Origin of the sequence: Verrucomicrobium sp. GAS474 (genome assembly GCF_900105685.1) — a bacterium.
Classification (GTDB): domain Bacteria; phylum Verrucomicrobiota; class Verrucomicrobiia; order Methylacidiphilales; family GAS474; genus GAS474.
The window spans coordinates 2,860,196-2,917,059 of record NZ_LT629781.1 but is presented as its reverse complement, the minus strand read 5'-3'; the positions used below and the strand labels follow the sequence as shown (position 1 = coordinate 2,917,059).

Genomic DNA, 56,864 nt, shown 5'->3' with positions numbered 1-56,864 from the left:
CCGCTGGTGCCGCATGCCTCCCAGGGGCGCCGGGGAGTGTTGATCCAGACGTCGACCCCCTGCACCAGGTGTTCGGTCAACAGCATGTCATAGTCGCTCAGAAAGACGATATGGGGGCGGACTTCTGCCTGACGGATGAAACGGATCCATTGACGGATCAGGGCCTGTCCGGCGCGATCCTCGGGATGGGCCTTCCCGGCAATGATCAACTGCACCGGGCGCTGCGGATTCGATAGAAGACGGAGTAACCGCTCCGGATTGTGCAGGAGCAGGTTCGGCCTTTTGTAGGTGGCGAAACGGCGGGCGAAACCGAGTGTCAGCGCGTTGGGATCGAAGAGGTGCTTCATGCTCTCGACCTCTGCGGAGACTTCTCCGGACGAGGCCAATTGCCGGGCTATTCTTTCGCGCGCATACTCGACAAGGGATTTCCGGGCGGCGGTGCGGAACTCCCAGAGTTTGGCGTCGGGGACGTGGCGGATGTCCTCTTCCAGGTCCTCACACGTCCCGAGCCAGCGGTTCTTTCCGCAAGCCTCAGTCCAAAGGGCATCTGCCGGGGCAGAGTCCCAGGTCGGGACGTGGATCCCGTTAGTCACATGGCCAACAGGTACCTCGTCTTCCGGCCAACGGGGGAAAAGGGGCTCGAAGAGGTTCCTGCTCACCTTGCCATGCAGGCGACTCACCCCGTTCACCGCCCCACTCCCCCGAATGGCCAGGTAGGCCATATTGAAGCTTTCAGACGCATCGCCCGGGTTTTGACGCCCCAAAGCCAGGAGATCGTGTAGCGGGATGCCGAGCTTCTCTTCGGCATAGCGTCCGAGGTATTGCTCGATGAGCGCGGGAGGAAAACGGTCAAAGCCGGCGGTAACGGCCGTGTGGGTCGTGAAAAGGTTTCCCGCGCGAGTAGCCGCTAAGGCGACCTCGAAGGGCTGTCCGCTCTCCTCCATAAAACTGCGAGCACGCTCCAACACGGCAAAGGCCGCATGTCCCTCGTTGAGGTGACAAACCTCCGGCTGAATGCCGAGGGCGCTGAGTAGCCGCCATCCTCCGATTCCGAGCAGCATTTCCTGTTTGATACGCAGTTCCTGCCCGCCACCGTAAAGCTCGCTGGTGATGCCTCGATGAGCGGGGAAGTTGGCCGCGTCGTTGCTGTCCAGCAGGTATAGTTTGACCCGGCCGACTTGCACCTGCCAGGCGCGCAACCAGACCGAGTAACCGGGCAAGGCGATTTCTAACCGCAGCCACTCGCCGTTGGCGTGACGCAACGGCATGATGGGAAGTTGGCCGGGATCGTTGTAAGGATAGAGAGCCTGTTGCCCGCCCTCCTTGTCGATGACCTGCCTGAAATAGCCCTGCTGGTAGAGAAGCCCGACGCCGACGGCGGGAACTCCCAAATCGCTGGTGGCTTTGAGCTGGTCGCCAGCCACGTTCCCGAGACCGCCGGAGTAGATGGGCAAAGCTTCGCTCAACATGAATTCCATGCTGAAATAGGCGATGCAGGTGAGGGGAGACCCCGGATAATTCTCCTGAAACCAAGCGGGTGTCTCTTCCGCATGATGTTTTGCCAGCAGGAGGTCATCGACGTTCTTGCGAAAGGCAACGTCGGCCAAGAGGCATTTGAGCTTCTCTCGTGAAACTGTCTGAAGGACAACCCATGGATTCTGGGTGAGTTCCCACAACACAGGATCAAGCCGCCGCCAAACCTGGTCCGCGCCATGATTCCAAGACCAACGTAAATCCAGGGCCAACTCGGCGAGGGAATTGAATCCGTCCACATCGGTGGGCAGAAAACTGTATGCCGAATGGTTGATAGGCGTTGGCTGGGTCATGTTTTTCCTTAAGTTTTAGGGGGGCCTTTTCCCCGAAGTTTGATGGGCCGGGATGCCAAAGCCGCGTTCACAATGGCTTTGGCCTCTTCCAGGATAAGGTGCAAGTGATTGGCACCCTGAAAGCTCTCCGCATAAATTTTGTAGATATCCTCCGTTCCAGAGGGCCGGGCAGCGAACCAGCCGCTATCCGCGATGACCTTTAATCCGCCGATGGGCGCCCCGTTGCCGGGGGCGTGAGTGAGTACGGTCTCGATTCTTTCGCCGGCCAGATGAGAAATCTTGACCTGCCGGGGTGAGAGCTTCGCCAGACGTTCCTTTTGTTCGGGAGTCGCCGGGGCGTCGACGCGATCATAGGTGGGTTCCCCGAACTCGTGGGTGAGTTCGCGATAAAGTGTGGCTGGGTCTCGGCCCGTCCGGGCTGTCATCTCGGCCGCAAGCAGGCAGGGGATGATCCCGTCCTTGTCGGTCGTCCAAGGGGTGCCGTCTAGGCGGGAAAACGTGGCTCCAGCGCTTTCTTCGCCCCCGAAGCCGAGCGAGCCGTCAAGGAGGCCGTCGACAAACCACTTGAAGCCGACTGGGACCTCGAAAAGTTTTCGACCTAATTTGGAGACGACCCGGTCGATCATCCGACTGCTCACGACGGTCTTGCCGACCCCCGCCGCCGCAGACCACTTCGGACGATTCTTAAAAAGATAGTGGATCGCTACGCAAAGATAGTGGTTAGGCGGCAGCAAGCCTTCGCTTTTGGTCACGATTCCATGCCGGTCGTGATCGGTGTCGCAGGCAAAGGAGAGATCGAACTGCCCCTTCATGCCGATCAGGCGCTGCATCGCATAGGGAGAGGAGGGATCCATCCGGATCTGACCGTCCCAGTCGAGGGGCATAAAGCGAAAGGAGGGGTCGACCTCTTCACTGACGACGCTGAGATTCAGGCCATAGTGCTCTGCGATGCGTCCCCAGTAGTGAACCCCGGCACCCCCCATCGGGTCGACTCCCATGCTGAGTTTCACGCTTCGGATGAGGTCCATGTCGACCACACTCCCGAGATCGGCGATGTAGTCGCAGAGATAGTCGCTCCGATGAGTCGTGACGGCAGCGAGTGCTTTCGCCAGCGGGATCCTCTTCACTCCTTTAAGTCGGGATGACAGAAGCGCATTGGCCTTCTTCTCGATCCATCCGGTGGCGAGTGTGTCCGCCGGGCCCCCTTGGGGGGGATTGTATTTGAAACCTCCGTCCTGCGGCGGATTGTGGGAGGGGGTTACGACAATGCCGTCGGCGAGTCCCTTTTTCCTCCCTCGATTATAGTTGAGAATCGCATGGGAAATCACCGGAGTCGGAGTGTACTCGTCCCCGGCTGCGAGGATGACCTCGACTCCGTTTGCGCTGAGCACTTCCAAGGCGGTGGCATAGGCGGGAATCGAGAGGGCATGGGTGTCGATTCCCAGGAAGAGAGGCCCATCGGTTCCCTGCCTTTTTCGGTAAAGGCAGATCGCCTGAGTGATCGCGAGGATGTGGCTTTCGTTGAAGGATGTTTTGAAGGCGGTGCCGCGATGGCCGGAGGTGCCGAAAGCTACCCGCTGGGATGGCACCGTGGGGTCGGGAATGCCGGTGTAATAGGCTGTGACCAGGCAGGGGATGTGGAGCAACCTGTCCGGTTCTGAAGGTTTTCCTGCGAGGGGGCTTATTTTCATGTCGGGGAGGTCATGGCTTTCGTTCCAGATCTGCAACCTTGGCTAGCCGACGGCGATGACGTTCCTCACCGCTGAATCGGGCTGCGAGAAAGCTTTGAACCAAATCCCAGGCGAGTGAGTGACCTACCACGAGTCCTCCAAGGCAGAGCATGTTGAGATCGTCGTCCTCCACGCCCTGGTGTGCCGAAAAGACTTCGTGAATCAGGCAAGCCCGCACGCCTGCCACTTTGTTCGCGGCGACCGATGCCCCGACGCCGCTTCCACAGATGGCGATACCGCGGTCGACCTCTCCCCGGGATAGAACGTGGGCCAGCGGCACCACGAAATCGGGATAGTCGTCGTCGGGTTTGGGCTTCAGAACCCCAAAATCGATCACCTCATAACCGGCTTCGCACAACTTGCCCTTCAGATGCTCTTTCAATTCGTAACCGGCGTGGTCGGTGGCCATGCCGATGAATTTCGGTGTCTTGGCATGAGGGGGCGGGATATCGGGCATATTCTGTGGTGGGGATGCAAGTTCCGGTTCAGCCCGATTTTCAAACTGACTCCGACTTATTTTTGAACGAATTCGAGGTTCAGCGCGGGATAGTCGGTGTATCCCTTTTCCGTTCCTCCATAAAAAGTCGATTCATCGGGCGAATTCAACGGAGCATTCAGTTGAAAGCGATGAGGTAAATCGGGGTTCGCAATAAACAGCCGACCGAAGGCGACGGCGTCGGCGACGCCTTCCAACAGGGCTTGCGTCGCCGTCATGCGGGTGAAGCCGTTGGCGATGATCAACGGCCCGTGGAACTCTTTCCGGAGCGTGGCCAGGGGGACCGGCACCGCACCATGCCGAATGTCCTCTTCAGTCGAGACGATCAGATGTGCGTAGGCGAGGCCGAAGCGATTTAGTTCGTGCAGCACATGGCTGAACGTGGCCAACGGGTCCGAATCCCGCATGTCGTTGAACACGCCTCCAGGCGAAAAGCGAATGCCCACGCGATCGGCACCCCAAATCTTCGTCACGGCTTCGGTGACTTCCAGAGTGAGTCGGGAACGGTTCTCGACCGAACCACCGTATTCGTCTTCGCGGTGATTCGTGCCATCACGAAGGAACTGATCGAGCAGGTATCCGTTGGCATTATGGATCTCCACCCCATCGAATCCGGCTCTCCAGGCGTTCTTGGCCGCAGCGGCATATTGCGCGACAATTCCGGGCAACTCTTTGGTTTCGAGCGCGCGCGGTGTGACGTAAGACTGCAAGCCGCTTTCCGTGAGGGCCTGGCCCGACTGTGGGGCGATGGCGCTGGGGGCGACCGGCAGGCCTCCCTCCGGTTGGAAGGAGGGATGGGATATCCGCCCCATATGCCAGAGCTGAAGAAAAATCCGGCCGCCCGCCATGTGAACGGACTTCACCACGCCCTCCCAGCCTGCGATCTGCCCATCGGTGTAGATGCCGGGCGTATTGGGGCAGCCTGTTCCCTGTTGGGAAATAGCCGTGGCCTCGGAGACGATGAGGCCGGCTTTCGCCCGCTGAGTGTAGTACTCGGCCATCGAGAGGGTCGGCATCCTGCCAGGGCCCGCACGCATCCGTGTAAGGGGGGCCATGAGCAAGCGATTCGGCATCTCAACCGCCCCCAGACGCAGCGGAGTAAAAAGAGTCGGAGCATTCATCATTTCATTTGGATCGAAGTTCTGAATTCCACTCTCGTTTCTTCTCGTTGAGGGCGGTCAATTCGTTGTGATTAGGTGGAAAGCCAAGCCCACTCGACCTTGAGCTGATTATCTACCTCGAAGACTCCCGCCGCCGACCAAGCGGCTCGCGCGGCTTCATCCAATTCGGCATAGCTTCGAACTTTGCCTCGGAGTGTCACCTTGTTGTTCACGGTCACCACCTCGATCTTCTTGGCGTCCAAAAGGGCGCTCCGTTCGAAGGCCGATTCAATGGCCGATTTGACATCCCCTGCGGCCAGCTTGGGTTTGACGTGGATGAAATTGTTCACACCCGTGACGCCTGTCAGAAATTTGACAGCACCTTCTGCGGCGTCCCGCTGGTAGCCCCATTCCACTTGACCCTCCAAGGTGACCAAGCCTTCACGAACGATTACCTGGACGGCTCCTGTGGGGATCGTGGTGGAGTACTGGAGTTGATTGGCTGCGGCAGCGGCGACCTCTCCGTCGGTGCGATTGTGCAGGTCGGGCAGTTTGACTACGATGTCGTCGGCGATGGCGTTCACTCCACCGACCCGCTTGGCCGCGCGCACGGCATTCGATTTCTCACCGTAGCTCTCGACGAAGCCGGTGAGCGTCACCGCGCCATTCTTCACCAGGACGCCGATGTCGGTCATCTTGACGCTCGGCTCATACATAAGCTCGTCCAGCACGTCTCTCTTCAATTCCGCATCACTTTTCTCTAAAATAGCGTTCATATCGTTGGATATCCCTTTGCTCGTGTTGTTGATTGTCGAGTCATGCTGTTCTCTTCTCTGCTTTCACGAATGATTGGAAACGGAGGGAACGCGCAGCGGAGCAGTCACCTGCTTTTCATGACAGGAGGAGTTGACTCCTATATCCGGATCTTAGCTATAGGGTGTAACCCTACCCCGGGGGGTAGAACGGCCCTGTCTTTACTTCACTTTACGAAGCAAGACGGGGGTACAGTCGGGCTCCAATCACCACCAGGATGGCGGTCGTCAGCAAGATGACGGCGTAGTCGAATCCCAGGCCGAACGCGCTAGTGCTGTCAGCGAGCATGAACGTTCGCAGGGCATCGACGACATAGGTGAGGGGATTAAGGTGGGAAACGGTCTTCAACCACTCCGGCATGATGGAGGTCGGGTAGATCGCGTTGCTTGCAAAAAATAGCGGCATGGTGAGCACTTGGCCTACGCCCATGAAGCGTTCGCGCGTCTTCACGATGCACGCGATGATGAGTGAAAACGTCGAGAACAGGGTGGCTGCAAGGATGACAATCGTCAGGACGTTGAAGAGGGCGAGGGGGCTCCAATTCAGCTTCACCCCTAGAAACAGCGAGAGACCGTAGACGACCAGTGTTTGCGACAGGGACCGGATTCCTGCGGACAACCCTTTGCCCAGCACCAAGGCCGCCCGTGGGGTAGGGCTGGCGAGGAACTTCTGCACGATACCGAGGTCGCGCTCCCAGATGACGTTGACGCCGTAAAAGATGGCTACGAAGAGAACGCTTTGAGCCAGGATGCCCGGGGCGATGAAGTCGAGATAGGGAACATTGCCCGTATTGATCGCTCCACCGCGGGCGAAGACCTGCCCGAAAATGAGCATCCACAGAGCGGGCTGGAGAGCCCTCGTGATCAGTTCGGTGAAGTCGTGGCGTAGCTTGCGTAATTCGAATTCGGCGATGACAAACGTTTTGTCTATGAAACCGATGACGGGATGGATGGAAGTGGTGCTCATTTCATTGAATCAGCCAAGGCGCTGGGCTGCGGCACGTTCGGAAGAGACTGATCGAAGGGTACCCCCGGAGTAAAGGGACTCGCCCGCATAGTGGACGAAAACTTCACTCAGGGTATGGCTGCCTCCCAGGGCCGTCTCGAGTTCCTTACAGGTTCCTAGCGCAGCCACCTTACCGCGATTCATGATCGCGATCCGATCGCAATGGCTTTCCGCCTCCTCCAGGTAGTGGGTGGTAAAGAACAAGGTCGTTCCATAATTGGCTCTCAGATCGACGAGGTGCTTCCAAACGGCGTCGCGTGCGATTGGGTCGAGTCCGACGGTCGGTTCATCGAGGAAAAGGACCCTCGGTCGATGGAGTGTTGCCTGGGCTATCTCAAGCCGACGGATCATGCCCCCCGAGTATTCGCTGACGAGACGGTCGCTATCGGATGTCAGACCCATGAATTCCAGGGCCTCGCGGATACGCGCCTGCTGCTCGCCGTGCGGGATTTCATAAAGTTTCGAGAAGATAAGAAGATTCTCATACCCGGTGAGCGATCCATCGACGGAAACAGCCTGCGGCACATAGCCGATGGCGCGGCGGACGCCGAGCGCCTGGGTCGTGATCGAGCAGCCGGCCACCAGTGCGTCACCCGAGGAGGGGCGCAACAGCGTGGTGAGCATCTTGATTGTGGTGGTTTTGCCAGCCCCGTTGGAGCCGAGCAAGCCGAAGACCTCCCCGGCGTTGACCGAAAGGGTCAGGGCATCGACAGCCGTAAAGACACCGAAGTGACGAGTGAGGGCCTTGATCTCGAGAACGATGTCACTCATGGGGTATCCTGGGCTCAAGCTAGCTTCACAATCATCTTGCCGATGTTCTTGCCTTCAAAGAGGCCAAGGAAGGCATTCACAGCTTTGTCGAGCCCTTCGACGACGGTTTCCCGGCTCTTTAGTTCTCCAGCGCGGAAATAGCCGCCCACTTCCTTTTCAAACTCGGCTCGATAGCCGAGCCAATCGGTAACGATGAACCCTTTCATCGTAAGTCGTTTGGAGGTGATATTGAAAAGATTGGAAGGGCCGGGCCGTAGCTTTTCCTCGTTGTAACCCGAGATTCCTCCGCAGGCGATGATGCGACCGTGAACGCGCAAAACCGAGAGTGCGGCTTCGAGCGCTTCACCTCCCACGTTATCGAAATAGACATCGATGCCGTCGGGAGCCTCAAGGCTCAACTGCTCGAGGACGGGGGCAATGTGGTAATCGAAAGCGATATCGAAGCGGCACTCATCCCGTAGAAACATCACCTTTTCAACCGAACCGACCGAGCCGATAACCCGGCATCCCCGCAGTTTTGCGATTTGTCCCGCGATACTGCCGACGGCTCCCGCTGCTCCCGAAATAAAAACGATATCCCCGGCTTTGACTCCTACCAGGTTCAGTCCGGCCCACGCGGTCATGCCCGTCATCCCCAAGGCACCGAGCCAAGTCGAAAGCGGTTGAATCTCGCGACTGACCGGTTGCAGATCCTTGGCTGAAGCAACAAAGAGTTCTCTCCAGCCGAAATTGGAAAGAACGATGTCGCCTGGCTTGAATTGTCCGGAAAGAGACTCCACGACCTCGCCGATAGCCCCGCCTTCGAGTGGCTGGCCCAACTGGAACGGCGTTGCATACGATTTTCCCTCGTTCATCCGTCCCCGCATGTAGGGATCGACCGACATGTAAAGATTGCGGACGAGAACCTCCTCTTCTTTAAGGGGCTTTAACTCTACCTGCGCGAGCGTGAAATTATCGGCAGTTGGGACTCCCTTGGGACGGGAGGCCAATTGGATCTCGCGGCTTGTAGTTTTCGACATGCGTCAGTCTAGCCGGAGAGAGTTCGCAGGCGTATGGGGTGTTAACCCCATGCGAAACGAAGCAGGCTTTTTACGCGAGGTTCTTGACCGTGTGGCCAGGACTGCTTTTTGCCTGATCCAATGAGGGGCAAAGTGATCGACAGGTGCGCAGAAGCCCAATGAGACGTCGAAAGAAGTAAGCCCCTGTTATCCCATACAAACCGCTCAAGGTCACAAGAACCCCGGCGGGGGAGTGGTTCCATAGCAAGACCACGATGGATGCCGTCAAGGTCATGGCGGCGAGCAAACCGAAGACTGCGACACCCAATGCCAAAAGAGTAAGGTGGAGAAAACGCTCGCGGTCATCCTGGGAACTATCCGCAAGCGGAGGGTGAGTTGCTTTTGCTTTCATGGGGCTATGGTGCGTGCTTTTAAACAGTACGTGCTGTGCTGAAATGCCCTGGTTGAGTGCGACTACCTTGAGACGGTTGTGTCGCTGGCCTGATCCTAACCTAGTACACGACGGGACCGATGCCATAGGGTGTTACCCTACCGAAGAGGTGCGCCGCGCTAGCTGAGAACCGTAGACGGAATACTTTGAGGTCGGATTGCATTTTGCCGGTGGGGTACACACCCCATAGGAATCAACATCGTCTCGTCTTATTTTGAGCGCATGATTAAAAAACTCACAAAAATCCTAGCCGTAGGATCGATGGCTTTCCTGTTTTCTCAAACTGCGTTCGTCCAAGCCGCAGACATGAAAGAACGGATTCAATCTGCAATCCAGATTCTCGATCAGAAACAGGACTCTGCTGATCCCATTCCGGCCTCCTTATATGCTCATGCGAAGGGAGTGGCCATTTTCACCGTGACCAAGGCGGGCTTGGGGATCGGTGGGTTGGGAGGAGAAGGAATCGTTGTGGCGCGTCTTGGTGATATGAAGCTCCGTTCCTGGACGGCTCCCTCCGCCTTCAATGTCAGCGGGGCAAGCATTGGCGCTCAGATCGGTTTTACTGAAGCCCGCTATATCGTCATCTTGAACACGGATCATGCCGTCAGGCAGTTCACGAGCCATGGCAAGACCCGTCTGAACGCAACCGCTAGCGGCACGGCCGGATCCGATACGGCAACGGCAAAGGCATCGACGGCGGATCTCGAGAAAACAGAGATCGTTGTTTATAAGGACTCGGCCGGTGTCTTTGGTGGCGCGACCTTGGGTGGCACGTCGATTGAGCGCAAGAACAGCATCAACCGAGCAGCCTATGGGAATGATGTGCGCATCAAGGATATTCTGAACGGTACGATCAAGTCACCTGCATCGACAGATCGCCTGTACTTGCTCCTCGATGGTAAGGCGTAGAGGCGAAGCCACATCATCACTTTTCAAATATGAAATCGAATTGCAACGCTGTGGTGGCGATTTATAAGTCCCATGTCGAAGCCGAAGCTGCCGTCAAGGAACTTCAGCATGCGGGCATCGACATGAAGAAGCTGTCGATCGTGGGAAAAGATTATCAAACGGAGGAACACGTCGTTGGTTATTACAACATCGGCGACCGCATGAGATTCTGGGGCAAGACGGGAGCCTTTTGGGGCGGCATTTGGGGCCTGCTGCTCGGGTCTGCTTTCTTTTTTGTTCCAGGCATCGGACCGATGCTCGTAGCGGGACCGCTTGTCAATTGCATCGTCGGCGCGTTGGAGGGAGCTTTGGTTGTGGGCGGTCTGAGTGCCATTGGGGCCGGCTTGGTGGGAATGGGCATACCTAAGGACAGCATCGTGCAATACGAGACAGCGCTGAAGGCGGGCAATTTTATCGTGATCGCTCACGGTACGGAGGGAGATGCGACGCTCGCCCGTGCAACGATCAAGCGTACCAGTCCGGAGGGAGCCCAAGATTATACAATCCCTCCCGTCGGTGTCGAAGAGTGTCAGCTTAAAGCGTAGAGCCTTTATTGCTTCGTCTTGGGGCGTCCGAAAGGGCGCTCCGAGCTTTGGGCTATGCCAAGTGGCGAATAAAGTGCTTTGGGGAATCGTAGAGGAGGCGGTGACCGAGGCGGAACGCCTTCTCCTGGTGTTCGCGGCGTGCTTCTCGGGTGAAGCGGCGTAGGATCTTACTTTCCGAACGGAAAGAGGCTGTTTTCTGCAAGAGCGCCAAGTCGTGATCGTTGCCGAGATGGTTCTCCAATTGAAGAGCCTTTTCTTCGAGCTTTGAGTTCCTGAGGCCAAGCAGGTGCAGGGCATAGGCGAGATCCTTGGTGCGCTTTCTCCAGATGTGAAGACGGATGTCGGAGCGTTTCAACTCGGCCCGGGTCAGTGCTCGTTTCCAGCGGCGATAGAGCCGTTTTAGGCCGCGCTTCACGAGCTTCCGATCAACCTTTTTCCAAACAAGCTGTCCCCAGCATCTCTCGACTATCCTTAGGTTGCGTAGAGCATCTGAGATCAGGCGCCGGAAGGAAGTAGGGGGAGGGGGGGATGGAGGCTGAATACCCCACACTTCGTGCCACTTCCAGTAGGGTCTTATGAAGTGCTCTTTGATCCCGCAGGGGGCTGAGGGATTGTGCCGCTTTGCGCAAGGACTGGATGATTTGCTGAAGAATCTCCGCAGGAAGGGTATCTCGGAGCAGGCGGAGAGCGGAGCGCAGCTTTTTAATCGATCTCCGTGCTTCATGGATGCGAACGTCGCGTGTCTTTTGGGAGAGAGACTTGGAAAGGGCGGGGCTGAGTTGGCCTATCGCTTTTCTCAGTTCACCCAGCAATAGAGCCTTCCACTGCTGCTCTTTCATATCCTTAGAGACGCGCTTCAGAGATCAAGAAGCGTCTCATTTGTGAAAGTGCTCGCGGACTTTCGCGGCGATCTGGTGGTCCGTCATCTTGTCGTCGGTTTCGACGGTGATGATGCCTATCTCGTGCCTGCCTTTCTCCAAGCGCTTCTTCAACTCGCCTTTGGCTTCGCCGGGGCCGAAAATCAGAACGAATTCAGCGGTCCGAAGCGCTGCGATCACCTCATCGTAAAACTGGTTGAGCTGGCCCTCAAACTCTCTCTCTTGGCTGTCGTCGGCGGGGACCTCCTGCGAGTAACGAGTTGTCGAGCGAACGCCGTCGTATCGACCAAGCTGCTTGTCGACATTGGACCGTATTTCGATGATTTCGTCGCTGTGGGTTGAGACAACCACAATCACGGCTTTCCGATGATCGATCCATAAACCGGCAGATATTTTCATATGTGTATAAATCTTTAATTAAAAGTGAATTAGTGGGAGAGGTGGATCGGGCGGTCGTCTAAGAGACCGTTGGGGGCCGTCTTCTGGCTCGGTTAGCCTGGGGCAAGAGCTGGCATAGGGCTATGGGGTGATCACCCCATAGCAAATACACAGCCACAGCTTAGCCTGTTTGCAGCGCTCCGGTTTTAAAACACACGCTGCCTGAAATCAGCCGATTCGAAAGCTGTCCATAGAGCGACTAACTGCAATTCGGTTAGAAGAAACCATTCAAAAACACCCTTATGGCAAAAGTACTCGGCATTGATCTGGGAACAACGAACTCGTGCATGGCGGTCATGGAGGGAGGAGAACCTCTCGTTCTGGAGAACTCGGAGGGCAAGCGGATCACGCCGTCGGTGGTCGCGTTCACCAAATCCGGCGAACGGGTCGTCGGTGATGCCGCCAAGAGGCAGGCGGTAACCAACTCGCGCAACACGATCTACTCGATCAAGCGCTTCATGGGGCGTAAATTCGACGAAGTGCAGGAAGAGATCAAGCGGGTGCCTTACAAGGTCATCCGGGCTGCCAATGGCGATGCCGCTGTCGAGGTCACGGTCGATGGCAAACTGAAGCAGTTTAGCCCGCCCGAGATCTCGGCCATGATTCTTTCGAAGTTGAAGGCCGACGCGGAGATGCGGGTGGGTGAGAAAATCACCCAAGCGGTCATCACGGTTCCCGCCTATTTCAACGATTCCCAGCGGCAAGCCACAAAGGATGCGGGCCGCATCGCGGGGCTGGAAGTCCTTCGGATCATCAACGAGCCGACGGCGGCGTCCCTGGCTTACGGGCTCGATAAAAACAAGAACGAGGTGGTTGCTGTCTATGACTTGGGCGGAGGCACCTTCGATATCTCCATTTTGGACATTGGAGACGGTGTTTTTGAGGTCAAGGCGACCAATGGCGATACCCATTTGGGGGGTGACGATTGGGATGCCCGCATCATGGATTGGATTCTAGCCGAGTTCAAAAAGAGCCACGGTATGGAACTCGACAAGCAGCCCGATTCCCTTCAACGGATCAAGGAAGAGGCCGAAAAGGCGAAGATCGCCCTCTCCAGCACCATTGAATATGGGATCAACCTGCCGTTCATCACCGCCGATGCGAGCGGGCCGAAGCATATCGACCTGAAGCTCTCGCGGGCCAAGATGGACCAACTTTGCGAGGATCTCTTCGAGCGCACCATCGCGCCGGTCAAGAAGTGCCTCGAAGATGCCGGAATCACGGCCGACAAGGTCGATGAACTCGTCATGGTGGGCGGGATGACGCGAATGCCTCGGGTGGTCGAAACGGCCCGTTCGTTGGTCGACAAGAAGCCCCACCAGGGGGTCAACCCCGACGAGGTTGTGGCCGTAGGGGCCGCGGTACAGGCGGGGATTCTCAAGGGGGATGTGAAGGATGTCGTTTTGCTCGATGTGACGCCGCTGTCGCTGGGCATCGAGACGATGGGTGGCATCTTCACCAAGCTGATCGAACGCAATGCCACCATCCCGACGCACAAGTCGGAGACCTTCAGCACGGCGGCGGACAATCAGCCGGGGGTGGAGGTCCACGTCTTGCAGGGAGATCGCCCCCTGTCCAAAGACAATAAAACCATTGGCCGGTTTCAGCTTACCGACATCCCTCCCGCTCCCCGCGGAGTTCCTCAAATCGAAGTGTCGTTCGACCTCGATGCCAACGGGATCCTGAACGTGAGCGCAAAGGATATGGGGACTGGCAAGGAGCAGAAGATCACAATCACTGCCAGCAGCGGTCTGGCGAAGGAGGAAATCGACAGGATGCGCCGTGATGCCGATCTCCACGCCGATGACGACAAGAAGAAGCGCGAGGAAATCGAGGTGCGCAATGAAGCCGATAGCGCGGTCTATCGTTCCGACAAGATGTTCCGGGAAAATTCGGGAAAACTGTCCGAAAGTGACCGGTCGCAGATCGAGGAGTCGGCACAAAAGGTCAAAGACGCCCTCAAGGGCGACGATCTTTCCGCTATCAAATCAACCAGCGAACACCTGACTCAGGTTTGGCAGGCGGCGTCGGCGGCACTGTACCGCTCGTCATCGGCCAAGGCGAAAGAGGGCCAAGGTAATGCGCAGCCGAATGGATCGGGGAAGCCGCGGCAGAACGAGGGCGATGTCATTGATGCCGAGGTTGTCGACGAACAGCCCACGCCTTAGCCGAGCACTTTATGAATCAAAAGCACCAACAATCCCCCGTGCCTCCCGGCGGCCCCAATACCGAGACGAGTCCGTCCGGGGATGCGGTTCCCGATTCGCTTAAGGAAGAACTGGCAGAGCAGAAAGATCGCTACCTTCGTTTGGCCGCCGACTTCGACAACTTTCGGAAAAGAACCGCGCAGGAGGCGGAACGCCGATCCCTTGCGAAGGAGGATGCGCTTATCAACGAAATCCTCCCCGTCATCGATAATCTGGAGCGTGCGCTCGCGGTGGGGCCCGATACGTCGTTTGTTCAACTCCTTGAGGGGGTGAGTATGATCTTGCAACAGTTCCGGCAACTCCTGTACCGCCACGATATCGAGGTGGACGTGAGCCTGGGGAAGCCGTTCGATCCGCTTCGTCATGAGGCGATCGGATCACGTAACGTTGCCTCGCAACCCGACCACGCGATCCTCGAAATAGTCCAACAGGGCTATCATCGGGGAGATGGGATACTTCGGGCGGCCAAGGTCATCGTCAACGACCATAGCCAATAGGGCGATCCACGATGTCCGTTGAGTTCAAAGACTATTACGCGACACTCGGGGTTCCCCGTGATGCCGACGACGATGCGATCAAGAAGGCCTTCCGAAAGTCGGCTAGAAAATATCATCCGGACGTGGCGAAGGACAAAAAGGCCGGTGAAGCCAAGTTCAAGGAAATCAACGAGGCGCATGAAGTCCTGAGCGACCCGCAAAAGCGCAAGCGGTACGATGAACTGGGGGCGAATTGGAAGGAGGGGGCGGCCTACCAACGACCGACGGCATCGCAGCAAGGTCCCCGTGCGTCGAGTGGTGGAAAGACTCAGGATTTCCACTTCGGCGGAACGGGATTCAGCGATTTCTTCGAAGAGATGTTCGCCAGGAATGGGGAATCGGGGTTTTCATTCGAGGAGGGGGGGAGGGGGGCCGGACAATCCAGCAGATCGCATGGCGGCGTCCCCGGGAACGACGTCGAGGGCGATATCCTCGTCACCCTCAACGAGGTTTTGCATGGAGCCGTCCGGGATATTTCGCTGGCGAGCACCAATCCGCAGAGCGGGCAGACTCAATCACACCAATTCAAGGTTCGGATACCGGCCGGTGTCGCGGAGGGGCAACGTATCCGCGTGCCTGGAAAAGGTGGCGAGGGCTTCGGGATGGCTAAAGCCGGCGATCTGTATTTGAGGGTGCGATTGGCAGCGCATCCCGATTTCCAAGTTCGAGGTGCCGATCTTTATTATGATCTCGATCTCGCTCCGTGGGAGAGTGTTCTGGGAACGACCGCGAAAGTTCCCACTCTCACCGGAGAGGTCAATGTCCGCATCCCGCCGGGAACGAACAATGGACAGCAATTACGAGTGCCGAAGCACGGTTTGCCAACAGGGAAAAGCGGAACGCCGGGAAACCTCTACGTGACGGTCGACATTCAGCTTCCCAAGACCATCAATGATGAAGAGCGGGCCCTCTGGGTAAAGCTCGGTCAAGTTTCGACCTTTGCCGCCAGAAAAAGAGCGTGATGTCACTGGATTCATGATGACTCCTCAACTCAAGAAAAACGGGGTGATTGCCGCCGTCGTCGTTGTGGGGCTCATAGGAATCGCTATCGGAATTCGATTCGTCCTCAAACCTTCCGGGCCGGGTGTCGGCTTCGTAAGCGGCAATGGACGAATCGAGGCGACGGAAATCAATGTGGCCACCAAGCTTCCCGGACGAGTGCAGGACATCATGGTGGAGGAAGGCGATTTTGTCCAAGTCGGCCAGGCGTTGGTGCAAATGCAGGTCGATGTCCTCGACGCGCAGCGTGACGAGGCACGTTCCCAATCCCGGCAGGCGGAAAACGAGGTCACGAGTTCCGTGGCACAGACTGCGGCGCGAAGGAGCGACAAGGCCGCGGCTCAGGCTGTGGTGGTGCAACGGGAAAGCCAACTCGATGCTTTTAAAAAGCGTGTCCTTCGCACCGGCCCGTTGTCCGCGGCGGGAGCGGTGTCGGTTCAGGAGTTTGACGATGACCGCGCCAATGCGGATAGCGGCGAAGCGTTGTTGACGGCGGCAAAGGCCCAGGTGGTTGCCGCCCAGGCGGCAATCGATGCAGCCCAAGCTCAGGTCGCGGGCGCCCATTCCGGAGTGGCTGTGGCCGAGGCGAAGATCGCAAGCATCGAGGCCGACATTCAGGACAGCCGGCTTAAGTCGCCCCGGGAGGGCCGTGTGCAGTATCGCATCGCGCAGCCAGGCGAGGTTTTGGCTGCCGGTGGCAAGGTGCTCAATTTAGTCGACTTGAACGACGTCTACATGACCTTCTTTCTGCCCGAGGCTATCGTGGGGAGGATTCCTCTAGGGAGTGACGTTCACATCGTGCTCGACGCTGCGCCTCAGTACGTCATCCCGGCGAAGGTCTCCTACGTTTCCAGTACCGCTCAGTTCACACCGAAGACCGTGGAAACGGCCAGCGAACGCCAGAAGTTGATGTTTCGGGTCAAGGCCCGGATCAATCGTGATCTGTTGCAGAAGCATTTGAAATCGGTCAAGACCGGCCTCCCTGGAGTGGCGTGGCTGAAGCTCGATCCCGCGGCTCCTTGGCCTGCCAATCTCGAAATCAAGGTGCCAGAATGACCGCGAGGTCGGTTCCTTCCGTCTCAGTGGCCTCTCTGTCTGGGGTCGGTCTTCATTACGGAAAGACCGTGGCTCTGGACGATATCACACTAGATATTCCCGGTGCATGCATGGTGGGCCTGATCGGGCCGGACGGAGTGGGTAAATCGAGTCTTCTGTCATTGTTGGCGGGGGCCCGTGCGGTCCAGCGGGGAGGCGTCCAGGTCTTGGGTGGCGATATGGGCGATACCCGCCATCGCAACCGTGTCTGTCCCCACATTTCCTATATGCCCCAAGGGTTAGGAAAGAACCTCTATCAAACTCTTTCGGTTGAGGAAAACCTTCAGTTCTTTGGCCGCCTCTTCGGCCATGACGCCGCCGAGCGACGACGGCGAATTGACGAGCTGACCCAGAGGACGGGCCTTTTTCCATTTCTATCCCGCCCGGCGGGAAAGCTTTCCGGAGGTATGAAGCAGAAGGTGGGCCTATGCTGCGCGCTGATTCACGATCCGGATTTCCTGATTCTCGATGAACCGACCACCGGAGTCGATCCGTTGGCTCGATCCCAGTTCTGGGACTTGATCAAACACATCCGAGCGGAACGCACCGGAATGAGTGTGATCGTCGCCACGGCCTATATGGACGAAGCCCGGCAATTCGATTGGTTGGTCGTGATGGATGCCGGAGGGGTATTGGCGACGGGTTCGCCTGCCGAGCTGCTGGAGCGCACCCAGAGCGAAACGCTCGACGCGGCCTTCATTGCGCTATTGCCGGAAGAGAAGCGCCGCGGACATCGGTCTGTGGTGATTCCGCCGCTCGCCGAGGACGAACATCCCGAAATCGCGATCGAGGCAGCCGATCTTACCATGCGCTTCGGTGATTTTGTCGCGGTCGATCATGTTAATCTTCGCATTCGTCGCGGCGAAATCTTCGGCTTCATCGGTTCCAATGGTTGCGGAAAGTCGACGACCATGAAGATGCTAACAGGGCTGCTGCCCGCCAGCGAGGGGCGGGCGGCGTTATTCGGGAACGAGGTCGATCCGAGGGATATCACCACACGGCGCCGCGTGGGCTATATGTCCCAATCCTTCTCGCTTTATTCGGAACTGTCGGTGCATCAGAATTTGGTACTGCACGCACACCTGTTTCAGATTCCTGTCGCGGAGATTCCGGCGAGGGTGGACGAAATGGTAGGCCGCTTTGGGCTTGGCAAGGTGCTTGACGCGATGCCCGACACGTTGCCGCTAGGCGTTCGCCAGCGCCTTTCTCTGGGCGTCGCAATGGTTCATAAACCGGATCTCTTGATCCTAGACGAACCGACGTCGGGCCTCGATCCCGTCGCCCGGGACAGCCTGTGGCAATTGATGGTAGATCTGGCGCGCAAGGACAAGGTGACGATCTTCATATCGACGCACTTCATGAACGAAGCGGGACGCTGCGATCGCATTTCGCTGATGCACTCAGGGCATGTATTGGTTACCGGTGTCCCGTCGGATTTGGTGCGACAGCGCGGGGCCTTGACGCTCGAGGACGCCTTTATTGGATATTTGGAGGATGCCGGCGCTCGCGGTCCGGAGGTTGCGAAAACAACGAAGTCTCCCCAACCGATCCAGATCGTCCTGCCCACGGGAGGAGCCTTCTTCAGTTTCGGCCGCGCTTGGAGCTACAGTCTGCGCGAGACGTTGGAACTCAAGCGTGATCCGGTGCGTGCGACCATGGCTCTCTTGGGGACCGCGATCCTTATGTTCGTCGTCGGATACGGAATCAGTCTTGATGTGGAAAACCTGACCTATGCCGTACTGGATCGGGATCAGACGACGCTTAGCCAGAACTATGCCCTGAATCTCTCGGGCTCGCGGTACTTCCTTGAGCGCCCTCCGATCACGGACTTCGCCGACCTCGATCGGCGGATGCGGGCCGGTGAACTCTCGCTGGCGATCGAGATTCCTCCAGGTTTCGCCCGCGATGTGCAGCGGGGGGATGCGGTGCAGATTGGCGCGTGGATCGATGGAGCGATGCCCGCACGTGCCGAGACAGTTCAAGGATATGTGCAGGGAATGCACCAGGGATGGCTGACGGAAATGGCCACACATCGGCTGGGACAGGATGCCGCCACCGGTGTTGCCCCGGCTACGATTGAAGTCCGCTTTCGTTACAATCCTGACGTTAGGAGTCTGCCTTCCATCGTCCCTGCGGTGATTCCGATGCTGTTGCTGATGATTCCGGCCATGCTTACTGCGCTGTCGGTCGTTCGTGAAAAGGAACTCGGTTCGATCGTGAACCTCTACGTAACCCCGGTGACGCGGAGCGAGTTTCTCCTCGGCAAGCAACTGCCCTATATCGTGCTGGCGATGTTCAACTACGGGCTGATGGTTCTGTTGGCTATCACGCTTTTCCACGTGCCTGTCAAAGGCAGCTTTCTGACGCTGACCGGAGCCGCGTTCCTATTCGTGATCTTTTCGACCGGATTCGGACTCTTCGCCTCCACTTTCACACGCAGCCAGATTGCGGCGCTCTTCATGACGATGATTGGGACGATGATTCCCTCCATTCAGTTTGCGGGAATGCTGAACCCCGTTTCCTCGCTGGAAGGAGTTGGCGCATTCATCGGCCATGTTTACCCGGCTTCGCATTTTCTTACGATCTGCCGTGGGGTATTTAACAAGGCTCTCGGATTTTCCGGTCTTCATGCTTCGTTTTGGCCGTTGCTTCTGGCTGGGCCGGTTATCCTTGGCCTTTCCATCGTGTTGCTGAAAAAACAGGAATCCTGACCGTGTCCTATCTAGCCACGATTTACCGCCTGGGTGTGAAGGAGCTGTGGAGCCTCGCCCGGGATCCGATCATGTTGGTTCTGATCGCCTACACCTTCACGGTGTCGATCTACGTCGCAGCGACGGCGATGCCGGAGACGTTGCATAACACACCGCTGGCCATCGTCGACGAGGATAGCTCGCCGCTGTCGGCACGCATCGCCTCTGCCTTTTCCCCGCCTCGCTTCAATTCCCCGGCGATGATCCCGTTATCCCAAATCGACTCCGGCATGGATGCCGGCGACTACACTTTTGTCTTGGATATTCCGCCTGACTTTCAGCGGGACGTTCTGGCGGGAAAATCGCCCGCGGTTCAGCTTAACGTCGACGCTACGCGCATGACGCAGGCATTTACGGGCAGCAGCTACGTCCAGCAGATCTTGCAGGGTGAGGTGGTCGAGTTTGTTCAGCGCTATCGGGGCAGTGCGCCGTCGGCGGTGGAGTTGGCGCTGCGTGTGCGCTTCAATCCCAATCTGGAAGAGGCTTGGTTCGGGTCTTTGATGGAGATCATCAATAACGTGACCATGTTGTCGATCATTCTGACCGGAGCGGCTCTGATCCGCGAACGCGAGCATGGCACCATCGAACACCTGCTGGTGATGCCGATCACGCCAGCCGAGATCATGTTGGCCAAGATTTGGGCGATGGGGCTGGTGGTGTTGCTGGCTGCCGCTCTCTCTCTCATCTTTGTGGTGCAGGGCGTCTTGAGGGTGCCAATCGAAGGCTCCGTGATGCTGTTCTTGGCCGGAGCGGCACTGCATCTTTTCGCCACCAACTCGATCGGGATCTTCATGGCGACCATGGCACGTTCGATGCCCCAGTTTGGCATGTTGGCGGTGTTGGTCTTACTTCCCTTGCAGATGCTCTCAGGCGGGACGTCGCCGCGTGAAAGCATGCCTTGGTTTGTTCAGGAGATGATGCTCTTAGCGCCCACCACCCACTTCGTGGCTCTGGGGCAAGCCATTCTCTACCGTGGCGCCGGCCTCGACGTGGTATGGCCGCAATTTCTTGCGCTAGCTGGGATCGGAGGCACGTTCTTCGTTATCGCGCTGTACCGCTTTCGCAAGGCCATCAGTCAGATGGCCTAGTAGGAGCACCCCAAGACAAGCCGATCAGCTTGAAGTGGGGTGAATAAGGGTGGCGGCTACTGCTGGGAGTCCGATTCGCGGCGATCCTTTTGCTCGGCTACCTGGGCGGCTTGGAGCATTTGATCGTGTTCGGCTTCACTGACGCCCTCCTCGACGAGCTGGGCACTTGCACTCCGGCCATCCTCGTCTTCGTCTTCGCTCGCGGATTCGGGGGTCTTGTGCCCGGTGGATGCCAGCGCGGGATCCCAGGGGTTCGGGTCGGGTATCGCTTCTAGCATCGCCTCTTGCGGATCAATGTCCGATCCCCCCGTCAGTTCACGCTTGGCTTGATCGTAATCGGCCTGTGTCGGGGCGTGATTGGCGATCAGGGCCAGTTCCTCTCCTCGCGCGCGAACCATTTCGTCGGTGACCGGTCCGATCCCGACGGCGTTCTCGGTGAGAATGCCTTTGTAGAGGGGATTGGTGTTCACGAGTTGAAAATCAATCGGGTGTGGGAGGCGGGCTTGGATTTGAAGCTCTCCCGATCGTCAGCGTCGAGCCAATCGAACGTGGTCGTCTTTTCGGGGTTAAGTCCGAGCTTCTGGCAGTTGTTGATGAAGGCGGTTCGCCGTTCCGGATTCTTCATCGGGCTGGCGGCCTCCGCTTCGTCCGACCAAGCCTTGATCTCGGCCGCCGTTTTCGGCGTGCCGTTGGCTTGGAGCCAGGCTCCGACTTCCTCGTCGCTCGAATTTCGGACGGCGGCCGTGAATTGCTCGCCGTTGATCCCCTTGAAGTCGAAAAGGGTCTTGTCGAGGGGGCAGTCGTAATGATATTCGCCGAGCGTGTTTGTCAGGCTGGCTCGGCATTTGTCGAGGGTACGCCGGGCGATGGCGAAGCCGGAGATGCGGTCGCGCGGGCTGTGGGGGGCTTGCTGAGAGAGGTCTCGGGTCGTGGTGTGTTTATTCATGTTTTTCCTTTTGCTTATGAGGGAATCGAATCCTACTTGTGTGCCTGAGCATGGGCTTCGACGAACCACAGCCATTTGTCGATGCCGCGGGAAATCTCGGTGAAGAGATCGGCGGTGTCGGCGTCGTCGAGATCGGTCGCTTCGTTGATCGCATTGCGTGCTTCGTAGCCGAACGCGGAAAGGGCCGTAGAGACGGCAGAGACATGGGCGGTTCCCTCGGAGATCTCAATGGGGTATTCCTCGAGGATCGAGTGGGTAGCGGAGAGACGAACCGTTCCTTCGGCGACGCCGCCGAGCTGAACGATGCGCTCGGCGATCAGGTCGACGTAGGATTCGACCGATTCGGCCACCTTGTCGAAGAGTTCGTGGAGGCCGATGAAGTTGGGGCCCTTCACGTTCCAGTGCGCCTGCTTCATCTGCATTTGCAAGTCGACGGCATCGGCCAGACGACGATTCATCAGCGCGTTGAGATCGGCGCGGCGATCCTGGGTGATGTCGTTCTCGGTCTTGTACATCTTGGGCTCTTCATTCCCGGTTTCGGCGGAGGGAGCGGCTTCGGTGCGTTTTTTTTGTAAATCCATGGGAAAGAGTAGCCTTGCCAGGGGAGGGGAGCCATGGGGTGTAACCCTACTGGGGGAGCCTCTTCTTTTTTTCAGAGGGCGAAGGGTTATCTTCGGGATACGTCTTGGTGCTGGGCCAGAGAAGCCGCCAAGGTTGTCGTTTCAGGGTGTCTGTCAGTTGTTCCGTGTTGTCGATCACCTTGGGAATATTGGATCGATTTAGGGTCTCCATGAAGGTCTTGGCATTCTGGAGGGTGAGGGAGAGGTCGGAATTAGGGCCGGTAAGTCGCGTGATGTTATTGCTTACGGCTTCGGATAGGCCGGGCACGCGTTCCCCCACAAATAGGGCATGGTTTTCGGCCAACCCCGACGTTTCATCTCCGTGAACGAAATCAATTACTTGCTGTCCCATGAGGCTCTGTTGGGACAAGTGGACGGTGACATGGCGATAGATCTCAGCATCCCTTGCCACTCGTATATCGATCAAGACCTCGTAATCCGGATGTCCCGGTGGCCGTTGTGCCATTGGCACGGGGGAATGGAGTGCGGTGACTTTGCCTATCTCGCGCCCCGCAAGAAGAACCGAGGCGCCGGGTCGAATTCCGTCGGCGTTATCGTAGTAGATTCGATAGGAGTGGAGCGGTTTGATGAGGCCTGGCATTCCAATGAGGACCAATACGGTGATAAAGATCCCGAAGGTCACAAGCACAAGGATTCCCGTTGCGATCTCGTTTTTATGAATTTGCATGGCTACTCCTTGGCGTTTCCGTGATCCGAGTAGGACGAGAGAAACTGATTGATGATGGGGATGGATGAACGTCGGAATGTCTCCGGTGCCGCTTCGAGAATGATTTTCCCTTCGTGAAGAAAAGCCATGCGGGTGGCTACGGTAAAGGCGCTCTCCATTTGATGGGTGACGACAATGGAGGTGACTTTCTGGTGCTCGCGCAACCGGACGATGAGATCGTCGATGAGGCGGCTGTTGATGGGGTCGAGCCCGGCAGAGGGCTCGTCGAAGAGGACGAGTTCGGGATCGAGAGCGAGGGCGCGAGCCAGGCTGACTCTCTTCTGCATGCCTCCGCTGAGTTCGGAGGGGAGTTTCTCCCCGGAATCCTTCAAGCCCACGAGGTCAAGCTTCTGATCGACGATTTCGGCAATCTCCTTGTCGCTTTTGTCCGTAAGCTCGCTCAGCGGAAGGCCTATGTTTTGGCGAACGTTCATCGAGCTGAGGAGAGCCGCATTCTGATAGACCATGCCCATATGGGTCCGGGCCCGGTTCAATTCGGGTCGGGAAAGACGGGTCATATCGGCCCCCTTGAATAAGATGGCTCCCGCACTGGGCTTCAGTAGTCCGAGCAGGAGGTTCAGCAGGGTGCTCTTGCCCCCACCACTCAAGCCCATGATGACGAGAACTTCCCGAGCCTCGACCGAGATGTCGACACCGTCGAGAATCACCTTGTCTCCGAATTGCAGCTTCACGCCGCGCATCTCGACGATTTTGTCCTGTGTGGCTCTCATGGGAAGAAGAGGACGATGAAAACGTTGCAGAACGAATCGCAGATGATCACGGCGCTGATGGCTGTGACCACGCTGGAGGTGGTGGCAGTGCCAACCCCGGCGGCACCGCCCCGTACTGAAAGCCCCTTGTAACAGGCAATCAATCCGATGATTGCGCCGAAGAGGAAGCTTTTCACGATGCCGGCCATCAGGTCTTTGACCAAAAGGTTCGCGATCACCTGGTCGTAGAAGAATCCATAGCTGATTTGCAGCATGAGGTCGGAGATGAAAGCCGCGCCACAGATGCCGGCGACGACTGAAATAACGGTCAGGCAAGGGGTCAGGAAGAAGATGGCGAGAATCCGGGGGGTGACCAGATAGCGCAGCGCTCCAATCCCCATTCCCTCGATGGCGGCGACTTCACCCCCGGCCGTCATGGCCCCTAATTCTGCGGTGTAAGCAGCCCCTATGCGGGATGCCAGGACAATGCCGGTGAACAGCGGTCCCATCTCTCGCGTGAAGGAAACGGAGGCGACAGCCGGAACCAGCGTGACGAGGCCGAAGAACTGGAGCTGATATCCGGTCAATAAAGCCATGGTCAGCCCGACGAACACCGAAAGAAGAATGACCATCGGCACGGAACCGACTCCGGCGCGGTTGCTCTCCTCGAAGAAATGCTCAAGGCGGACCGGGGTTCGATGGGCTTTGATGCGCTCCATCGTTTCCGAAACCGTTTCCCGTACCATCCAGACTAGGCTGCCAAGCTCTTTCAGGAGAGAGAGGGTGAATGCGCCAAGTTTTAGGATCAAAATGGTCTCGTAGCGGTCTCCTTTGCTTCAAGAGGCTCGGCTTCTAATGGCCTGAGGCTACGCGAACCTCTCGCCGAGAGTATGGGGTTAAGACCCCATGGCGGACGAGCTGCCTTCTCCCCCTATACTTTATGTGGCCGTACGGAATCAGAATGGGAGGCCCGAGTGGAAAAGAGAATGGCCGTAACGCGGCATGGGAAGTGAAACGCGCATTATGATAAACATCGAAAGCAGCCCCCTTTGCCTTTACCTCATTCGTCATGGTGAAACCGCTTGGTCGATCTCCAGTCGACACACCAGCACGACAGATCTTCCTTTGACCGAGCATGGTGAGGAAGAGGCCCTCCTACTTGAGAAGCGGCTGCGCGATGTGAAATTCACCCGGGTTCTTACCAGCCCGAGACAGCGCGCTCGGCGGACGTGCGTCTTAGCGGGGCTCGATGCCACTGCCGAAATCGATCAGGACTTGGCGGAGTGGAATTACGGCGATTACGAAGGACGCCATTCGATCGACATTCTGGCGGAAAGGCCGGACTGGGATATCTTCACGGAAGGTTGTTTTGGTGGAGAAATGCCCGGGCAGGTTTCCGCTCGAGCCGATGAACTGATCGCTCGGTTACGCCTGTTGAAGGGAAACGTTGCGCTTTTCTCGCACGGTCAATTCGGATGCGTCTTCGCGGCCCGATGGATTGGCCTCCCCGTAGTGCAGAGTCGGCATTTCGTAATCGGGACGGCCTCTCTCAGTATCCTAAGCTATGACCCCCACCATCCGCAGGTGCCCGTCATAGCTCGATGGAATACCGCTTCGTCCGAGGCTCCGGCAGCCCCTTTTCTCCATCTTGGAGACGTAAGGACGATGAAACAGCGGGCCCTCGATCGATGGGAGAACGAAGGAGGAGAGATTCCTACGGCTGGATTAGCTCCGGTCCAAGCCCCGGCCAGAACCGACTCCAATCAAGCCGATGTAATTGAACAGGCCATTGGGCCTTCCACTTAATAGATATGAAAAACAAACAGACAGACGTTGTCGAGATGGTCAAAGAACGAATCATTTCCGCGATCCGTGGAGCGGAAAACATCGTCGAGGCGATTGTCGATACGGTTCACGGTAGTCTGATCAAACTCATCGAGAATGTCGGCATGGCAGGCGAGGGGGCGACTGACGCCGTCGCCGGAGTAGTGAGCGGGGTTATTCACGGTGCCGTGCAGGTTGGCGCCGATCTGAATCACGCGACGAAGGGGGTCGTGATCGGGGTGTTACGCGGAACAAAGGAAGTGGGTGACGATGCCCTGAATACCATTCGTCATACGGCCCACGTCGCTATTCGGGATACAGCGAAGGTCGGTGGCAATATCGAGGATGCAGTCGTTGGACTGATTGAAGGGGCAGTCGAAAGCGCCATCTTATTGGAACTTCGTGTGGAGGCGGCTGCCGCGGCAGCCGCCGATGGGGCGATGCAGGCTGCCGGCCAGGCGGGACCGGCCACCGTTCATACGGTTCGAGCCGCGGTAAGAAAACCTGTTTTGGGCGTTAAAATGACCCATAAAAAGCCGCACAAACTGCCTGATCTGAACGTCACGGAGGCAGCGTCTAAAGGCGCTGTTCCAAAACGGCTTCGACTTCTTAAGGCCGAAGAGTTGGTGACCTTTGGTGATTTTTTTGAGGAGTGCGGCGGGTTTGAACTATGGGACGGCCCCAGAGGGTTCAGAGCCGATTCGTTCATCAAGCCGATCTATCGGCTGCGAGAAAGTCCCTTAGTGGGAGATGCGGCCCCCATATCGCTGATTCTTGGCGGCTGAGTGAACAACTATTGAGGCAACGTCACAATATGGCTGCCCGATCCTTTCCTCTGTCCAAGGTCTATGGCTTGCTCGAGCCGGGGCCGGTGGTTATGGTCACGACCGTCGGCAAAGGGCGACCCGACATCATGACGATGTCGTGGCATACCATGGTCGAGTTCGAACCGCCACTTGTTGCCTGCGTTATCAGCAATCGCAATTATTCCTTCGGTCTATTGCGGGAAAGCAAGGAATGTGTGATCGGCATCCCCGCGGTGGAGATAGCTGAAAAAGTCGTGGGATGTGGCAATACGTCGGGTGTGAAGTTGGACAAGTTTAAGAAATTCGGCCTTACGCCGAGGTCTGCCTCGCTGGTGGCCGCCCCTCTCATTGCGGAGTGCTTCGCCAATCTCGAATGCCGAGTGGTCGATACGACGCTGGTGAACAAGTATTGCCTGTTTCTCCTGGAAGTCGTCAAGGCATGGGTCGACCCGAAGGTGAAAAATCCAAAGACGATTCATCATCTCGGAAATGGCAATTTCATGGTTGCCGGTGAAAGGATCAAGTTAAAGTCGAAGATGAAGTAGGGCGATGACCAAGGCGGTCCTTGTCTGTCTTTCATCTCAAGGGTATACTTAGATATCGTGAATCACTGCGGGAGGAAAAGAGGCTCGCAGTGCGTTCAGGATAGCCAAAACGTCGACGACCTCCTGGGCCAGGGCACCGTTCACCGGGCTTAAATAGCCCATGGAGGCGAAGGCCATGCCCAGGATGCTCAGTGCCATGCCGCCGACTGCGCTTTGCAGCGCGATCACCCGCATCCGATGGCTGATGTGCATGAATTCATCCACCTTCTCGAGTGAGTTGTCCATAATGACGACCCCGGCTGCTGCCGCCGTCACGTCGCTGTTCTGGCCAATGGCCATCCCCACGGTAGCGACCATCATGGCCGGTGCGTCGTTAATCCCGTCACCGACATAGAGCGTTTTCGCTTCGGCGGTTTCTTTCCGAACGATGGCCAGTTTTTCCTCCGGACTCTGTTGGGCGTAGATCTCATCGATGCCGACCTGTTTCGCAAGATAACGGACCTCCGACTCGCGATCCCCGGAGACGATCATCACTCGCGCAAAACGATGTTTCGGCCCCAGATGATTCACGAAGGACCGGCTTTCCGTGCGCGGCGCATCTCGGAAGTGGAGAACTCCGGCATAGCGGTTGTCGATGGCCACGACGCATTCGAGTCCGCTGGTAACCGGGGGAAGTTGATCGCTTCCGGGAACCTGATCCAATATGAGCTGCTTGCGGCTGCTCACTTGAACTCGGCGTCCGCTAACCGATCCTCTCAAACCCTGGCCGGGAGGTTCGCTGACCTCAGAGGCTTCCGGGAGCTGCACTGAGCGCTCCTTCGCTGCCGCGAGGATGGCCCGGGCCAGTGGGTGTTTTGAATAACGCTCTAAACCCGCCACGAGAGCGAGTACTTCCTTTGGTTCAAACCCTGAGGCGATCTGCTGCTCGGTGAGCTTCGGCTCTCCATAGGTCAATGTTCCGGTTTTGTCGAAGATCGCGGTACGGCATTCCGCAATCTGCTCCAGAACGATGGGGCTTTTGACGATAATAGAGCGACGGGCGCAGAGGGAAATCGATCCGATGATGGCGATGGGTATTCCGATGAGGAGAGGACAAGGGGTGGCGATTACCAGAACGGCGAGGAAACGCGCGGCTTCCCCGCTGAGGAACCAGGCAAGAAGGGCTATGGCCAATGCCGTCGGCGTATAAATCGCGCCCAAGCGGTCCCCCAGGCGTCGCAATTGAGGGCGTTCAGCTTTGGACTCCTGCATCACTTCCATGATCTTCGCGTAGCGCGAGTCGGCCGCGCCCTTGGCGGCCCGAATCGTCAGGACCGACTCCCCATTGATGGCGCCGGAGATCACGGTGGAGCCGGAAATCTTGGTGATCTGGAACGGCTCGCCGGTGAGGTAGGACTCGTCCATCACGCCCCGCCCATCGATCACCACGCCATCGACCGGGCAGATGTCATGAGGATAGATCAGAAGAATGTCGCCCACGACAACTGAGGGCAGCCCGACATCGACGATTCCCGAATCTTCCTTCCGATGCGCAATCGAAGGCATTCGCTTGGCCAGGGCAGACAATACCGAAGAGGCGCTACACAGAGCATAGCTCTCCAAGGCCTCGCCCCCTGCCAGCATCAGGACGATGATGGAACCTGCCAAGTATTCACCGAGGATAACGGAGGTGATAATCGAAATCCCTCCGAGAAGATCGGAACCGAACTCCCGTTTCAGGGTTTTCCGAAGCAGGTCGTAGAGAAGGGGTAAACCGCCGAGAGTGAGCGCGGCCAGTAGGGGTATCCGATATGTGTCCGAGGCGGCATGGAAGACGAAGCGCAGGACCAGATGTAAGAGAATGGCCCCGAGGGAGAGTACCGCAATGACGGTACTCTTTCGGCCCCAGTAGGTGGAAAACGTCCCACTGAATGGAAACGCGACAGGAACCGCATGAGTCGTGCTCGCGGGAGGTGGCTCCGAAGGAGTTTTCATGGTTGGAGTATTTTTCGGTTGATGTGAGGGACGCACCCCTCCGCAACAACAGAGTACAGGGAAGCATTGGCTGTGCTATGGGGTGTTCACCTCACTTTGTGGATGTCTGGGCACGATCCCCATTACCCTTGCATTCCGGTTCTTTCTCAAGTCGGGTTATACCCCATAGTGGGAAATTCCCAGGTTCGGGAGGATTAGGTCAGCAACACACCATGAGCTATCAAAGCATTAATCCGTACGACGGAAAAACGGGCAAGACATTCGAAGAATCGACCGATTCCCAGTTGGAAAAGGCAATTGAAATGGCGGCAGGATGCTTCGAGCATTGAGGCATAGGTCGTTCGCCGAGCGGGCCGCCGTGGTCAATACGGCGGCCGATATTCTCTGCTCTCGCATCGATGAGTTCGCCTCCCTTGTTACGCTGGAGATGGGAAAGCTCATCGCCGAGGCTCGTGGAGAGGTGCTACTGAGTGCTGACATTCTTCATTACTATGCGAAGCATGCCGAAACGTTTCTCGCACCGAGGACTCTTTCAACGGTTGCGGGTGATGCAGTGATTGAAAACGCGCCGTTTGGGGTTCTCTTCGGCGTGCAGCCGTGGAATTTCCCCTACTACCAGTTGGCTCGCTTCGCCGCGCCCAATCTGATGGCGGGCAATGTCGTCATGGTGAAGCACGCCGGGTGCGTCCCTCAGTGCGCCATCGCCTTTGAAGATCTATGGCTTGAGGCGGGAGCCCCGCCCGGTGCCTACACGAACTTGCTGATTTCGCATGATCAGGTGAACCGTGTCATTGATGACCCGCGGATCAAGGGGGTGGCCTTGACCGGAAGTGTGGAGGCCGGGAAACGCGTCGCGGGAAGAGCGGGGATGAATCTTAAGAAGTCGACGATGGAATTGGGGGGCAGCGACGCCTTCATCGTCCTGGAGGATGCGGACCTCGACAAGACGGTCGCGTGGGCGCTCTGGGGCAAGATGAACAACATGGGACAGTGCTGTGTCGCGGCCAAGAGGTTCATCGTCGTCGAGGCGGTGGCCGACCGTTTTCTTCATCAGTTTCAAACGGCCATGGAAGCCCTCAAGCCAGGTGATCCGATGGATGAGGCGACGACACTAGGGCCGCTTTCCACCGAGTCAGCCTTGGTCCATTTGCTGGAACAGGTTCAGACGGCGAGGAACGCCGGCGCCACCCTGCTTATGGGAGGCAATCGGATCGAACGCCCCGGCTCATTTATGGAGGCGACCATCTTGGCCGATATCACGCGGGACAACCCCGCCTTTCGGGAAGAGTTCTTCGGCCCGGTCGCCCTCTTTTTCCGGGTCAAGGACGAGGATGCGGCGGTGGCGCTGGCCAACGATTCCGAGTTCGGGCTTGGCGGCTCGGTTTTCACCCGGGATGTCGCTCGCGGCAAGCGGGTCGCAAGTCGCATCGACACGGGAATGGTTTTTGTGAATCACCCGACATGGACGACGCCGGAATTGCCGTTTGGCGGCATCAAGAACTCGGGCTACGGCCGAGAACTTTCAAGCATGGGCATCGAGGAGTTCGTGAACAAGAAACTGGTGTACGTCACCTCGATCGACGCCCCCGCTTAGAAAATCGCCACACGAAGGGATGAACGTATAGGAAGTCGAAGCGGTTGGCGGCTTCGATCATCGGGAATGAGGTCTCGATGTCTCCTTGTGCACTATCGACCGTGTCGAGGTCGGTCCCGTGATCCACCTCTTCCTTTTCTGCGACGAGAGCCGCCGCCGCTATGCCGAACTGGGGCGACGCGGCCAGATGCCGGTACGTGAATTTATCGATAGGGCCTTAAGTCAGGATTTTGCAACGGGCGCCGGAGAGAAGGGGGTGTGCGTCCCAGCCTCCGTTATTGAGGCGTTTCCCGAAGTCGCCTCGTTGCTGGCAGCTCGAGGTATTCCCATCCTGCCACCCCCTCCCGGATTTCGTTCTGTCGTTAGGGCCGTTCGTGAATGGGAGGCCGACATCATGTGGCCTTTGATCGAGTTCTCTTTCAACGACGCGGTCCCGCGGGTATCCAAGGCCGCTGCTGCGGCAAATCAGGCGCTAAAGAAGGGTCGCGATGGACGAGTCTCTCACGTATCGCTCGCGATTGCTCGTGAACTAAGACAGAGCATGAATTGAGTCATGTTATCGAATTATACGAATGTTATCAAAGTTATCGGCCCACTTGATAACTTTGATAACATTGAACGCTTCCGAGCTAGGACGCGGTCCCGCGGTGATGGAGGACAGCCTTCGTCCGGGTATCTACAGTAATATGGGAGGGCATCTCCGCTTCCTCGACGTATCCTGGGTTAAGGCATAGACACTGCCCTAATTCGGCGCGGAAACTACCCAGATCGGGCGCCTGGTGAAGGTGCCCCGAAAGAAGGTAGTCAGGCTGGAATCGCTCCACCCAAAGACGAATGTGATCGCTGCCGCCGCTATCATTGGGGGTCGCAGCCACCGCCGTATGGACCGGAGGGTTATGAGCCAAAACGATCCAGGGACACCAACTGAGTTCCTGGCGCTTTTGCCAGCCTTGGGTGAGCAAGCTCTCCACCGCGCTTTCCCATGATTCTGTAGGTGCCTCGGAATGCGGAATGCAACTAACCAAGAAGCGCTCCCCTGACAAGGACACGAATTCCTTGCACTCAAGATCTCCGACGACCGAGGGGAATCGCAAGCGATCGGTCCAACAGGGCCCCTCGATACGATTGGTGAACCATCGGCCGCCGTCGTGATTGCCGGAGCACCATGCAAGAGCGGTGCCTTTCTCGGCCTCGGCAGCGAACCATTCCTCAACGAATGCCCTTTGGCGTGGAAGGTCAGGCTGGAAGATATCGAGCAGGTCGCCAGGCAAAGCGACGAGATCGAATTGGGCTACCTGGGTCGATAGCCACGCGAACCATTCCTTTCGATTGTGAAGATCGCCTGCGACTAGGATACGCATAGGCCGAGTCTCGTTTAGAAGCTCTGCACAATCACGTTTGAAACGACACCGTTAGTGAAATAGACGAGGTACTTCTTCTTCTTGGGGGCTGCCTTTTCACTGGCGCTTTGCGCTAGCAATCCACCGAAGGGCAAATAGGCGATGGCGCTGCTCGACCCTTCACGAGCTAAGTCATGTCCGGGGCTGAGGGGTTCGTAAAACCAGACGTCGCCGTTGATCGAATCCGGACTTCCCTTGAGCTTCTTCACCTCGGCTTGGGTCATGCCAAGGGTGAGTCCCCAAGCTCCTTTGCCCTTGGGCTGGCTACCGAGCCCGCCAGAGGAGTCGCCCGAGCCACCGGAGCTTGCCGTCGGAGCCGGAGTGGGCGGTGCTGTCAGCTTCGATATCTTGCTGTCGTAGTCGGCAAGGGTAGGAGCGTCGGTAACGACCTGGATGCGCTCGGAGGTGAGGGGAATAAGTACGCTCACTGGCTTACCGTTATTTCCGTAGACGACGACGAATTCCTGTTCCCCCGCCTTCTCCACCACTTTCACTTCTTTACCGGCCGGGATCTCAGCCTTGCTCGAGAGAAAGAGTCCCGGTCGCGCCGGGGTGATGACTATGACCTTTGAGGAGGCCTTGAGAGCCTCATTTACGCCGCTGAAGGGATTCTCCGGCTTTCCGCAGCCAGCGAGAAGCGGGACCAGGCCCCAGAGCAACATCGATAGGGATATCTCTGCCCAAAGAGGAAATCTTGGCGAAGCCTTTTCGAGCACTTCAGAGACGTGAAGCTGCATAAATGATGGTCTGATTGGTTGACCGAATTACGCCCCATTGCGCCGTGTTCGTCAAATTCAAATCACGGCGTAATAGGGCGTGCCCTCGACGAAGCCCGAAAAAAGTGATCTTGCCGCCTTTGGTAGCAATGTTCGTCGCGTTCGGACCCGCCAGAAGATCTCTCAGGAACGACTGGCCGAGCTGGCCGATCTCAACATCCGCACGGTCCAAAAGATCGAAGCCGGAGACCTGAACGTGCTGGTCACCACCGTTCTTCGGATTCAGCGGGCTCTTAAATCGTTCCCGAACGACTTAGTGCCTCGTTGATTCGCTTCACTGCTTTGCCGGAACGTGTTGCCGTTCGTTTTTTTGGTCGGTTCAGGTCAGCAAGCTGCCGATCTACTAAATCCCGTTCACGTTCCACTTGTTCTTGTTGGCGTTGAAGCTGATCTCGCTGGCTCTCCAGGTCTCTCTGCTTTTGAATCAATTCGGCCTTCGCCCTCAATGCATCCCTTTTATCCTGACACCAGAGTTCTCGAGGGTGTACCGCCATTCCTACCTTTTTGAAAAGCTGAGCGTCTTTGGGTAGAGCCTCCTTTTCAGTGCGAAAAATCGCTTCAACGGACTCCCGAATATCCTCTTTAGTTGGTTTGCTGACGCCATAGCCTTCGAGAGCGGTAAGATCGACATTAGTCCATTCCATTAGGACTGCGACAATGTCATCAATTTCGGCATTCCGCTTCCTTCCCCAACGTCGCTTGGTCAGCTCTTGAAGAAAGTATTCGGTAGGTTCAGCGGCTTTGATCCTTCTAATTACGCCCTCTAATTTGTTCCACTCCACGTAAATGCCCGCGGTTCGCTTAAGCGATAAGAGGACTTCCTTCCGATATCGGCGCTGAAGCAAAGGTTCGAGGAGGCCACATAAGGCCGCCCGACCTAAGGTATCAACCACCTCCTGTCGAACCCCCAAGATCTTGTTGAGATGTGGAGACAACCGCCGGACTTGCCGAATGGTGTTTTCGGCTAAAGACGGTTGTTCATTCGACCTCACGTATGGTGATGACGAATTTTCGGCTGACGGTAAACCGAAGGAGACAAGAAAAAACGGATCTCTGTTTCGGGGGTAGAAACAGAGAAAAGTAGAGTCTTGCGAATAAAGACCTTGCTCTTACCGTGAGCCAGAAGTCCCATGCCTGCTCGCAAGAACGGGAGGGATTTCAAAAAAAGAACAAAGAAAACTCAACGCGGCAAAAAGAAAGGCGCACCGGGTGGAATCGGTGCGCCTTTCTAGGTCCTTTAGGACAGATTCTCTTGGGAGAGGTATCTGTCCGAAAGGTACCTGCGTTGCCGCAGAAAGGCAAGCACAATGGCAAAACGTCATTTCGGGCGTCGTCGTGGTAACAACCAACGAGGCAACCACTGGGAGGCTTACTCCCCCAAGGTCCAACGGATCGTCGAGTTTCAGTCGACGCCGGAATATCTCAACTGGCTTTCTGTAGAAGCCGATCCTGAGATCGTCGGTTTCAAAGAACAGCCTGGGCTGTTTCAGATCGGCAAAGGGGAGGGGAGGCTTATCACCCGGCCAGACATGTTCGTCCTTTACCGTGATGGCCGTCGTGAACTGCGGGAGGTGAAGACCCTTGAGGAGCTGCACGAAGCAGCTCCTCGGGTTCTCCGACAACTCGCGGCGCTGAAAGCCTGTAGCGAGGCGAACGGCATCAATTATCGGGTCGTCCATAGCGGGCATCTCCGGGAACTGCAGGTCCAACTCCAAAACTGGCAACTGGGCGTCTCGCTCATTACTCGAAAAGAAACGGACAACGAACGAGCCATTCGCCTCTTTCTCGAAGACGCGATTCGCATTGTCGGCGCATGCTGCGTCGGCCAATTGGCCAATCTCGGTGCCTGCTCGGAAGGCGATATCTTTCGCCACGTCTTTCGCGCCGCGCACGGCGGTCGCATCCGCACAGACCTTGATCGCAACCCTATGACCCGGAGGACGCTCTTATGGGTCTCGTAATCACAGTCAAACCGGCGGGGGGCCGGTCTCGGGTCGACTGCTCGCTCCTAAACCTCGAAGCGTGGCCTCTCGTCGATCGGGAGGTCATGGATCCGATCGCCCGCGAACGCTTCGATCGGCGGGCAGCAATGGTCCGGCACTACGTGATGGGCGTCCCCATGAAATCGATTCGTGATACCTGGGGTGTCTCGGCGGTCGAGGTGAGGCGCCTCTTTCAGCGCTGCATTGCCCTCCATTACGATGGCCGCATCTACGGATACCGGGCGTTGATCAATCGCGTGCAGCTCAAGCCTTACACACGGCGTGTTCCCTCTGAAGGGGCCTTCGGCACGAAAGCTGGGGAACTTACCAGAGTCTTCGAGACATATCCGCACATCGAGCAAGCCGTCGTGCAGTACTTTCTCGGTCAGTATCCCAAGGGGACAGCCAAGGAAAGTCGGGTGTCGCTCAAAAAGGCTCATTCCCTTTTCGTCGAGCAGTGCCGCATGGCGAAGATCCCCGGGACGGAGTATCCCTTCAACACGAAAGAGCAGGGGCGGAGGGCCATTGGTTTCTTCCTCCGCAGCTTGGCAGCGAAGCAACCCTACCGATATGTCGTCAGCCAAGAGGGAACGGACGCAGCCAAGATGACCTTCGCGGGTGGCCATACGACGAACGACCTTCCCGCAATGCGGCCCTACGCCCGAGTGCTCTTCGATGGTCACCGACTCGATGCGCTGTTCACGTTAGAATATCTCAATCCCCTAGGGATGATGGAGACGAAAATCGTGGAGCGTCCGTGGCTGCTCTTGATCATGGATGCATACAGTCGCGTGATTCTGGCTTGGTCCCTCGTGATCAAAAGCGACTACAACCAAGACGACGTTCTCGAATGCGTTCAGAAGCTGATCACACCCTGGAAAAGTCCGGAACTCACTATTCCGGGCTTGCAGCGGACCAAAGGGTCGGGAATGCCAACCGAGCTCTTCGATAAGCTGCACTGGCGGGTTCCCACCGAGCTGTGGTTGGACAATGCGCGAGCGCATTTCGCTAATCAGGTGCGTGAGAAGCTGGTCGGCGAGATCGGCATCCATGTGAATGCCGGCCCCGTCCGGACGCCGCAGCGGCGAGGGATTCTGGAAAGGCTGTTTCAGACGTTGGAGGAGGACTGCTTCCACCGTCTGCCCTCAACGACGGGCAGCGGCATCTCCGACTCACGTCGGGAATCGGCCGTGCAGAACGCGATCCGCTTCAAGGTCAAGCAGGAGCACCTCGAAGAACTCCTCGACGTCACCATCGGAAACTACAACGCAATGCCTCATACCAGCCTGCACTTCAAAAGCCCGCTGGAGGTCATCGCTCACCATCTCGAACAGGAAAACTCCAATGATCGTTACCTTACCTCCAGACAAGCGGAATAATTTGGCTCTGCTCACCATGTCGGTGATGCGGACAATCCGAGGTGGCCTGGCGACCCGCAGGCGACCGTACATCGCGTTCATGGGCGTCCGATACTCGAACCAGGTCCTGGCACAAGTTCCCACGCTCGCCGGAAAGAAGCTCAAGATCTACGTGAATCGTTCGGATCTCCGGACGCTGAAGGCCTTTTACGAGGATGGGGCGGAGTTCGGGCAGCTAGTCGCGAACGGGGGGTGGGCCCTTCAGGCTCACGATCTGGCCACTCGACAAGCGATCAATTCCCTTCGCCATCTGAAGACACTGCGGCACCTCGAGACAGCAGATCCCGTTGCTGCCTACCTCGATTTCCTCAACGCCCAAGCGGCAAAATCGAAGAGGGCCCGCACGAAGATCGTCGACGTCGAGAAGCGAGCTAGCGCGGGGGAACCTATTAAGGATTCATCCGAGACCTGGTTTGAGAGCGTCAAATCCGAACCGCCGCCAACTCCTTTCCGGGAGGGGGTCCTCGATGACCTATCCCTGGGAACCATCACCTATTAGCCTATGTCCACTCATCCGATCGAAACCGCAAAATATATCCTGCCTACGGCAGCTGTCCGAAGCCTCTACGATGCGACTCGCGAATGGGTCGAAGCGAGGTGTCCTGGAGCCATCATCTGGGGCTATCAGCGCATGGGGAAAACGCGAGCAATTCGCCACCTTCGCCTCGGGTTGAGGTGCGAATGGCCGGATCTCTTTACCTTTGAAATGCCGTGCCGGTCCTATCGCATTTCAGGGGAGGGGAACTTCTTTTCCGACCTCCTCGCCGCAGCTGAACACGCAATCCCAGATTCGGGCTCACCCGCGCAAAAACGGAACCGCCTCATCGAGTTCCTCGTCGACAAAGCCACCTCGACCGGCGAAGACCGCCTGGTTCTCTTTATCGACGATGCCCAGCGGTTGACGGAGATCCAATTCGAATGGCTGATGGACATCCATACCGACCTCGACAAGCGAGGCGTTGCCTTCATCGTCCTCCTCGTCGGTCAGCCGGAGCTCGCAAAACGAAAGGAAGCCTATTGCAAGACGGGCCAGATGCAGATCGTCGGCCGCTTCATGGTCCACAGCCGACGCTTCATGGGGCTCACCTCGGCCCGAGAAGTTCAGCAGTGCCTCAAGGAATACGACACGGCCGAATTTCCTCAAGGTAGCGGATGCTCCTTTTCCCGACATTACTTTCCGAGAGCCTGGAATCAGGGTTGGCGTTTGGCCGACCACGCCCAGGACTTTTGGGAGGCGATCCGTCTCGAGGCCGAAGGAAAGAAGATCGATAAGGTCGACGAGGTCCCGATGGCCTATTTCACCAGAATGGTGGGCATTTTGCTCACCAAGTACGGAGAAAAGGCGGTCTCCGATCCGGAAATCAATGCCGCACGCATCAAGGATATCGTGCGGCGCTCGAACTGCATCGAGGCATTGGTCGCCAAGACCCTATCGGAGGGCAACTCTAAGTGAAGGCTCTAGAGATCAAAGGGCAGGGGAGTCGCCGCCTCCGGGCGTCCCTCTGCCTCCCTACTCCTTGGAGGCGTCCATTCGAATCTGTCTGGTCGATGGCAGCCCGGCTTCCCTTCTTCAATCACTGTAGCTTTCAGAAGATACGGAGATCGATCGGGCACCTCTCAGGAACCGGCGACTGGTGGCGTGTCGATAGCTTCGATCTCGAGGAGCTCTCAGGCGCCCTTGGCTTGGTTCCCGAAGAATCGAAGGAAATGTTCGTTGAGCATCTTCTAGGCGACGAAGCACGGGTTGCTCGAACGTTCGTTCATGTTCGTCCCCGCCAATGCCCAGTCTGCCGGGAGTCCGGCTATCACTCCGTGCTATTCCAGCTCTCGTTCACCGCGCGCTGTCCGATCCATGGGGTGCCCCTAGAGAATAGTGGCCAGCCGGCGTCGCAGCATTTTCGGAGGGAAAGGGAGATCGGGGCAACTCGCCCTCCTCGAAATAGCCAAGTTCCTTTGCCGAAACGTCTCCAACTCTCCTCTACTGAGTGGAGCCGCATGGCCGAAGCATTCGAGTGGGTGAGGGGGCTTTTCGTTCACGAGGAGCTGCCAAGCCGAACTCTAGAGGTCATGGGAGGTGACGGAAGGCTCCTTCGCAGTTGGGTCGTGACTACAGGCCTGCCGGTGCCTTCATGGGTGGATATCGATCCTCACGAAAGAAACGATATACTCGATTTAGAAATTGCGGAAGGTACAGAAGAAGTTCGGAGGCCGAGTAAGAAACTATTGAAGAAAGCGACGTCCATCTACAAGGCGATCGCCAGGCGAATTTGGCGTCGTGAGCTATCGAAGGCTGAGCGGGTTGGCTGCCTGAAAGTTGCAGCTGAATACGATAACAATATCGCAGGCCAAGAGGCTCACTGGTGGGGAGGGGAAATTACGCCGTTGATGGCCGCGTTTTTGAGTTGGAGAACAACCTGGGAGGAAACAAAGCCTCGTTGGCTTTTCGATCAACGCTTTGAATGGGAGCGACAGGAGTCTCCTAGAGCACGCCTTCACCTCATCCTGGGGCGCCGGATCAATGGATGGGACTACTTCTCATGCACGCTTCGAGATCCAGCATCCATGAACGGCAGGAGCATCCGATTGGGCGATGGTGATCGTCTTCGCTTGATGGGAAGAGTCTGCCTTGAATCATTCCGTCGTGCATTAGCCTCTGCCAGTGCTGAGCCCGATCCGAACTACTTTCATCCTGAAGGTGCCATCGGACAGCCTATCGTTTCAGTGAGATTCAGCCTCCTCGTTACTCCTAAACGGACGATCCCATAGTAGCCTATAGTTTTGGCTTATTTTGAACGGTCCGATTTTCATTAGAAATACTATCTGCTGGGTTAGTGCTTTTCACTTTTGGTAGCTCTCGATTAGGGAGTTTCGGGGGTATAAGCCCCTCCGGGATCAATGGCAGGAAGGCATTTTGCACGTCGTCCGGTTGAGACTTTAATCGAGACTGTAGGTATCTGCGGGTCTCATACCATTCGATACTCAGAAGGCTGGCTAGGACTTTCTTCTTATCGATCTGAACATTGCCGGAAGCACTATAAGTAGACAGTAAGTTGTCAATCGCTTCGTGAAGCGGATAGCGATATAGGACAACGCGGATCATCCGATCATTGTCTGGAATATCTGCTAGTTTCTCTAGCAGGAGTAGTCCTATGCGAAGGCCCGTCAAGGGATCAACCTTCCGGAAGATCGTCTGCTGACAATCTTCGTTGCCGGGAAAACTCTCCTGGCACCAATCCCAAAAATCTTGTCCTGAAAAAAGGTCGCTGGACCTGAGCGGTATTGTCTCAATGTGGATTAACGGCTCCATGCGGCCCCACAGTAACCATCGAAGCCTTCGATAAGCGAGGGCGATAAGGTTTCTGGTCTCTCGTAAACGCAAAGAAAGCATTTTCACCGGCACTAAAGGAATGAGTTTCAGCTCCACGGACAGTTACTCCCGCTCGGTTTGGATCTTTCATATTTACTTCGCACAATATTTGTTATGTAAAGTCAAGGGAAGATCGAAATTCTTTTCAACTCTTTGACTAAAAGGGATTTTCAGAATCCGCCACCATTGCAAGTTTTGCCGCAGATCGCTCGTTTTTATCAAAATCCGAAAACGACCTTACAGGGGTGTAAGATTTCCTGACCTCGGCGAGGTAGGCCCGCGAAGGCCCCTGAATGTCCCCGAACGCCATGTAGTTTTGCCGATACCCCCGGTAGGTCCGGTAGTCAATCTTTTTGCCCCGAGTCTCAAAGGCTAGCTGCCGGGTAAAGTCGGACTCCACAACGATGTCAGACACCTTGGTATGGTCCCATGTCCCGACCGGCGACCAGCGACGGCACCCAGCATGGAAGTCTTTCCAATGCTGCTTGCCCAAGTACTTTTCGAGATACCCCACGGCACCCTTGTCGCACTTCATGACGTGGACCCTCCCTATGCCATACTTGGACCCGATCCGGCGAACGAGGCCGACCGGGAGACGCTGGTTAAGGATGGCGTGATAGTGGAGGCCGTGTGTCTTATGGTGCTCGGCAACCTTCACACCGCGGATGAGATCTGGAAAGTGGCCGGTGAAGTCCACCCAAAACCGGTTCCACGTCCGCGAGTAATACCAATCGGGCATGGCTTCCTTAAAGGTGAACGTCCAAAAGTAGAGGACTTCGTAACGGGCAAAGAGCTTGTCGCAGGTGAGTTGAAAGGCCACGAGGGATTTGTTCACAGGGCTTCTTAACGGTTTAGATATAGAACAAGGTTAGGGCGGCGGCGCTGCGCGCCGCTCGCCCCTTCCTCTCATTAGATTACAGGCGTTGAGGGGCCCTCACTGGACCGTCTCCCCTTTCCTCACGGGCTCACCATCGACTTCCATTAGGGTAACCGTCACCACATCTTGGAATGTCTGCCTCACATGCTCTTTGCCAACCGGCACCCAAAGGAATCGGTTCTCCTGATCCTGAACCCTCGTTTTGATGGAATCAACTAACACCTGAGGGACCGGCGTTAGACCGCATTCCCCAACCACGTCGGCACCTACGGCCGTTTCGTTCGTATCTGCCTGAGAGTTCGACAGAAGGTAACTGAGCGAAATTCCTTCCGTGAGAATGCATGGTGTCATCTTGACGATGAGCCCAATCTTGCGCCTCTCCGTGTTGGTAGTGGTGGCCGTCGTCGTCGTCGTCGCATTCGTGGTTATCTGCTCCGAATACTGGTTGAACGCTGTCTCTACCCCATGCGTAAGCGTGGCCTCCGTGTGCATCTTTAGCTTTGCCCTTACCTTAAACGACCCCTGAGCCAAGATGCCGGATAGCTTATCCCATGCTAGACCCATGGCACCGATAGCCGGTGAGGCTGTGACCGCGACCGCAGACGGCAACGACAGGTTGAGCTTCCATTGAGACAGGGCCGCCGAAATGCTGTAACCGCTATCGTCATCGCTCGACAGCTCCACTATATCGACCTGAACCTTACATCGGTGTAAGGGCACGTCCCGGGCCTTTAGCGATCCGATGCGCGAATCTCTTTCGCTGACAGGGCAAATGACCGTGACGGAATTGGACCCTTTATCAATGACAGCCCCCTCCCCTAAGGCTTCCGGGACTGGCCTGTTGTCGAAACAATAGGTGAAGACAACCTTTGGCTCATCCTTCTTCCCGTCGCCGTCCCCCTTCCCTGTCTTCGAGTCCGATGCCTTCCCTTGCGTTGCCTTCCCTCCCCCTGCATCGAAAAACGTATGCTGCTTCATGATAAGAACCCCGGTCACGACGACCAGGGCGAACAGGATGATCACCTTCATAGACTTTGTTTGCCCAAATAGATGAGCATTCCGAAAAGGACGACCGTTAGGGAAACCTCCAAAGTTTTCCTAACGAGGATCGCCGTTGTTTTCTTTTTGTTTTTAACGACCTTCGACGTTTTGTTTTCGATTAAGAAATCGTGGTTCATGAGAAGCTGTTCGGACTCGTAGAGGTCGAAAATCTCCTTCTTCCGAGGGACGAACGTCCGATCCATGACGGTTTTGCCGTCGTAATCGACGAGGATTTCCAGCGTATGCGGTAGCGGGTAGACCTGCCCGAAGCCCGGTGCCTTCATCTTTTGAAGGTCACGGAACCGGTAGTAGCTTTGCGCGAGTCGCCGGAATTGAGCGTCTATGTTCGCGGCGTCCTGTGTGATAAAGACGACATCGACGAAGAATTTCCGGTGTTGCGTCAGCCACACCAGATTGCGTTTTAGAAGCTCATGCGTCGTCTTCCAGTCCCGCGAGTTGTACCAGATATGCGCCTCATCGAGGTAAATCTTATTGGTGCATGCTCGCGTGCCCCGAGGGATCAAGGACGGCATATCGTGCGCGAGCTTGGAGCCGTCCTCGTAGTAGACCAACGAGTCGGGCGGAACCTCAACGCCCCACCGGTCAAAGACGTATGCCCTCACCTTCTCCGGGTAGAGGAAAATGTTCGTATGAACGATGGAGCCCGCCGCCAAATCCTTGCAGATGTTCTCTACCGCTCGGTAGCTCTTGCCCCCGCCGGGCCGCCCCTCGTAAACGTGGATCATGTCGCCTTAAGCGGTATCAGCTTATAGACGCTGATAGCCCATCGGATGACGAAGCACGTTCCGCTAACGGTAAGGACTTGAACGATGGCCGCACACATGGCCTCTACAGGGAGATACTGAATAGCCCATGACCCTACGGGCCCAGCCACAGCAAGCAGACTAGACCAATCGAAATGCGTAACCGCCCCTACACTTGGTTGAGCCAATGTCGAAACGGTAGGGATCAGATTAGACCAATACTGATACGCCATCGTAATGGCCGTATAGACGAGCGAATACAGGAAGCTGATAACCGCAAAAATCAATGCGGCCTTACCGCCGATCCAGTCCGAAATCTTCTCAAGAAAATCGATCATATGCTTTCAACGGTTTCACGAGCGACGGAGTAGCTACGCATACAGGCAAGGAAAGTGACCATGAGGCCCAAGACTGTCTTGATGGCAGACCCTCCCGCTATTTGAGGCAGTGAAACGGTTATATTCTGCCCAGCGACCTTGACGTTAAACGGGCCGACCGTAGGAGCGCCCCCGGCTATCGAGAACGTGCCTGACGAGCTAAAGGAACTCCCGGAGTAAGTGCCTTGGTCATTGACGAGAAAGTTATAGATGTTGGGCGCGTCGTTTCCCCCACTGTCCAACTGACTACTAAGAGCATCGGCGGCAGAACCGGCTTGATCCAAGCCACTCCCCCACCCCGTCCCATTTATGAAATCGCTGAACTTGTCCTTAAACGTCTTGATGTCGGTATCAACGGTGTTGACCGCCGAAATGATCCCGGAAGCATCGAAACCGCCACTGCCACCCGACCCCGACGAACTACCACCCGACCCGGAACCAGCACCAGACCCCGCTGCCCCGGACGTGTTCGCCGCAATCTGATCCGTCCCGACCTTGATTGCGTTAAGGACCGTCATCGTCTCGGCGTGGTTGTCGTTGAGGAGCCCGGTATACCAATTCACCTCCTGCTGTTGCTGGTTATAAAGCTGTGTCAGACGCTCAATGATTTTATCGAATTTCCCATCGTAGTTGTGCTCATTGATCATGACTTCCGCCTGTCCGTCGCCCGACGAAACGAAAATGTCGCCCGAGTTGTCAGTCGGCGACGGCCCGCCGTTATCCGACGGGCTAAGCGGCGCTGAAAATACGGTATCGGCCCTCAACGCCGAGACAGATGCCACGCACAGCAGCAGACAAGCGCCAAGAAGACGCCGATTGAGAACTCGAAACTTGCTTGTAGAGAACATAGGAGATCGATGATTTGGGTTGCTTGGTCTGCGCTCATTCGCTGATCCTCGTTAAAATGCTTCCCACGGAGAAGAAGCCGTAGACGGTGAGGAAGAGTCCCGCAGCGGACGAGAACCCCAAGACGACGTTTTCCATATAGAGAGGGGTGAAACTTACAGGGGTGTAAGAAACGGGGGAGGTTACCCTCCCCCGTAGTAATCGCCGGATTACTTCGCGGTGCTCTTGAACATCCGCGTCAGGAAGCGGACGCCCCAGAGGGTCGCGGCGACGCCGAGCGCGATCGGGAGGATCGTCAGCATGTCGGCCTGGATGCCCTGGATGGCGGTCGTGTAGGAGGTGACGTAGCTGGAGCCGGTATCGGCGTGCGCGGCAGTGGCACCGGCGATGCTGAGGCCGACGACGCCAACGGCGGCGATCTTCGAGCGGACCTTGTTGATGAGGTTCTTCATGTTTGTTTTTCCTTTCTTTGTTGGTTGGTTTCTCGATCCCACACGGGACCGAAAATTATTTGTCTCCAACGGACGTCCAGAAACGCCACAGGCGGAGAAGGATGAAGCGCCCAATGAACAGGACGGACACCCAGAAAATTGCGATATGTAAGGGGTTCATGCGGAGCGTTTAGTATGCGTTTATATTATAATACGGGTGAATAAATGTTAAGGTAAATCAATGATTATAAGCGTGTTACAAATTTTATGCCAGAACGAGTCTGGCGCGATAAGCAAGCAAATCGACGCAATGGAGAGAGACCGGCCTCCCGGCCTAGAAGCCCCGAGCCCTCCCGGTTAGGCGGGCGTTCGTCGCGCCAAAGGATTGGCACTCCTCGGCGCGTTCCGCATGGGGAAACGAGGGTTAAACCCCCCGGCCTCTTTGAGGGGGGTTTAACGCCCTAGGACGCGAAGCGTGAGGCTATCGCGCAGATGGTTCGCTAGTGGCGAACGGGGAACTAGCTCCGACGGAGCCAAGCCAGCGTAAAGAGGATGATCGCTGCCGAAACTTCGAGGATCACCGCTCCGATATGTTCCTGAATGACGCTCATCCCAAGGAATGTTTAAAAGTTTGAATAATCTTAGGGGCAAAGAGAGAGGGGAGGAAACCCCTCCCCTCTCCGGCTCTGTCCGGGACTTAGCCTAGAATACCGCTCCCTCCCGGAAGGGGCTAGGATTTTCTTAGTTTTCGAGAGCTTCGATGTCTCCCGAAATGATGGTGACGCCCGATTCCTCGCGCATGCCGCGCACGCGAACGACGACGGGGGTGCCCGACTTGAACGGCGGGATATACTTGTTCACGTCGAAATCGTCGTCCTTGTACTCGAAGACCTGAACGGGCTTCGTGGACGTGGTGACCCAAGCGCGGGTCGTAGCGTAGGTCTTGAGACGGCCCGTCTCCTTGTCCTTATAGTTGCGCCGCTCGGCAGAGGCGTTGAGGAAGGAGCCAATCAAGACGGCATTGCCCGCTTGAACTTCGTTGAGGATGCTTTCGCGTTTCATTTCTGTGTTACGTTTTGTTGAGGTTTGTTTTTTTCTCTGACGGAGAAAATTTTAGTTAAGTCCCTGCATCGGGATGACGATAACGCGGTAATTTCCGATCACCGCATGCGCAACGCCTCCCTTTTGTTTAAATGTTTTAAGAAACGACTTGTTCTCAAAACCCCGACGCAGGAAGTCGGGAACGAAGTCCAACTTATCGAGGCGAAGGACGGACACGAGTTTCGACACGAGTGCGTTCGGACTCTCATCCAGCTCAGGCTGCGGGGCATCGTTGACACCCTCGCCCGGGTTGCCGTCGCCTTCCTCCTCGTCGGCAGGTTCCGAAGTCGAAGCCGTCGTATCTGCCGGGTGCTCGTTCGCAGCCCTCTCCCCTCCCCGAGCCAAACGGAGGGCCGAACGGAAGCCGAGGCCCTCGCTAAGAAACTTTTGAAAAATCTCATCAGAGACGAAAGCGACTCGTTTAACCTCCGAAATTCGGGAGTAATTATATCCCGCCGCCGACAGCAAAACAGTGACCTCTTTAGGGGCCAATTGATGACGACGAATTTCGATGCACAAGGCCATATAACACATGACCGCGTTCGACTCCGCGCTACGGGCACTGAACGCCGCATCAAGAACCGCCTTGTGTCCCTCACTCAAAGGCGTATCAAGCTCCTTAGAGCATGTTTCCTTGGCTTCACGCTCTTTGATGTAAGGAAAGTGAACTTTCAAACCCTCACAATTAGCGGCAATCTGGCGAGCCGTGAGGGGCTTTTCTTTGGACTTCTGCGATGCGAGAGGCATAATCATACTCCTAGTTATTCGGTCTTTTTTGATCGAATTAAACCCCATATTTAAAAAGGTTTAATCTAAGAGCACGGTACTCTATTTGTTATGTAAAGGACGGCAACCGCACACGGAGCGCCGTAGGAACGTCACCTGTCCGACGACGTAAAACTCATCGGATTAGCGCAGGTAAAACTCAACGGTTCTCGAACGTTGATCGATTCCATCAAATTTTTATCAACGAGGCAGGATCACAAGCAGTTCGTTAGGAGCAAGAATCCTCCGCATTCGACCGTCATCAGGTCTGCTGGCGGGCATCCTCGCCCTTGGAAAAAATCCCGCCTCCTCGCTATCAGTATTGCTTTGATCGTATTCGCCTCCATCGCGATATGGGATGGCGCAGCGCATATCTCCGTGATCTTGTAGACAGAGTTAAGAGTGCGAATGATCTCGCCCTCATAGTTGAGAATTGGAGTCGAGATGAAATGACCCAGGGCGAAGCGCCCATCTTTCACGACTTCGGACATCACCCCTTCTGCTCGTCCGTTACATAACAAAGCGTTCGTGCGAAGTGATTCCGGGCACGGATGCCGCCAACGTGCGTCCGGGCTAAGGATGCCAGCGCGGGACGCGGACGGCCCCCGGCAACACGGGGCATCCCTCGCGCCGCGCGGCGCGGCAACTCGGTCTGCTATGACGAATCACGCACGGGGAGGGCAGGGCTGGGCGATGGGGTAATCGCCTCGCTACGGTCCTCCTAGACCTCGGAACGGGGTGTGCTGGCCGGATGGGTGGGGGTAGGCCGTGAGGATGTCCCCTTAACGGTCACGCTGCGTGTGATCCGGGGCGGGGCACACGCCAAACGCCACGGATTCGGGTAGGACTCCCCTGCCCTTTTGGAGGAAGGAAGAGGGTGATTTTTTTCAATTTAGGTCAATTCCATCCGGTATCCGAGGCGGATAACACGACCGGGCTTCACCGGGCCGAAGAGAATACGCCGGACGGTGCTGGGCTGGCCGTCGTGATTCTTGTAGGAACACTCCTTCACGCCGAGCAAGACGGTGCCCGCCTCGGGAGTCAGGCGGAGGGTCAATCCTTCCCGCTCGATCGAGGCCTTTCCCTGTTCGATCCGCACGCGGCCCGTTGTGATGACGGCATCCTCGATTCCCTCGATGCGGCTGAGGGAAAATTCGTCCTCGATGGAGACGCTGCCGCTTCGTTTATCGAAGCGGAGGGTTCGCAGGAAACGGCGGCATCCCGCCGCCTTCGGGTAGCACTTGGACGCATCGAGGGCGAACTCGGCCCTCTCCTCGCCGAGGTGGCAGCGGAGGACCCGCGCGGCGTGTTCCCTGCCCTCTTTCTGCTCCCAGAGGCCGATGACCGGGAGGGAGTGGCCCTCGGTCCGGGCGGCGAGGAACTCGTACCGTCGGGGGCCGAAATAATCGCGTTCGTATTCCGGGTAGCCGATCTCGGAAATCAGGTCGATCCCGTCAACGTTGACGAGGTAGCTGCCGCAATCGTTGTGGTTGTGGAATTCGGCGTTGTGTCCCGCCTTCGCCGCGACGTCCCAGACGTGGTTTTTCCGGTCGACGCCCCGGGCCACCATGACGCCGAGGACGGGAAGGAAGATGTCGGGCTTGCGTGAAAGGACGCGGTTTCCCCCCTTCGCCTTCGCTTTCCGCGGCGCGCGCAACAAAAGGCGGCCCAGCTGGAAGAGGTCGCAACGCTCCGAATCGAAATTCATCCCGTCCCGCCACAGCAGGCCGTAGTTCTCCCGCGCCTTCTCCCGGTTTTCCTCCTGATTGAGGCGTTCTCCCAAATAGGAGAGGAGCGCGGGCCGGAGGACGGCCTGTCCCGATCCGTCGGCGAAATTGACGAGGCGGCCTCCCGCGAGCGAGGTCGCCGCGCCGAAGCGGGCGATGTGGTACGCCTTCGGGCAGCCGGAGAAAAGCGAAAGGGCACCCGCGGTCCGGGTTTCGAGCTGTTCGTTGAGGGTCGTGAACCAGCCGAAGCCGTATTGCCAATAGGCGGGTCCCTCCGAGGTGCCGCCGTCTTTGCCGAATCCCTTGAGGAAGTGCCGCAGATGGCTCCGGGCAGTCCAGAGCAGTTCGGCGAGGTCGACGGGACGATCGATCTGGGAGAGGGCGGCACCGAGGACTCCCTGATGGCAGACGGCGTTCCAATTGCCCTGGCTTTGGGTCCACCAGAGGTCCCGGTGGTTCATCGCGTAGTTTCCGAAGATATCGCGATCGAGCCGGGTGCGGATACGCTGGGCGAGCTGATCGGGTATGATCGGCCCGAGGAGGTCGAGCATCTCGGCCATCAGGTTCGCGGTCTCGGCGCAGAAGAGATCGATGGTCCGGGAGTCCTTGCCTGTCGGATTGTTCACATGGGCGGGCAGGGCCCAGGAGGCCTCGTCGAGGATTTCCTCCAGCTTGCGGAGAGCGGAGCGGCGCAGGGAGGCGGCTCCCCTCGCCGATTCCCTCGGACTGAGGAGCAGGGCGATCACCACGCGGGCGAGGCGGCGGCGGCGCTCGAAGTAGACCTGCTCGAAGCGGAGCCGGTTGCCGGTGCGGTGGTAGAGGGCGTAGAGGCGGTCGTTCAGGCGGGGCAAGGGAAGGGTCTTTTCCCGTTCCGCCCGGCCCTTGAGAATCGGCAGCCACCGGGCCGCGAGGGGTGTCCCCGCCGCCCGCACCCATTCGGGAGAGCCGAGCGGGGGAAGGAGCGGACGGCGCGGGGCGTCCGCCACGATCCGGAGGAGGGACGCCTGCGTCAGGGGGCTGTTCAGGAGGTTGATTCCCTTGCGGGCCGGAATCGAGGTCATGGGAGACTCAGCCCCTTTCATCGAGATTCCGGTGGTCCCGTACCGTGCCGTCGTCGAGGTGGTTGACCCGCTCGCCGCCCAGGTGGGTGAAGAAGCGGCCGATTCCCCTCACCCCGCCCCAGGTGAACCAGATCCCGGTCACGATCGCGAAGAAGACCGGGAACCCGAATCCGACGACGTGCCAGAACGAGGGCCAGACCGTCTTGGGCCACGGCGAAAGGTAGTTCCACGTCGTCCCGACGATGAACAGGAGGGTGAAGCAGAGGCTCCAGGCGAAGAGAAGGCCCGCCGTCCACTTGTCCCCCTTGGAGAAGTTCTCGTCGATCCCGATGAGGCGGCTGAGCCAATGGCGCTTCGCCTGCGAGGGGGCGTCACCCGTCGTCTTCGGATCTTCCGCGATGGCGTAGGCTCCGCGATGGAGAAGGCGATCCATGTTGAAGTCCCCCTTGTTCGTCAGGAGGGAGACGACGACATAGAGGAGGATGGAGATGAAGGTGACGCTGAACGAGATCTGGACTCCGTTGAGCGGGAAGTGGGGATTCATCTGGCGTGCGATGATCCCGCCGACCGAGAGGGTCGAGCCCGCGAAGAGCGCCGCCCAGGCCCCCGCCGCCGTGCCCTTCTTCCAGTAGAGACCGCCGATGATCGCCGCGCCGACCCCTCCCACATAGATCGCCGTCGTCACCGACCACCACATCACGATGTAATCGACCTGCCGGTAGAGCGCCCCGAAGAGGAAGGCGAAGAGGGCGACCCCGATGATCGAGCAGCGCAGGACGAAGAGATGCTGCCTCGGCCCGAAGGGCTTCTTCCGAAGCGGGACGAGGACATCCTGGACGAAGATGCTCCCCCAGGAGTGGAGATGGGTGGCGTCGCCTCCGAAGACCCCCATCAGGAAGATCGCGCAAAGCACGCCCTTGATCCCCATCGGCAACAGCTGGCCGACGGCGATCGGCATCCGCATCTGGTCCTGCACCTTCGGATCGGAGATCTGCCCGACGGCCTCATTGACCGAGGCGGCCCCGGCGGCGAAATGGGGGTGGTTGAGGAAGGTCATCGCGCAGACGGCCATGAGGGTGATGACGGCACCCTTTCCCATTTCACGCCACCGACTCAGGACGTTGCCCATCCGGGCCTCGTGGGGGGTGAGGGCGGCGCTCTGATACCCGGCGGCGTTCTGCCAGGCCATCGTGCCGTAGATCGTGACGACGAGGCCCATGAGGACGTACCCGATGTTGAAGTCCTTCACCGCATGGGTGTCGAACGGGTTCAGGAACGACTGGCCGACGGGCCGGGCGCTGAGGACCGAGACGATTTCGTTCCAATTGAAGAGCGCCAGGAGGGCGAGGATGATGACGATGTAGAAGAGCTGGGCGACGATCCCCTCCAGGCAATTGATGATGATGATGGTGACGAGCCCGCCGGAGAGGGCGACGAAGAGCGAGATCGAGAGGAAGAGGGCCATCAGGAAGACGTAGGTCGGCGCCGTCACGCCGAGGAGGGTGACATGTTCCGGCATGCCCCAGAAGTAGGCAAGACACCGCGCCCCGACGGCGGGGATGATGCCGAAGTTGAGTATCCCCGCGAAGAAGGCGAGGCCGCCGGTGAAGAGCCGGAATCCCTTGCTGTAGCGCAGCTCGAAGAACTGGGCGAGGGTCAGCGCCCGCGTTTCCCGGTAGCGATAAATGACGAAGCCGGAGATGCTGACGATAAGGCCGACCGGCCCGGAGAGCCAGCCCCACCAGCCCAGGGCGTAACCCGAGTGGGAGAAGACCTCGAACACGGCGACGAAGACGACGGCCCCGGCCTGCAGCTCCCCGCCCGCGATCGAGAGGAGATAGCGGTCGGCGACGCGCCCCCCCGACATGAAGTCGGCGACGCTGCGGACATATTTCCGGCAATAGAGGCCGACGAGGAAAACCAGGATAACAGGGGTGAGGGCAACGATCCAATCGAGTGAGGTCATAAAGGGAGAAGAGGGGGTGGAAAGAGAGGGGCGACTATTCCCGGACGACTTCGAGTTGCTTGTCGACGATCTGGCCGGTGTAGCGGTCGATCGCCACATGGAGCCAGTAATGGCGTTCCCCCTCGACGACGAACTTGTCGAGGGAATTGGCCGTCGAGGGATAGCGGCCGACTTGCGCGATGAGGTCGATGAGGAGGTTCCAGGTCCGGGTGTTGGCGCAATCGGCGAGCGCCCGGACGACTCCCTCCCGCTCGCTCTTGATCGTCGAGATCTTGGCCAGGGAGGCGTCGGCCATGAGCCGCGTCACCAGCTCGGAGCGGTTCGCGAAGGGGGCGGCCTTGGACAGGGCGATGACGGCGTCGGCGATGCTGTTCGCGTTGTCGGAGGAGATCGTCGTGCCGCTCCCGCCGCTCCCCTGGGTCGCCCCCGCGATGACGGCGGAGAGGACACTTTTCTGCCTCGTGTTCGGATTCAGCCGCCCGCCGAGGACGGGCTGCCCTCCGTTGAGGGAGAAGAGATCGAGGAGGGCCGCGTCGGCGCTGGAGGCGGTGAAGAAATCGAGCGTCTTCCAGGGAAGGTCGCGGAAGACGTAGCCGAGTTCCCCGACGGAGCGGAAGGGGCGGTTCAGGATGACGGGACGGGCCGTGGAGGCGCCGAGGACGAGGGGAGAGGGCGAGGCGTACAGCGCGTCGCCGGGGCGGGCCTGGGCGTCGAGGTCGGCATAGACGGGGTTGCCCGCGGTCTGCGGATTCGCCGTCCCGCCGCCCGGGTTGTTCGCGGCCCACAGGTCGAGGCGGTAGGGATTGGCCGAGCTGACGGTGCCCTTGAAGGGAGGGTTGCTGTCGATGCGGCTATTGACGTCGGTGTAGCTGGAGGGGGAGGCGGGGGTGATGCTGGAGCTTCCCGAGACTACGTCGTACTCGGAGCTTTGGCCGGAGCCGAAGCGTCCGGTGCGGGGATCGGACTTCGCCGCCGCGTACCATTTCGAGGCCTGCAGCGTATTGGAGAGCGAAAGCCAGGGCGCCATCCGAAAACCCGAGTAGGCCGAGGGCGTGTCGGGGCCGACGAAGGTGCCGTAGGTGTGGTAGGTGCCGCCCGGCTTGTCCAGGAACTGGATGCGGTAGGTGATCGACGGCTTCCAGTAGAGGTAGAGCGCCGTCTTCGCCGCCATCGCCGCGGAGAAGGTCAGCGAATTGACGACGTAGGTGTTGTCGGGAATGCCGACCATGTCCCGGAGGGGGAGCTGGGCGCTCATCGTCGGCTCGCGGTAATCGGTCGAGGGATTGGCGAGGGGGACGCTGATGATGCCGCCGCTCGGAAGCTCGCCGAAGAATTCCGGAAAGGCCCCGCTGGTCCAGGCGGCGGTCTTGCCGTTCCAATACCACGTGGGACTGGTGGTGGTGCCGTCGGCCTTCTTGGTCGTGACCACCGCTCCCAATTGATAGAAATCGGAGGTGGTCGACATGCTGCTCGACGTCCCGTTGACGTAGACGGGCGAGAGCTGGATGCCTTCGGGATAGGCGCCGGTATTCGACGCCAGCGATTGGTGCGGGTTCCAGAGCTGGAAGGCGGCGGTGGTCTTGTAGACGCCGGCGGCGGCGAGGTTTCCAGGCCCTGCGATCGTGTAGAGGAATTTGTTGATGTAGGGGAGATCCTCGATGCCGTAGACGCTGTCCCCCGTCGCCGTCGGCGTCAGGGTGATCGTCGTGGGATAGTTGTCGGAATCCCACTGGTCGATGATGTTTGCGCCGATTTTCAGGACCTGGAGGATCGTCTTCGTGTCGTAATCGGTGAAGGTCGTGTATTGGGCGGTATCTCCCCTCCCCCCACCTTTCCCCAGGGAGCCGTAGAGGATCCCCGCCTGGAGGAGCTCGAAGAAATCGGGCTCGCGGTTCTTCTGCGCCACGTCGTTCAGGGAAAGGATGCTCCCGGCGGTGTGGGCGTATTTGGCGTTCGTCGTCGGATAGCTCCAATGCCGGTAGTAGCCGACCGAATCGTTCACGGCATCGAGGCCGAAATACCGCGCGATGTCGTCCTTGTCCTGGTCGCTGAGGGAGGCGTAGCCCTGCATCTTTTCCAGCAGGGCGAGTTTTTCGAGCGGGAAGCGGCTCTTCACGAGGGGTTCCCCCTTGACCGCCGTGCTGCCGTCGGCCCGGGTGAAGGGGCTCGCGACCTGGGCCCGCAGGACGAAGGGATTGTAGATCGTCGAGCCGGTCTGGTATTGGGCCGTCTTGTAATTGTAGGGCGCGGCGTAATCGACGGTGGGGCCGTACGTCGGCCCGTTCACCTCGCGGCTGAAGGTGCCGAGATATTGGAGCGCGCCCTGGAGCTTCGTCTGCTCGGTCGAGCTCGTCGAGATCCCCTTCTGGAAGAGCTTGATCAGCTGCTGGCGATTGATGACGGCATGGTCGCCGTTGCCGTTGAAGGTGTTCGTCGTGGTCGTCAGGAAGTTGTTCGTCGTCGCCACCTGGGTCTGGTACCGGCTGGCGGCGGCGGTATCGAAGGTGAAGTTCGGAAAGTTCCCCGCGGGCTGGATGCTGCCGTAATTCCGCCATCCGACGATCTGGTTGATCTGCTGCGCCGTCAGGGAAAGCTGCCGGAGGTCGGCGTAGCTGAGCCCGCCCTTGGAGCCGTATTGGTCGGCCGTGGCGCTGGAGGGGTAGCCGGCCGCATTCATGTCGAGGAGGCTGCCCTCGTCATAGATCGCATAAGCATACCGGCCGATGGCGTAGGCGGTGTTTTGCGGCGAGGAATCGGCGAGGCTCTTCGTCCACGCCGCTCCCGAGGCGGGGCCGCCCCGGGTCACGACCACCCAATCGGGCGCGACGAAGCCGGAGGCCGGGGTGCTGTCGCCCGGAGCATTCGCCCCGGCAAGGGGGAGGAGGTAATGGGCGTTCCAGCGGGCGAGGGTGACGGAGCGGCCGTTGTTCGAGGCGGCGGTCGAGATCGAGGCGGCAGCCCGGGTGGGCGTGTCGGAATGACTGCTGCGGCGAAGGAGATTGGGGAGGGTCTCGTACCGGGACGGAACGGCGTAGGTCGCCGAAGTCGGGACGTAGACGGTGTTCGTCCCCGTGCCGTAGGGGGTCGAGTGGGCGATGATCTCCTGCTTGAGATCGTCGACGACGATGCCGAGGGCGGTGTCCCCCAGCAGCTCGACCTTCGTCCCGTTGGCGTTGGCGTTCGAGATCTGCCGCTCCGTCGCCGCCCGCAGGAGAAAGGTGACGGTCAGCCCTGCGATGAGGACAACGAAGCAGAGGACGAGGATGATCGCGGCCCCGCGCTCACGCAGGGCGGGACGACGGGATGCGAACGAATTCATGGCATGCATCGCGATGGGTTAGTTCAGGTAGAAGAACCGCTGGTAGACGCGGACCGACGAGGCCGTCATCGGGTTCATCCCCCCCGCCTTGAAAACGGAGGCGTTTCCCGCCGCCGTCGTCCAGGAGCCGATGACGGGCGATCCGGCAAAATCGGGGAGCAAGGGAATCGACCGGGTGAGCGCGCCGACCTGGATCGTCGCCCGCGCCTTGGGATGGAGGAGGGCCAGGGAGACGACGACGGCCTTCACGTCCTGCAGGCCGAGCGGCGTCCAGAACGCCGCCTTCGTCGAGGCCCGGACACACCGGTAGGCGACCTGCGATTGGGCATTGTACCAACGGGAGCCCGGGGCATAGCCGGCGGAGGCATCGTCGGTCGCCTGCGGGGCGACGGCGGCGGCGAAATTGCCCTTGGCCCCCGAATTGCGGATCACCGGCGTGACCGCGAAAGTGCCGTCCTTCAGCAGGAAGCAGAATTCCATGCGGAAGACCTGGTCGCCGATGACGTCCCAGGGCGAGGGATTCGAGGTGTTCGGGTTCGACGAGTTGTTGTTCGGATTGGCGAGGGTCTTGGAGAAGGCGTCCCTGATCAGCGTCGGGAGGAAGAGGACCGACCTCCCCTGCCCGCTCGTGCCGGTCTGGGAGGAGACGTCGACCCAATGGAGGCCGAGGCCGAGGCGCTCCAACTCGACCCGGGCGCCGCCGGAGATGCCGTCGCTGACGCGGTAGCCGATCAGGGAGACGCCGCTCAGCGTCGACTCCCCCGTCCCGGCGGGATCGCCGGAGGAGATATGGCCCGAGGCCTCGCTGTAGAAATAGAAGGAGTCGTTTCCGTTCTGGCTGAGGAACGCATAATTGACGTCGGCCCGGCTGGAGATCGCCGCGAAATCGGCGGCCATCTTCGAGAAGATCAGCCGCGCCTGGTTGTCGGAATCGCTCCGCTTGCTCGCGTTCGAGGTCGTCGCGCTCAGGCTGCTCACCAGCTGGGCGACCAGCAGGATGATGCAGAGGAGGACGCCGATCGAGACCATGATCTCGACCAGCGTGAAGCCTCTCTTGTTCCCCCTCGGGGCCGGGCGGCGGGCCCGCTCGATAGGGTGGGAAAGCGTCTCCATCGCCATGCTAATTGTTGTCGACCGGGACGATGACATCGGCCGAGCCCAGGACGTTCCCCCCCGATGCCTGCGGCGGCCAGCTGACGGTGACCCGGAGGGCCGTCATCGTCGTCGAGATCTTGACCGGCTCGATGTCGGCCTTGTATCCGGGCTTGCCCGGCTGGAGGCCGGTCACCGTCTCCGATTCGTCGAAGTAGAGCGTCTGCCCGCCCGAGGCCGTCGTGCGGATGCCGAAGCGGGGGGAGACTCCCGTCGTCGCGGTCGTCGAGCGGATGTCGGCGGAGATCGCCGTGATGAGGCTCATCGCCCCGGTCTGGGTCGTCGAGCTGCGATTGCTGTTCAGGCCGACGGGAAGCAGCCCGAGGAGCGGGAGCAGGGCGAGCGAGACGATGCCGATGGCGATCACGACCTCGACCAGCGAGAAGGCCGCCGTCTTCCTGAGATACGGTTTCATGGCCGGTACAGGGTCGTCTGACCGGTGAGCCCGCTCACGTCGAGGGCGATGAGGTTGGCGGCATTGTCGGCATGGGTGCCGTGTGCGGCGCGGACGGCGATCTCGAGATTGACGGAGGGATTCGCCAGCGAGCCGACGTTCGAGATCGCCTCGCCCTGGGGGTTGAACTGGACGATCCCGTTGGCCCCCGCCCCGGCACTCCCTCCGAAGGTGTAGAGGGTGCTTCCCGAGAGCGGATAGCCGAAGGAGAAGAGCGAGACTCCCGATGCCAGGCCGATCAGGTCCCCCTGCTGGATGATGCGGGCAGCCCGCTTGCCGACGGCCTGCGCGGAGGCGTCGACGACGTGGACGTTCTCCAGTTTGATGAGCTTGCCGATCTGGATCAGGCTGGCGGAGGGCAACGTTTGGGCTTCCTGGTTTTCCGCGTTCGCCTTGCTGTAGATCGAGGTGCCGTCCTTCGAGGCGACGACGCAGATCACGATCCGGCCCGCGCCCGGCTGGGCGGAGTTGCGCGAGGAGGGCTTCGTCCCGTCTTCCTCGAAGATGCCGACCCAGGTGTAGGTGTTGTTGGCGACCGCGTAGGTCCGGGCCTGCTCGAACGCGCCCTGGATCGCGACGGAGGCGGCGGTGACGTTTCCGCTGAGGCTGGTGATCACCGGGGCCACCAGGACGAAGAGGACCGTCATGATCGCCAGGACGACCATGACCTCGATCAGCGTGAAACCCCGGCCCGAAGATTTTCCCGAAGGAGGAAAGGCGAAAGGCCGGGGGAACCGAAGGGATTTCATGGGGACGAGGACAAGATGCCGGACGCTCTTTCCGGGGACGCGGCCTTGCGGACAAGCGAGGGGGACACAGAATGGGACAGGCATCCTTTTCCTTTCCCAGATTGCGCTCCCACCCCCCGAAGAAGGAAGGGAATTAGTGCTCCTCCTCGGGTAATAAGTCTTTTTTCATCGGCTCGATAGGGGCATTCATCCGGGCCTCATAGAGGGTATTACCTACTTTTCGGATCGAGTCGCGGAGCTCGGGATAAGCCGCGCCCGTCACGTCGGCCAAGCCGATCTGGAAGTTCTCCCCGTCGGAGACCCGCCCCGTGAGGGCCTGGGAGTTGTATTGGAACCAATGGGCACCGACGCAGGCCGGATTGGAGAGGGCGCTGGCCAGGTAGTTCTCGTAGCGGACTCCGCGGTCCTGCTGGTCCCCGGCCCACCGGTTGCCGGTGCCGAACATGCCGCGATCGAGCGCGCCGAAGTGGAATTCCCCCACGATGAAGGGCTTGTCGATCCCGGCGACCCGGCGGCCGGTGACGCCGTACTCGTAGACGTTGAAGCTGACGACGTCGCAGTATTGCGAGGCGACGGAGACAACTTCGGGACGCACGACCTGGAGGAAGCGGCAGCCGAGATAGAGTTGGCTGGGGGCGACCTTCTTCAGCTCGTCCCGGCAGGTCTCGAAGTAGGTTTCGAGCACCCGCTTGTAGAAGGAGGCGGCCTCGTCGGCGATGCCGTCGACCTTGAGCGGATTCTTGTTCGCCAGCACGGCATCCCAGCCCGCGAACTTGGCGCCGGTCAGGCGGTTGAACTCGCCCACGGTGGAATACCGGCGCTTGAGATCCTCGACCCATTCGATCTTGGAGGGGTTTTCCTTCGCTTCCAG

Annotated in this window: 54 protein-coding genes and 1 pseudogene (2 of these 55 running past the window's edge); 19 read left to right on the top strand and 36 right to left on the bottom strand. The window is 58.3% G+C overall.

Annotation, left to right across the window (positions count from 1 at the left end; genetic code table 11):
- The 8 genes from glgP to BLU04_RS12225 form a co-directional block, all read right to left on the bottom strand.
- Positions 1-1,826 carry the 5' portion of an alpha-glucan family phosphorylase gene (gene glgP, locus BLU04_RS12260; protein WP_093286489.1) on the bottom strand. It extends 721 nt beyond the left edge of the window, so 1,826 of the gene's 2,547 nt are visible here — the first part of the coding sequence; the start codon lies at positions 1,824-1,826; the stop codon falls past the left edge of the window.
- 8 nt (positions 1,827-1,834) lie between these two features.
- A complete protein-coding gene (gene pgm, locus BLU04_RS12255; RefSeq protein ID WP_093286486.1) occupies positions 1,835-3,517 on the bottom strand; it encodes a phosphoglucomutase (alpha-D-glucose-1,6-bisphosphate-dependent) in 1,683 nt (560 codons plus the stop codon).
- A 10-nt stretch (positions 3,518-3,527) separates the two neighbouring features.
- Positions 3,528-3,965: an RpiB/LacA/LacB family sugar-phosphate isomerase gene (locus BLU04_RS12250; protein ID WP_197672957.1), complete on the bottom strand. Its 438-nt coding sequence runs from the start codon at positions 3,963-3,965 to the stop codon at positions 3,528-3,530.
- Between the two features lie 104 nt (positions 3,966-4,069).
- Positions 4,070-5,176 carry an alkene reductase gene (locus BLU04_RS12245; protein ID WP_093286482.1) on the bottom strand — a complete coding sequence of 369 codons (1,107 nt, stop codon included), beginning with the start codon at positions 5,174-5,176 and terminating at the stop codon, positions 4,070-4,072.
- Positions 5,177-5,244: 68 nt separating this feature from the next.
- Positions 5,245-5,928: a BON domain-containing protein gene (locus BLU04_RS12240; protein ID WP_093286479.1), complete on the bottom strand. Its 684-nt coding sequence runs from the start codon at positions 5,926-5,928 to the stop codon at positions 5,245-5,247.
- Positions 5,929-6,136: 208 nt separating this feature from the next.
- Positions 6,137-6,931, bottom strand: a complete 795-nt coding sequence (locus BLU04_RS12235) for an ABC transporter permease (protein ID WP_093286476.1) — start codon at positions 6,929-6,931, stop codon at positions 6,137-6,139.
- A 9-nt stretch (positions 6,932-6,940) separates the two neighbouring features.
- Positions 6,941-7,741: an ATP-binding cassette domain-containing protein gene (locus tag BLU04_RS12230; protein WP_093286474.1), complete on the bottom strand. Its 801-nt coding sequence runs from the start codon at positions 7,739-7,741 to the stop codon at positions 6,941-6,943.
- Between the two features lie 14 nt (positions 7,742-7,755).
- The gene (locus BLU04_RS12225; protein ID WP_093286471.1) at positions 7,756-8,760 is read right to left on the bottom strand and encodes an NADP-dependent oxidoreductase; all 1,005 of its coding nucleotides are present in this window, start codon (positions 8,758-8,760) and stop codon (positions 7,756-7,758) included.
- A gap of 652 nt (positions 8,761-9,412) precedes the next feature.
- Here BLU04_RS12225 and BLU04_RS12220 point away from each other — a divergent pair.
- Positions 9,413-10,099, top strand: coding sequence for a lipid-binding SYLF domain-containing protein (locus BLU04_RS12220; protein WP_093286469.1), 687 nt, complete (start codon positions 9,413-9,415; stop codon positions 10,097-10,099).
- A gap of 29 nt (positions 10,100-10,128) precedes the next feature.
- Complete coding sequence (locus tag BLU04_RS12215) at positions 10,129-10,683, top strand: general stress protein (RefSeq protein ID WP_093286466.1); 555 nt, start codon at positions 10,129-10,131, stop codon at positions 10,681-10,683.
- A 52-nt stretch (positions 10,684-10,735) separates the two neighbouring features.
- On the opposite strand, the gene BLU04_RS17250 is transcribed toward BLU04_RS12215, so the two are convergent.
- Entirely contained in the window at positions 10,736-11,407 is a 672-nt protein-coding gene (locus tag BLU04_RS17250) for a CHAD domain-containing protein (protein ID WP_093286464.1), read from the bottom strand.
- A 151-nt stretch (positions 11,408-11,558) separates the two neighbouring features.
- Entirely contained in the window at positions 11,559-11,960 is a 402-nt protein-coding gene (locus BLU04_RS12200; RefSeq protein ID WP_093286461.1) for a hypothetical protein, read from the bottom strand.
- 281 nt (positions 11,961-12,241) lie between these two features.
- On the opposite strand from BLU04_RS12200, the gene dnaK reads away from it, so the two are divergent.
- From dnaK to BLU04_RS12170, 6 genes are read left to right on the top strand one after another with little or no spacing between them, the layout of a single operon-like run.
- Positions 12,242-14,167 (top strand): molecular chaperone DnaK, encoded by a 1,926-nt coding sequence (gene dnaK, locus BLU04_RS12195; RefSeq protein WP_093286459.1) that lies wholly within the window; start codon positions 12,242-12,244, stop codon positions 14,165-14,167.
- A gap of 11 nt (positions 14,168-14,178) precedes the next feature.
- A complete protein-coding gene (locus tag BLU04_RS12190) occupies positions 14,179-14,703 on the top strand; it encodes a nucleotide exchange factor GrpE (RefSeq protein ID WP_093286457.1) in 525 nt (174 codons plus the stop codon).
- A gap of 11 nt (positions 14,704-14,714) precedes the next feature.
- Positions 14,715-15,704: a DnaJ C-terminal domain-containing protein gene (locus BLU04_RS12185; RefSeq protein WP_093286454.1), complete on the top strand. Its 990-nt coding sequence runs from the start codon at positions 14,715-14,717 to the stop codon at positions 15,702-15,704.
- 16 nt (positions 15,705-15,720) lie between these two features.
- The gene (locus BLU04_RS12180) at positions 15,721-16,797 is read left to right on the top strand and encodes an HlyD family efflux transporter periplasmic adaptor subunit (protein ID WP_162274709.1); all 1,077 of its coding nucleotides are present in this window, start codon (positions 15,721-15,723) and stop codon (positions 16,795-16,797) included.
- On the top strand, positions 16,794-19,547 hold the full coding sequence (rbbA, locus tag BLU04_RS12175) for a ribosome-associated ATPase/putative transporter RbbA (RefSeq protein WP_093286448.1): 2,754 nt from the start codon (positions 16,794-16,796) through the stop codon (positions 19,545-19,547). Before BLU04_RS12180 ends, rbbA begins: the two co-directional genes overlap by 4 nt.
- 2 nt (positions 19,548-19,549) lie before the next feature.
- Entirely contained in the window at positions 19,550-20,674 is a 1,125-nt protein-coding gene (locus BLU04_RS12170) for an ABC transporter permease (RefSeq protein WP_093286445.1), read from the top strand.
- A 56-nt stretch (positions 20,675-20,730) separates the two neighbouring features.
- On the opposite strand, the gene BLU04_RS12165 is transcribed toward BLU04_RS12170, so the two are convergent.
- From BLU04_RS12165 to BLU04_RS12140, 6 genes are read right to left on the bottom strand one after another with little or no spacing between them, the layout of a single operon-like run.
- Entirely contained in the window at positions 20,731-21,144 is a 414-nt protein-coding gene (locus BLU04_RS12165; protein ID WP_093286442.1) for a hypothetical protein, read from the bottom strand.
- Complete coding sequence (locus BLU04_RS12160) at positions 21,141-21,620, bottom strand: DUF5069 domain-containing protein (protein WP_157895330.1); 480 nt, start codon at positions 21,618-21,620, stop codon at positions 21,141-21,143. Before BLU04_RS12160 ends, BLU04_RS12165 begins: the two co-directional genes overlap by 4 nt.
- 32 nt (positions 21,621-21,652) lie before the next feature.
- Positions 21,653-22,201: a DNA starvation/stationary phase protection protein Dps gene (gene dps, locus BLU04_RS12155; protein ID WP_197672956.1), complete on the bottom strand. Its 549-nt coding sequence runs from the start codon at positions 22,199-22,201 to the stop codon at positions 21,653-21,655.
- A 46-nt stretch (positions 22,202-22,247) separates the two neighbouring features.
- Positions 22,248-22,928 (bottom strand): MlaD family protein, encoded by a 681-nt coding sequence (locus tag BLU04_RS12150; protein ID WP_093286435.1) that lies wholly within the window; start codon positions 22,926-22,928, stop codon positions 22,248-22,250.
- Positions 22,929-22,930: 2 nt separating this feature from the next.
- Complete coding sequence (locus tag BLU04_RS12145) at positions 22,931-23,698, bottom strand: ATP-binding cassette domain-containing protein (protein ID WP_197672955.1); 768 nt, start codon at positions 23,696-23,698, stop codon at positions 22,931-22,933.
- Entirely contained in the window at positions 23,695-24,486 is a 792-nt protein-coding gene (locus tag BLU04_RS12140; RefSeq protein WP_093286432.1) for an ABC transporter permease, read from the bottom strand. The genes BLU04_RS12145 and BLU04_RS12140 overlap by 4 nt, the downstream gene beginning before the upstream one ends.
- A gap of 193 nt (positions 24,487-24,679) precedes the next feature.
- Here BLU04_RS12140 and BLU04_RS12135 point away from each other — a divergent pair, with 193 nt between their 5' ends.
- Genes BLU04_RS12135 through BLU04_RS12125 form a run of 3 tightly spaced genes read left to right on the top strand, consistent with a single transcriptional unit; the run spans position 24,680 to position 26,852 of the window.
- Positions 24,680-25,483 (top strand): histidine phosphatase family protein, encoded by an 804-nt coding sequence (locus BLU04_RS12135; protein ID WP_197672954.1) that lies wholly within the window; start codon positions 24,680-24,682, stop codon positions 25,481-25,483.
- A 5-nt stretch (positions 25,484-25,488) separates the two neighbouring features.
- Complete coding sequence (locus BLU04_RS12130) at positions 25,489-26,286, top strand: hypothetical protein (protein WP_157895329.1); 798 nt, start codon at positions 25,489-25,491, stop codon at positions 26,284-26,286.
- 29 nt (positions 26,287-26,315) lie between these two features.
- Positions 26,316-26,852: a flavin reductase family protein gene (locus tag BLU04_RS12125; RefSeq protein WP_093286424.1), complete on the top strand. Its 537-nt coding sequence runs from the start codon at positions 26,316-26,318 to the stop codon at positions 26,850-26,852.
- Between the two features lie 48 nt (positions 26,853-26,900).
- Here the strand turns inward: BLU04_RS12125 and BLU04_RS12120 are convergent, their stop codons facing one another.
- The gene (locus BLU04_RS12120; RefSeq protein ID WP_093286421.1) at positions 26,901-28,826 is read right to left on the bottom strand and encodes a heavy metal translocating P-type ATPase; all 1,926 of its coding nucleotides are present in this window, start codon (positions 28,824-28,826) and stop codon (positions 26,901-26,903) included.
- Positions 28,827-29,038: 212 nt separating this feature from the next.
- Here BLU04_RS12120 and BLU04_RS12115 point away from each other — a divergent pair.
- Both BLU04_RS12115 and BLU04_RS16595 read left to right on the top strand, forming a co-directional pair.
- Positions 29,039-30,420 (top strand): annotated as a pseudogene (locus BLU04_RS12115) (NAD-dependent succinate-semialdehyde dehydrogenase).
- 118 nt (positions 30,421-30,538) lie between these two features.
- Complete coding sequence (locus tag BLU04_RS16595; RefSeq protein ID WP_157895328.1) at positions 30,539-30,970, top strand: hypothetical protein; 432 nt, start codon at positions 30,539-30,541, stop codon at positions 30,968-30,970.
- Positions 30,971-31,049: 79 nt separating this feature from the next.
- Here the strand turns inward: BLU04_RS16595 and BLU04_RS12110 are convergent, their stop codons facing one another.
- Both BLU04_RS12110 and BLU04_RS12105 read right to left on the bottom strand, forming a co-directional pair.
- Positions 31,050-31,781 carry a metallophosphoesterase gene (locus BLU04_RS12110; RefSeq protein WP_093286417.1) on the bottom strand — a complete coding sequence of 244 codons (732 nt, stop codon included), beginning with the start codon at positions 31,779-31,781 and terminating at the stop codon, positions 31,050-31,052.
- 14 nt (positions 31,782-31,795) lie between these two features.
- Positions 31,796-32,557, bottom strand: coding sequence for a hypothetical protein (locus BLU04_RS12105; RefSeq protein ID WP_157895327.1), 762 nt, complete (start codon positions 32,555-32,557; stop codon positions 31,796-31,798).
- Between the two features lie 79 nt (positions 32,558-32,636).
- Here BLU04_RS12105 and BLU04_RS12100 point away from each other — a divergent pair, with 79 nt between their 5' ends.
- Positions 32,637-32,864, top strand: a complete 228-nt coding sequence (locus BLU04_RS12100; RefSeq protein WP_093286412.1) for a helix-turn-helix transcriptional regulator — start codon at positions 32,637-32,639, stop codon at positions 32,862-32,864.
- On the opposite strand, the gene BLU04_RS16590 is transcribed toward BLU04_RS12100, so the two are convergent.
- Positions 32,830-33,378, bottom strand: a complete 549-nt coding sequence (locus BLU04_RS16590) for a hypothetical protein (protein WP_157895326.1) — start codon at positions 33,376-33,378, stop codon at positions 32,830-32,832. The genes BLU04_RS12100 and BLU04_RS16590 overlap by 35 nt on opposite strands.
- A 525-nt stretch (positions 33,379-33,903) precedes the next feature.
- Between BLU04_RS16590 and BLU04_RS16585 the strand changes: the two genes are divergently transcribed.
- From BLU04_RS16585 to BLU04_RS16580, 5 genes are all read left to right on the top strand, one after another.
- Positions 33,904-34,557 (top strand): TnsA endonuclease N-terminal domain-containing protein, encoded by a 654-nt coding sequence (locus BLU04_RS16585; protein ID WP_157895325.1) that lies wholly within the window; start codon positions 33,904-33,906, stop codon positions 34,555-34,557.
- 86 nt (positions 34,558-34,643) lie between these two features.
- Complete coding sequence (locus tag BLU04_RS12090) at positions 34,644-35,957, top strand: DDE-type integrase/transposase/recombinase (RefSeq protein ID WP_157895324.1); 1,314 nt, start codon at positions 34,644-34,646, stop codon at positions 35,955-35,957.
- Positions 35,923-36,495: a hypothetical protein gene (locus BLU04_RS12085; RefSeq protein WP_157895323.1), complete on the top strand. Its 573-nt coding sequence runs from the start codon at positions 35,923-35,925 to the stop codon at positions 36,493-36,495. The genes BLU04_RS12090 and BLU04_RS12085 overlap by 35 nt, the downstream gene beginning before the upstream one ends.
- A gap of 3 nt (positions 36,496-36,498) precedes the next feature.
- Complete coding sequence (locus tag BLU04_RS12080; protein WP_093286401.1) at positions 36,499-37,449, top strand: ATP-binding protein; 951 nt, start codon at positions 36,499-36,501, stop codon at positions 37,447-37,449.
- Positions 37,450-37,991: 542 nt separating this feature from the next.
- Positions 37,992-38,762, top strand: coding sequence for a hypothetical protein (locus BLU04_RS16580; RefSeq protein WP_157895322.1), 771 nt, complete (start codon positions 37,992-37,994; stop codon positions 38,760-38,762).
- A 4-nt stretch (positions 38,763-38,766) separates the two neighbouring features.
- Here BLU04_RS16580 and BLU04_RS16575 read toward each other — a convergent pair whose 3' ends face one another.
- The 16 genes from BLU04_RS16575 to BLU04_RS12000 form a co-directional block, all read right to left on the bottom strand.
- Positions 38,767-39,420: a hypothetical protein gene (locus BLU04_RS16575; protein WP_157895321.1), complete on the bottom strand. Its 654-nt coding sequence runs from the start codon at positions 39,418-39,420 to the stop codon at positions 38,767-38,769.
- Positions 39,421-39,520: 100 nt separating this feature from the next.
- Positions 39,521-40,198, bottom strand: a complete 678-nt coding sequence (locus tag BLU04_RS12075) for a hypothetical protein (RefSeq protein ID WP_093286398.1) — start codon at positions 40,196-40,198, stop codon at positions 39,521-39,523.
- 99 nt (positions 40,199-40,297) lie between these two features.
- Positions 40,298-41,269 (bottom strand): hypothetical protein, encoded by a 972-nt coding sequence (locus BLU04_RS12070; RefSeq protein WP_093286395.1) that lies wholly within the window; start codon positions 41,267-41,269, stop codon positions 40,298-40,300.
- The gene (locus BLU04_RS12065; protein ID WP_093286392.1) at positions 41,266-42,027 is read right to left on the bottom strand and encodes a zonular occludens toxin domain-containing protein; all 762 of its coding nucleotides are present in this window, start codon (positions 42,025-42,027) and stop codon (positions 41,266-41,268) included. The genes BLU04_RS12070 and BLU04_RS12065 overlap by 4 nt, the downstream gene beginning before the upstream one ends.
- Positions 42,024-42,383, bottom strand: a complete 360-nt coding sequence (locus BLU04_RS12060; protein ID WP_093286390.1) for a hypothetical protein — start codon at positions 42,381-42,383, stop codon at positions 42,024-42,026. Before BLU04_RS12060 ends, BLU04_RS12065 begins: the two co-directional genes overlap by 4 nt.
- Positions 42,380-43,270: a hypothetical protein gene (locus tag BLU04_RS12055; RefSeq protein ID WP_093286387.1), complete on the bottom strand. Its 891-nt coding sequence runs from the start codon at positions 43,268-43,270 to the stop codon at positions 42,380-42,382. Before BLU04_RS12055 ends, BLU04_RS12060 begins: the two co-directional genes overlap by 4 nt.
- Before the next feature lie 207 nt (positions 43,271-43,477).
- The gene (locus BLU04_RS12050; RefSeq protein ID WP_093286384.1) at positions 43,478-43,720 is read right to left on the bottom strand and encodes a hypothetical protein; all 243 of its coding nucleotides are present in this window, start codon (positions 43,718-43,720) and stop codon (positions 43,478-43,480) included.
- A 720-nt stretch (positions 43,721-44,440) separates the two neighbouring features.
- A complete protein-coding gene (locus BLU04_RS12045; protein ID WP_093286381.1) occupies positions 44,441-44,761 on the bottom strand; it encodes a hypothetical protein in 321 nt (106 codons plus the stop codon).
- Between the two features lie 51 nt (positions 44,762-44,812).
- The gene (locus BLU04_RS12040) at positions 44,813-45,553 is read right to left on the bottom strand and encodes a hypothetical protein (RefSeq protein WP_093286378.1); all 741 of its coding nucleotides are present in this window, start codon (positions 45,551-45,553) and stop codon (positions 44,813-44,815) included.
- Between the two features lie 904 nt (positions 45,554-46,457).
- Positions 46,458-48,353: a heparinase II/III family protein gene (locus BLU04_RS12030; RefSeq protein WP_157895320.1), complete on the bottom strand. Its 1,896-nt coding sequence runs from the start codon at positions 48,351-48,353 to the stop codon at positions 46,458-46,460.
- A gap of 7 nt (positions 48,354-48,360) precedes the next feature.
- Positions 48,361-50,319 (bottom strand): sodium:proline symporter, encoded by a 1,959-nt coding sequence (locus tag BLU04_RS12025; RefSeq protein WP_093286369.1) that lies wholly within the window; start codon positions 50,317-50,319, stop codon positions 48,361-48,363.
- Positions 50,320-50,353: 34 nt separating this feature from the next.
- Entirely contained in the window at positions 50,354-53,638 is a 3,285-nt protein-coding gene (locus tag BLU04_RS12020; RefSeq protein ID WP_157895319.1) for a hypothetical protein, read from the bottom strand.
- Between the two features lie 18 nt (positions 53,639-53,656).
- Positions 53,657-54,751 carry a type II secretion system protein gene (locus BLU04_RS12015; protein ID WP_157895318.1) on the bottom strand — a complete coding sequence of 365 codons (1,095 nt, stop codon included), beginning with the start codon at positions 54,749-54,751 and terminating at the stop codon, positions 53,657-53,659.
- Between the two features lie 7 nt (positions 54,752-54,758).
- Complete coding sequence (gene vccB, locus BLU04_RS12010) at positions 54,759-55,205, bottom strand: Verru_Chthon cassette protein B (RefSeq protein ID WP_093286359.1); 447 nt, start codon at positions 55,203-55,205, stop codon at positions 54,759-54,761.
- A complete protein-coding gene (locus BLU04_RS16845; RefSeq protein ID WP_197672951.1) occupies positions 55,202-55,993 on the bottom strand; it encodes a prepilin-type N-terminal cleavage/methylation domain-containing protein in 792 nt (263 codons plus the stop codon). The genes vccB and BLU04_RS16845 overlap by 4 nt, the downstream gene beginning before the upstream one ends.
- A gap of 133 nt (positions 55,994-56,126) precedes the next feature.
- Positions 56,127-56,864, bottom strand: the end of a protein-coding gene (locus tag BLU04_RS12000) for a hypothetical protein (RefSeq protein ID WP_093286354.1). The gene runs 1,461 nt beyond the window's last position; the window shows 738 of its 2,199 coding nt (coding positions 1,462-2,199); its start codon lies off the right edge, out of view — the gene reads right to left on this strand; it ends in the stop codon at positions 56,127-56,129.

Excerpts from the sequence above, each read along its gene's own strand:
- pgm (WP_093286486.1), bottom strand. The coding sequence starts at position 3,517 with ATGAAAATAAGCCCCCTCGCAGGAAAACCTTCAGAACCGGACAGGTTG.
- BLU04_RS12250 (WP_197672957.1), bottom strand. The coding sequence starts at position 3,965 with ATGGCCACCGACCACGCCGGTTACGAATTGAAAGAGCATCTGAAGGGC.
- BLU04_RS12245 (WP_093286482.1), bottom strand. The coding sequence starts at position 5,176 with ATGATGAATGCTCCGACTCTTTTTACTCCGCTGCGTCTGGGGGCGGTT.
- BLU04_RS12240 (WP_093286479.1), bottom strand. The coding sequence starts at position 5,928 with ATGAACGCTATTTTAGAGAAAAGTGATGCGGAATTGAAGAGAGACGTG.
- BLU04_RS12235 (WP_093286476.1), bottom strand. The coding sequence starts at position 6,931 with ATGAGCACCACTTCCATCCATCCCGTCATCGGTTTCATAGACAAAACG.
- BLU04_RS12230 (WP_093286474.1), bottom strand. The coding sequence starts at position 7,741 with ATGAGTGACATCGTTCTCGAGATCAAGGCCCTCACTCGTCACTTCGGT.
- BLU04_RS12225 (WP_093286471.1), bottom strand. The coding sequence starts at position 8,760 with ATGTCGAAAACTACAAGCCGCGAGATCCAATTGGCCTCCCGTCCCAAG.
- BLU04_RS12220 (WP_093286469.1), top strand. The coding sequence starts at position 9,413 with ATGATTAAAAAACTCACAAAAATCCTAGCCGTAGGATCGATGGCTTTC.
- BLU04_RS12215 (WP_093286466.1), top strand. The coding sequence starts at position 10,129 with ATGAAATCGAATTGCAACGCTGTGGTGGCGATTTATAAGTCCCATGTC.
- BLU04_RS17250 (WP_093286464.1), bottom strand. The coding sequence starts at position 11,407 with ATGAAGCACGGAGATCGATTAAAAAGCTGCGCTCCGCTCTCCGCCTGC.
- BLU04_RS12200 (WP_093286461.1), bottom strand. The coding sequence starts at position 11,960 with ATGAAAATATCTGCCGGTTTATGGATCGATCATCGGAAAGCCGTGATT.
- dnaK (WP_093286459.1), top strand. The coding sequence starts at position 12,242 with ATGGCAAAAGTACTCGGCATTGATCTGGGAACAACGAACTCGTGCATG.
- BLU04_RS12190 (WP_093286457.1), top strand. The coding sequence starts at position 14,179 with ATGAATCAAAAGCACCAACAATCCCCCGTGCCTCCCGGCGGCCCCAAT.
- BLU04_RS12185 (WP_093286454.1), top strand. The coding sequence starts at position 14,715 with ATGTCCGTTGAGTTCAAAGACTATTACGCGACACTCGGGGTTCCCCGT.
- BLU04_RS12180 (WP_162274709.1), top strand. The coding sequence starts at position 15,721 with ATGACTCCTCAACTCAAGAAAAACGGGGTGATTGCCGCCGTCGTCGTT.
- rbbA (WP_093286448.1), top strand. The coding sequence starts at position 16,794 with ATGACCGCGAGGTCGGTTCCTTCCGTCTCAGTGGCCTCTCTGTCTGGG.
- BLU04_RS12160 (WP_157895330.1), bottom strand. The coding sequence starts at position 21,620 with ATGAATAAACACACCACGACCCGAGACCTCTCTCAGCAAGCCCCCCAC.
- dps (WP_197672956.1), bottom strand. The coding sequence starts at position 22,201 with ATGGATTTACAAAAAAAACGCACCGAAGCCGCTCCCTCCGCCGAAACC.
- BLU04_RS12150 (WP_093286435.1), bottom strand. The coding sequence starts at position 22,928 with ATGCAAATTCATAAAAACGAGATCGCAACGGGAATCCTTGTGCTTGTG.
- BLU04_RS12145 (WP_197672955.1), bottom strand. The coding sequence starts at position 23,698 with ATGAGAGCCACACAGGACAAAATCGTCGAGATGCGCGGCGTGAAGCTG.
- BLU04_RS12135 (WP_197672954.1), top strand. The coding sequence starts at position 24,680 with ATGGGAAGTGAAACGCGCATTATGATAAACATCGAAAGCAGCCCCCTT.
- BLU04_RS12130 (WP_157895329.1), top strand. The coding sequence starts at position 25,489 with ATGAAAAACAAACAGACAGACGTTGTCGAGATGGTCAAAGAACGAATC.
- BLU04_RS12125 (WP_093286424.1), top strand. The coding sequence starts at position 26,316 with ATGGCTGCCCGATCCTTTCCTCTGTCCAAGGTCTATGGCTTGCTCGAG.
- BLU04_RS12120 (WP_093286421.1), bottom strand. The coding sequence starts at position 28,826 with ATGAAAACTCCTTCGGAGCCACCTCCCGCGAGCACGACTCATGCGGTT.
- BLU04_RS12110 (WP_093286417.1), bottom strand. The coding sequence starts at position 31,781 with ATGCGTATCCTAGTCGCAGGCGATCTTCACAATCGAAAGGAATGGTTC.
- BLU04_RS12105 (WP_157895327.1), bottom strand. The coding sequence starts at position 32,557 with ATGCAGCTTCACGTCTCTGAAGTGCTCGAAAAGGCTTCGCCAAGATTT.
- BLU04_RS16585 (WP_157895325.1), top strand. The coding sequence starts at position 33,904 with ATGGCAAAACGTCATTTCGGGCGTCGTCGTGGTAACAACCAACGAGGC.
- BLU04_RS12090 (WP_157895324.1), top strand. The coding sequence starts at position 34,644 with ATGGATCCGATCGCCCGCGAACGCTTCGATCGGCGGGCAGCAATGGTC.
- BLU04_RS12085 (WP_157895323.1), top strand. The coding sequence starts at position 35,923 with ATGATCGTTACCTTACCTCCAGACAAGCGGAATAATTTGGCTCTGCTC.
- BLU04_RS12080 (WP_093286401.1), top strand. The coding sequence starts at position 36,499 with ATGTCCACTCATCCGATCGAAACCGCAAAATATATCCTGCCTACGGCA.
- BLU04_RS16580 (WP_157895322.1), top strand. The coding sequence starts at position 37,992 with ATGGCCGAAGCATTCGAGTGGGTGAGGGGGCTTTTCGTTCACGAGGAG.
- BLU04_RS12070 (WP_093286395.1), bottom strand. The coding sequence starts at position 41,269 with ATGAAGGTGATCATCCTGTTCGCCCTGGTCGTCGTGACCGGGGTTCTT.
- BLU04_RS12065 (WP_093286392.1), bottom strand. The coding sequence starts at position 42,027 with ATGATCCACGTTTACGAGGGGCGGCCCGGCGGGGGCAAGAGCTACCGA.
- BLU04_RS12060 (WP_093286390.1), bottom strand. The coding sequence starts at position 42,383 with ATGATCGATTTTCTTGAGAAGATTTCGGACTGGATCGGCGGTAAGGCC.
- BLU04_RS12055 (WP_093286387.1), bottom strand. The coding sequence starts at position 43,270 with ATGTTCTCTACAAGCAAGTTTCGAGTTCTCAATCGGCGTCTTCTTGGC.
- BLU04_RS12050 (WP_093286384.1), bottom strand. The coding sequence starts at position 43,720 with ATGAAGAACCTCATCAACAAGGTCCGCTCGAAGATCGCCGCCGTTGGC.
- BLU04_RS12045 (WP_093286381.1), bottom strand. The coding sequence starts at position 44,761 with ATGAAACGCGAAAGCATCCTCAACGAAGTTCAAGCGGGCAATGCCGTC.
- BLU04_RS12040 (WP_093286378.1), bottom strand. The coding sequence starts at position 45,553 with ATGATTATGCCTCTCGCATCGCAGAAGTCCAAAGAAAAGCCCCTCACG.
- BLU04_RS12030 (WP_157895320.1), bottom strand. The coding sequence starts at position 48,353 with ATGACCTCGATTCCGGCCCGCAAGGGAATCAACCTCCTGAACAGCCCC.
- BLU04_RS12025 (WP_093286369.1), bottom strand. The coding sequence starts at position 50,319 with ATGACCTCACTCGATTGGATCGTTGCCCTCACCCCTGTTATCCTGGTT.
- BLU04_RS12020 (WP_157895319.1), bottom strand. The coding sequence starts at position 53,638 with ATGAATTCGTTCGCATCCCGTCGTCCCGCCCTGCGTGAGCGCGGGGCC.
- BLU04_RS12015 (WP_157895318.1), bottom strand. The coding sequence starts at position 54,751 with ATGGAGACGCTTTCCCACCCTATCGAGCGGGCCCGCCGCCCGGCCCCG.
- vccB (WP_093286359.1), bottom strand. The coding sequence starts at position 55,205 with ATGAAACCGTATCTCAGGAAGACGGCGGCCTTCTCGCTGGTCGAGGTC.
- BLU04_RS16845 (WP_197672951.1), bottom strand. The coding sequence starts at position 55,993 with ATGAAATCCCTTCGGTTCCCCCGGCCTTTCGCCTTTCCTCCTTCGGGA.